Genomic DNA, 57,671 nt, shown 5'->3' on the forward strand with positions numbered 1-57,671 from the left:
TTTAGTTTGGAGCTCATCCTTATTATCACCTAAACCTACAAAAAGAGAGAATAATATTACCGATAAATATGGAAGTGCAAGAAAAAATAAGAAACCTACAAATAAAACTAAAAAAATAAGAAGTACCCTTTTTTTCATTTCGCCATCTCCAAAGACACTTAGTCTATTATTTTAAAAAAGAATTTACTTAAATCAATATAGCGGACGTATTAATTATCCGTTCAGCCATCAAAATAACATTAATTACTTTTTTCCACCCATCATTGCAAGCTAAACTCTTTCCTTTTTATGGAACTCTCTCCATTCGATTTTTCAAAAGACAGCACACTCTTCAGTTGGTACTAAACCTGTTTGATTACTTTCCCTAACATTTGTGTCTCCACCTGAGATATAGGCTATGTTGATTATAAATAAATTCCAACTACAGAAGTTGAAATGGTTAATTTTTTTGGCATATGAATACGATTAATCGCCAAATTTAGATATCTTAATCAACAAATTAATATATTCCTGTATACTTACGTTAATTATCCCTTTTCTCCCTATTAAACAGTTAAAAAAACCTACTAAATATACTTTTTCACTCTTGAAAAAAGACTACCTAATTTTCAATTACAATTTCTTGAGCAAAGCATATCCGTGGGTTTGACTCCAAACATTCATCAGTAAGGTTGGCTTTTAGTTGTACTCCTGGTTTCAAATTATTAAAGCTTTTCATTTTCTCTTTTTTATTTGTAGTGTCTTGAAAAACTTCAATCCACATTTCGCTCTCATCTTTTTGTACCTTTTGCGTTAATTGTAGTAATACCCTCTTGTGTTCAACATTTATTTCTGTCACAATTCCTTCAATGTCATAAACTTCGTTAGTTTCACTATACTTTTTTTTGCCATTAAGTAGATTATTGGGTTGCTCCTCACTATTTTGTTGACAACCCATTAAGCTAGCAAATAAAAGTAAAAAATATATTATTAGACTGATTTTACTCATGACCTACCTCCTTACTTAGACGTTTGGATTTTGCTTTTATTTCGGGAATTAATATTTCACGTAAGACACACAAGTCAATTAATGCCCTTAACTTTGTTTTCAGAAAAGGTAATGTAAAAGTAAATGCACTCATTATATTAACCTTCAGTAGGCAAAAATGCCATCGGGATTTCTTCTAACCTGAACCTTCATAACTCTTGAATTCTTGTAAATTAAAAATCCTCCCTAACCCCTTTCTCCTCCCACATCTCCTTATTCTTTTCTAACGTAATAAATCCTGCAGGAATTTGGGAAAGTTACCACACTAACTTCTCTTTAAGGAATTCCTTTAGTATTCTCGACTTTTGAAGAGACACATACCTTTAGTAACGTTTTTAAAGAGCTGAATTTGTATCATCATTTGAAAACTAGCTACCAACACCAGTCTGTAAGTATTTAATTATTGAAGCTTTTAAATTCTGTTATTACGATTCCTTATTTTTCTTATATGTATTTTACTAGTTTTGATGCCTTGGTAAATCAGTAATCTATACATAAGTTAAACAGAAAGAGAATAAGAATCAATAAATTCATTCCAATTATCGCATCAGCAAAGACAATCACAAGGAACTTGTCATCTGTAACGTTAAAACCCAGCAAAACTGAAAGACCCTTAATGATATCATGGACTGAATCCACTATTTTTGCAATTGACTTTATAACTTTTTTGACCCACCCACCTACTCCCTATAAAGATAAAAGTCTTCTAAAGAAAAATGTTAGCATTAAGATTAATAATCTCTAATACTAACATTTCGTTCTAATTGAGAATTATTTTATTCCCCATAACCATTTGGATTTTCAGATTGCCATCTCCAAGAATCCGCACACATCTCTTCAATTCCTTTTTCTGCTTCCCAGCCAAGCTCTTGTTTAGCTTTAGTTGGGTCAGCATAACATTCCGCAATGTCACCGGGACGTCTATTTATAATTTGGTATGGGACTTGTCTACCAGAAGCCTGTTCAAAGGCCTTTACTATTTCAAGAACACTATAGCCTTTTCCAGTTCCAAGATTATAGGCTTCGACACCTTTTGATTTCATCACCTTTTTAAGAGCTTTTAGATGTCCTTTGGCTAAATCTACAACATGGATATAGTCTCTTACTCCTGTTCCATCTACAGTTGAATAATCATTACCAAATACTCTAAGTTCCTTTAATTTACCTACAGCTACCTGAGTAATAAAAGGCATCAAATTGTTTGGGATACCGTTTGGATCTTCCCCAATTCGTCCACTCTCATGAGCACCAATTGGATTAAAATAACGTAAGAGTGCAATACTCCAATTTTTGTTAGATACATGTAAATCTCTTAGTATGTCTTCAATCATTAGTTTTGTTCTACCATAAGGATTTGTTGCATGAAGCATGAAGTCCTCAGAAATTGGAACCCGCTTAGGCATACCGTACACAGTTGCAGATGAACTAAACACCAACTTCTGTACATTATATTTTTCCATAACCTCAGCAAGGATTAGTGTTCCTGCAATATTATTATGATAATAAAGGATCGGTTTTTCTACTGATTCCCCCACAGCTTTTAATCCAGCAAAATGAATGACCGCATCGATCTCATTCTCAACAAAAACCTTTTCCAATTCAATCTTATCTAGTAAATCTAACTTATAGCTTTTAAAATCTTTTCCCGTGATTTCTTTTACACGTTTAAGGGACTCATCCTTACTATTAACATAGCTATCTATAACAACTATTTCATAACCCGTGTTTAAAAGCTCGATACAAGTGTGGCTTCCAATATACCCTGCGCCACCAGTTACTAATATAGACATTATATTCCCCCTTTTTTTTCCAAAGATAATTATAGTCTGATTATAGTTAATGAAATCTATGAAAGGAACTCATTTTCGGTTATTCCATACTTCAATTTAGACTTAGTTAAATCATATATGTTTTAATTATATTTAAACTAGGTACTAGATACACTTGGGAGAATATTTCAATTTGGTACTCATCATGTAGGGTAAGATCTAGATTGTAGGAGTTTTGTTCCTTTGGGTATGAGTATTCAGGCCACGGATATCATAGTTGCTGAGAATGTTTTCTCAAAATCTGGTGGTGACATCGCGAGTAATTATCTGCTCGTATTATTGAGCGAGTATAGCCGATATTATCCTATCTATAAACAGGCAAAGCAACAACTGAAGAGTTGGTGCTATGGCTTTATAAATTTGTAAGGAATCATAGTATGGGTTTTACTTTTATCTTTTATCAGCCTATTGTGGTAACATAATTCTTACTACATCAAATGAAGCCATCTTAAATAATTTCACACTCAAACTCGCAGAATTGTGTGTGATTAATTCATACTTAAACGAATTGTGCTGTAAAGTATCTGCACGGCTTATCATGCTAACCAGTAAATGCTAAACATAATTATTTATTAATAGTAGATGCTAAGTAAATATAATTAAAAGAAACTAGATGCTTTATTTAATTATATTTGTGGTGGGAATTATATTAAGACCGGAGGAGTAGTAGTGGACAATTTTAATATGTTACCAAAGACTATAAAAAAGACACTCCGTTATATTCTACAAGACGTTCATTCATTAGAACAATTAACCGCGCTTTCTAATGTAATAAACTATTATCTTGAGAAACGAAAAAAAGAATTGTCAAATTAATAAATAAAAAAGTGAACAGCGTCTACCAGACACTTTTAGTGTTTATTTTTTTAATAGTTCTTTTTTTATGAATTCAACTAATTCTCTTTCTGTTAAGTAAGTGGATTGTTCCCCCCTCTCATATGAAAGCAACAATAAATCTAACAGCTGCTTTGGCTCTATCAAACCTTCTAATCTATTTAATGTTTTATTCATAATTTTATTCATAATTATTAAATTCTTCTCTTTCGTTCAAATTCATAAGGATATAATACCATAAGTTAGTCATAAATAGTAAAAAAATTACATTTTCTAGATTTTAATAATTTAATCGGTAAAATAAATAAATCTACCTACTTCAAAGTAATCTTGAGAAACCCCAACAAAGAAAAAGACTGTATGTTATTAAGCCGTTCATTTTTAGGTGCATATATGACTAAAATGACATAGAAAATGGTAGGGATATGAACACGATGTTTTCATTATTATTTCGGCGCTTTTAATTTTTTATCCCTACAACTGACACCTTAACTGAGTGGTTAATAGTGTTTACTTGTAACAATACTTGTTATATAATAACAAACATTTCAGTTTTTACTACTTTTAAGGAGATAATGTAGAAGAAGATAAATCTCTTAAATCGGATTCATCAAAACGCAAAACAAAGAGAATGCTAGAAAAATAATTATAATATGATTTTGGAATAGGTCTCAAATAAAGTATTTCCATTTTCGAATATATATTTCTCACTCCAGAGGATCGAACTGCTTTATATTGTCATTCTTAGTTTTAATTTTATAGCTAAAAATTAATTGTAGGATTTAGCTGTATCTGCTATTCCAATATGTATCACTACCATATGGTGATATTATTTCATCTGTACTTGCCAAATTATTAAAAAGAAGAAGGTGATTTACGTGGAGATAAAAGCTATATTGAATAAACTATTATCAAATATTAAGAGATTTCTAAAAGTAATTTTAGCAGCAACGATTTTATCATTTTTTATTTCTGTCATTCTTTCAATCATATATTACACCCCTTTATCCGCAAGGAAACTTAATATATATTACTTTTCGTTTGGAGAGAGTTTATTTTGGAATATGCTTTACCTATTGCCCTTCATAATTATAATAGGAATTATTTCTACGCTAGTTTATACACTACTAGGAAAAACGGTAAATTACTCCAATAAAATAAAGATAGGGATTAGTTTATTCATAGCAATTGTTTCAATTATCTCCTTATATTATGTCCTTAATCATACTAATAGCGAAGTAACCAACGATATTTATTTAATACCTCAAGAATACGAAGGACAGGTATTCGTATTCTATAACATCAAAGGGGCTCCAGAAGTTCAAACTGAAGATGGATTTGAAGTTCATTTTATTAATGACCAAGGTTATTTTGTAACTTCTACACCCGAATTTGATGTTGGGCTTGTTACAGATAAATACTATTATGTTGATAAAGAAGGTAATCGAACACAAATAAGTAACAATTGTGTCAGTTCGTTCGGTACAGCTGGGTTCCAAACGACTGAAGGAAACAAAGAAATAGACATTAAATATACTGGGTTCAACCTGACGAAAGAAAAATGCAGCGAGGATTTTATGGTAGGAAATTCTATGTCTTTTGAACGTAAAGATGAAATCATTAATGAAATATTGAAAGTTTATTATAATATAGTGCAATAAGACCAATAGTTAATACTAAAGAAATTGTTGATAATTTGGTGCTTTTTAACACAAGAATCTATTAAAATAATTTTAAAAAAATGGCGTTATAACTGAAATTAGCTACTCGCCATTTTTTGCATGTTAGCCAGTATCTTGAGAAGGAAAATCATCCTAAACCGTCGCAAAATACTTGTAATAATATTCTTAAGACATATAAACTCAAAAGATCATGAGATACAACATTAGTCATAAACCAATAAAAAACCTCCTGTTTATCTTGTATAACTTATTTCTCTATCATGTTTGCAAGTAAGGAAGCTGAAGAGCCAATTCACATTCATATTTAACAGAATGAATTTATTCATACATCCCTCTTTTACAGCAATTGAGGCGGTGTAGAAAATCACTTCTAATTGTTCAATTTCATATCAATCACTTAATAACTAGTTCCTGTATTGTATTTAACAGGACCAGGAAGATAGTTCAAGAACCGTATTAGTTGCAGATAATTAAAATAACAGATTCACAGCTTTTTGTTTTGGTATCTTTTTTTTGAGTATTATTCTTTTGTATTTGAAATACCCTCCCCAATTAATTTCCCATTCAAACGTATGCTGACAGTCGAAAGCTACCGGGCTTCCTAATAATATTGATACAAGCCAAAAAGTACCCTATAGATATTATAAGGTACTTTTTGTTTATGCTTATTGGACTTTACTAGAACTGAAAATTCATAGGGCCTTATATATCCCCTTCAGGTCATGCCACAAGAACCAACAACTTAGTACTACCAAATCATTAAAGCCAAAATAGTAGAAACAACTAACCCCGCCATCACTGGCCAAAAGTTTTTCCGCACAAGGTCCATGACTGGTACCCCACAAAGGCCAGCTACAGCAACAAGTGATGACCAAGCGATAATGGTTCCTCCACCTGTCCAGATTGAACCCATTTGACCGATGGCTGCAAGAGTCGATGGGTCAATTTGGTTCGATGCCAGCGCACCGGATAATGCACCTGTTAGTGGTAAGCCTGAAAAGCCTGATCCGTCCAAGCCTGTGATAATCCCGATAATGAGTATTCCAAAGGCAGACAATACGACATTTTCCGGAATCACCGTTTGTGCTGCTTGAACGAGTTCGAATAGGAAAGCCGGTGGAGCTTGATCGCCTAGTGACAGGATGCTTCCCGCAAAGTCTCCACTTCCTAAGAAGAAGAATCCTGCAATTGGAATAACTGGGCCCATCGCTTTAAAGGCAAACACAAAGCCTTGTGTAATATGTTCACTAATCCGGTCTAGTGCTTGCACTTTGCCGTAAGAAAGAGAGGCAAAACTTAAGAGTAAGACGGCCACTCCACCAATGAAGGCAGCTCCGTCACCACCTTCAAAGCCCCCCATTCGTCCTCCACTTACTTTAGTAGAAATCATGTAGATCATGACACCTAGCATGGAGAGCGGCACTAATACAGCAAATACTTTACTCCACATTGGTTTCGTAATCTCTTTTTCTTCAGTTGTTTCACTTGAACCTTGCAGTGCTTTTAATTCCGTTTCGATGATCGGATCATCTGACTTTCTAATATTTTTTCTAATACCTAAATAGGCGAGCGTTAGTGCGGTTCCACCGGCAATGAGGGAAAGGACTAACGCTTTATCCGCCACTAATCCCGCATCTATACCGGCTGCTTTTGCACTAAGTCCTGGAGCAATTTGCATCACATAGTCTGAAGAAAGTGCCATCCCTTGCCCCGCTAGTGCTACCGCCATTGCAGCACCCATTAACGGTAAACCCGCTCTTACTGCGGCCGGAACTAATAAAGCACATATTAATGGTACAGCTGGTGTTGGCCAGAAAAATAACGATATTACAAAAGTGACCCCAATGAGGACTAAAAAGGCAATATGACCGTTCGTCATGACCTTCTGTATAGGCGAAATCATTTGTCGATCTGCCCCTAAATCTCTGAGTGAATTAAGCAAGGCCACCATAAAGGTAATAATGAGAAAGATACTAAACAATTCTCTGGCCGCCGTTAAGTTGGCATTAAACACAGAAGTGAATCCACTGATCACACTTCCTTGATACACCCACGCAACTAGGAAGGTTCCTAATAAGGTAGGCAATACGACTCCTTTCCTAAAAATCATTGTTAAGATAACAGCTAAAGTGACTAACGCATACAACCAATGTGCTGCTGTTAACTCCATATATATAATCCTCCTTTTGAGAGTAACTCCCAGGGTAAAATTATCATATGTACAGCAGCCCAATTTGGTGAAATTCTTATCGTTTTCTAATTTACGTAGGTAAACAACAAAACCACTCCTTACCTCGTTTAGTAGAACTCCTGCATCTGCTTGTGACAAAGTCCCTGTCACATTGTCTCCTCTTTTTCTAGTAAAAATTTATAAACCCTTAACCCCTTTTCCCTCTTCCCCACCTATATATAAGGCGAAGGAGGTGATACACATGGCAACATCAATGATGACAGATTCACAGCTACGTCTCGTGTTTGAAGCTGGAGTAAATGCTGAAGGAAAAGTAATTTACAAAAACAAGAACTTCAACAACATCAAGACTTCCGCAACAACAGATCAGCTTTTCTCAGTAGCCCAAAGCTTAGTTGGTTTACAACAGTACACTCTAAGCGCGATCGAGCGTAACGACTCAAATCTATTAGGTCTGTAATGATCTAGTAAAACCCTAAAGAAAGGAGGAATGTGTGATGGCTAAAACACTACAATTACAATTTTTAAATCAGGAAAGTAAAGTTGTGTCCATTGGAATTGACAATCCGATTGAGCCTGTTGATACGGTAGCTCTAAACGCTGCGATGGATGCTGTTATTACGGCTAATGTTTTTACAACATCTGGCGGTGATCTAGTGAGTAAGCATGGCGCTCGTATTGTAGAGCGTAATGTCGCTGATATTATTCTATAAAGAAGGCTTAGCACCAACTGAAGAGTTGGTGCTATCTTTTTAAAACGAAAGGAGGGATTCGTTTGGAGCAGCTTTTACCTTATATTAGTGAGGTCGGATTTCCGATTGTGGTAACGTTATATTTATTGCACCGGATTGAAGCCAAGCTTACCACGTTAAATGACTCAATCCAGGGACTTCCCGCTGAGTTGCGTGAACAGTTATATATGATTAAATAGGCCGAGCAGAGGAATCTGCCGGTTTTTTTGTTGCAAAGAATGTGTATCATACACCTCATTCACCCTTCTTTTTTTCTCGCAAACTACAAGTTCCCCTAGGGAAAACTGCTAGTTTCAGGATGTTTTAATACCTGAAACTCCCAATACACCAAGATGAGTATTATTACTTTATCCATTACGATAATGTCACCGGCGGAATAAACGAAGAGCGCGCTTTTAGAAGGATCAAGTATTGGTAGAGTTTTCATTTGAACAAGTGGTAGAGAAAGAATCATGGTTAATTAAAAGCGTTATAAAGAATCTCCACATTTATAAGGAGTTAGATGATTATTATCAAGAAGGCTTAATCGGATTATGGGAGGCTTACCAGAGATATGATTCTAGTATCGGAGCGTCCTTTCGAACATTTGCCTACTATACCATTAGAGGTAAGCTCCTGACTCGGTTGAAAAAGCGGAAAAAGCAGGAGGATCGTGAGGCAACGTTATCTGATGCAGTTACAGAAACCTTGATAGATGAATGGGCCAATCAGCCCTTTGAATTAGAAACCGTTCTTTCCTATTGTAGAGATTTAACTGAATCTCAGAGAAAGTGGGTACTAATGACCATTATAGAAGGTAAACGACCAAGAGAAATCGCTGAGGAAGAACAAGTGAGTATTGAGACCGTTAAATCTTGGCGTCGATATGCACTCCAAAAAATGAGAAAAAATATGTCTATTGAATTAAACTAAATATAAAAAACCTTCAAAGAGCTATACCCTTTGAAGGTTTTCCTAGTTTTTGATTCTACCTTACTCAGGTGTAACCGTTGATAATATTGCCCACAGGCTCGGTCCAGCTCCTTCAGCTGCTTCTTTTTGCGGAAGGTGAATTGTATACAAGAATCCTTTACCCTTTACTTCCTTTGCTACGTATAGAACAGTAGTAGAATTCTCCTTTCCAATTAGATAGAATTTTGCATCATGGAAGGATTCTAAATAATGGGCTGCTGGCTTTTCTTCTACGATATTCATGTCCTTTAAAGCAGTAAGTAATCTCTCTTTCAATTCATCATAATTTACAGCTTTGTCTAACACTTCAATACGGGCAAAAAATGATGAATCATAGTTCATTGTTACTACATCTTTACCAGGTTCTTCTTGGTCAAATGTGTAGTCGTCAAGCACATACAATGAGTATCCTAAACTGCTTTTTGTTAAAGTCGCATGACGTAATTCTTTTGACCCCTCTACTAGGACTTCTATTTCCTTTTCTGCAGGTAAAGGGGATTGGTTCGTTTCCTCACTCACTTCAGTAGTTTCATCATTTTTTTCAGTTTCCGTTACATCATCATTTTTTCCAGCATTACTATCTCCACTACCGTTAGTACTTGTGGTTATAGCTTGTTCTTCGTCCTGACTAATACTCGTGCCACAAGCCCCCAATAAAGCTACTATCATAACACTTACTAAAATCCATACTTTTTTCATGTTCTTCACTCCTATGTTTTTCTTCATTCCTACTCATACGACGAAAGATTTTTGATAATGTTACAAGGATCAATTATTTTTTGATCTTTAGAAATTATTTTCAACCATTGAAAAAGAATAGTATGATCTCTCATAAGGTGATAAAATTTAAATGAAATATACGATCACTTTTAGCGGAGGTTGTTGCCGGCGGTTCATCCCTTTCTCCTTCTATGCCCCACTGGATAAGGGAAAGATTAAAATGAAAAAACGTTTTTACTAATTCCTCTTATTATTTTCTTTTACTATAAACATTTCATTCTAAAGAGGTCGATGAACGTTGAGTATGGATGCTAAAGATTTATCCATGAAAGAACAAACCATTTTTAATCACAGTGGAAATAAAATTATCACAGAAGACCGTGTCGTAAAGATTATTGCCAAGGTAGAAGAACCTTTAGTGGTCGTTCTAGGCAATGTATTAAGCGATGAAGAGTGCGATGAGCTTATTCGTTTATCTCAAGATAGAATGGAGCGCTCAAAGGTAGGATCGGTCCGCGCAGTCAATGAACTCCGAACAAGTAGTAGTGTCTTTTTGCCAGAAGATGAAAGTGATGTCGTGACGAGAGTGGAGAAGCGAATCTCTCAAATTATGAATATACCGGTAGAACACGGGGAAGGGCTACAAATACTAAACTATCAAATTGGCCAAGAATATAAAGCACATTTTGACTTCTTTACTTCGGCTAGTAAAGTAGTGAAAAATCCAAGAATCAGTACAATGGTGATGTACCTGAATGATGTGGAGGAAGGTGGGGAAACGTACTTCCCTGAACTTAAGCTCTATGTCTCCCCACAAAAGGGAATGGCCGTTTATTTTGAATACTTTTACGATGATCAAACATTAAATGATCTAACCTTGCATGGTGGAGCACCTGTTATTGTTGGTGATAAGTGGGCTGCGACACAGTGGATGAGAAGGCAGAGAACGAAGTAAAGCATGGGATGCTCCCATGCTTTTTATATTTGCATCTTTTATAAGATTATCAACCCTTAAACATTCAAAATTCATTGCGGTTTTAGTTCTACTGTAATTGCTTGGCTTCCCATTTGTTCCCAAGCATGTATAAAGTCAGTTAAAGGCTCTTTTTTGTTCTTCTCGCCAGATAACGGATCATTAAAATAGACATAATTCTCATCATATCCAGTAACCAAAACAGAGTGTTCGCGGTACGTAATTCTTACTCTTCCTGTTGGTGTTTCCCATTCTTGAAAAGAATTTGCCCCCAGCACTTTAAAGGTAGCATTAGTTATGATCCAAACTGGATTTCCATTAGATAAAAAAAACTTTAAATACTCAAAATCACTTCCAGTAATATCAAGTATTTCTCCTGGTAAATATTGTTCAGCTAACTCTCTTATTGGCTCGTGATATACTCCATAACCTGGCTTGTTCAAATTATACATATCCCCAACAAATCCATCATTCGGATTACCAAAATAAATTTTGTTCTCTTTTCTCCTATAGAGAGTGGTATCTTTTTTTATCCGCTCAGCTAGCTCCAATTTATTGGTATTGATCCCTTTATACTGTAACAGCATTGCTAAACTTGTAACTTCACATCCACGTGGTAGTTCTGGATATTGCTTAATTATCGGTGCATCAATTAATACCTGGCCTTTTATTAGGGGTTCTTCTGTAAATTGTTCATCGTCTACACTTTCTAAAGCAAGAGTCTCTATATTTGTTTTTTTATGTAAGGTATTAAAGTAAGTATGCGCCTCCATCCAAAACAAAAAAGTGAAGAGAAGCACAAATCCTATATTATATAGAAAAGCTATGCGCACAAACATAGGCTTAACCCTACCAGACAAAAGATGATAAGTTAAAAGGAGGATCAGCACAGCAAGTACAACCATAATAACTATAGACATAGAATCACCCCAATTTAGGCATTTGACCTTTACAACAACTTAAAGACTACTTTGTTAGTTTTGCTTACTTTTAACTACCTGTTCCAATACAAGATCATTTGTAAATAGATAATCGGCCACTTCTTTTCCAACATACCTAATATGCCAAGGTTCATAATGATAACCTGTCAACAAATCTTTATCACGAGGATATCTTATAATAAATCCAAATCGATGAGCATTTTCTTCTAACCATTTCCCTTCTATTGTATCACCAAATTCCTCCGTTATTTTTAAGCCCACTGAATTACTAGTTACATCAAGTGCCAATCCAAGCTGATGCTCGCTTTGGCCTGGCAATGCAACATATAGAGCAGCTTCTTCAACACCTACCTTAGCAACTTCATGTTCATAAATAGACTTTTGTCTAACATATGACCTATAACCAGAGACGGCCAAAAGCTGTATTCCCTCTTTCTCAGCCTCACTGAATAATTGCTCAATGGGTTGAATTACTTCCTTTCTCAGGAATCTTTTATCTATAACTTCTTCAAAAGTAAAAGGTATATCAGGAGCCATTAAATCAGAAGGTACATATTCGCTCGGTAATGTGTTTTCCCTATTTACAAGTGAATATATATTCTCGGGATTCTCAATAATTGCTACACCATCTACTAACTTCGTTGCTGTATATACTTCTGGAGCCGCACTCTTACGTTCCTTAGACAAGCCGTTGCTTGTAGATTCATTCTTTTTTTTATTAGAATCTTCTTCACCGCTTCCTGCCTCTTCTTCTTCGTTAACCTTACTAATATCATAATTAGCACACGCAGCTAAAAGTATTAATAAACAAATGTATAATCCCTTTCGCATAATAAAACCTCCAGAATGACTTAGCTATTTTACTAAATGGACAACTATATAAAAATATTGAAGGACTTTTGTATCATATTAAAGGACTTTTGTATCAAATTCCATTTACAATTTTACATTATATATTATATGATTTATAAGACATATTCTTACAGAATAATATAAAAAACGACATTATAAAATAAAAAGAGGTAGGTGAAAGTCCCATGTGTGGATTTATTGGTTGTTTCCATGAGACTTCTAATCAACAAAGTAATCAGTTTCAAAACTTATTTAAGGAAATGAATAATACCATTACTCACAGAGGGCCCGATGATTCGGGTTACTTTTATGATAACCATATTAGTTTTGGTTTTAGACGCTTAAGTATTATCGATATTGAAAATGGACATCAACCATTGTCATATGAGAATAGTCGCTATTGGATTATTTTCAACGGGGAGATTTATAACCATATTGAGCTTAGAAACGAGTTAATAGAAAAAGGGTTTATATTCGAGACAAGTTCAGATACAGAAGTGATTATTGCTCTCTATAGTCTCCTAAAAGAACAAACCCCCACAAAGTTAAGAGGGATGTTTGCTTTCGTTATATGGGACAAGCAGGAAGAGATCCTTTTTGGAGCCAGAGATCAATTTGGTATTAAACCATTCTTCTATTCAGAAAACATAGACAGGACGTACTTTGCATCTGAGAAGAAAAGTATCCTTTTAGCACAACAAAATAACATTATTAACGCTGATGCCTTAGACCACTACCTGACATTCCAATACGTGCCTGAGCCGGAGACTATGACCGACGGCATTAAAAAGCTATTGCCTGGTCATTACTTCACAAAAAAAATCGGTGATAAAATGGTGATCCACCGTTATTGGAAAGCTTCTTTTGCACCAGTCAATTCTACAGAAACAGAACTGGTCAAGGAGATTCGTGATGTACTTTATGACTCAGTAAAAGTTCATATGCGTAGTGATGTCCCTGTTGGTTCTTTCTTATCTGGAGGGATTGACTCTTCTATTATTGCTTCTATAGCAAGAGAGTATAACCCTACTATTAAAACCTTCTCTGTTGGGTTTGAACGAAATGGATTTAGTGAAGTTGATGTAGCAAAAGAAACCGCAGACAAACTAAATATTGAAAATATTAGCTATATTATTAAACCTGAAGAGTATATTGCGGAACTACCTAAAATTATTTGGCATTTTGATGATCCATTGGCAGATCCTGCAGCTGTACCTCTCTATTTTGTTGCTAGAGAAGCTAGTAAGCATGTAAAAGTAGTCCTCTCGGGTGAAGGTGCCGATGAATTATTTGGTGGATATAATATCTATCGTGAACCGCAAGACCTAGCCTCTTTGACTAAGCTGCCAACAAGCATTAAGCAAATATTAAAAAACATCTCTACGCTAATCCCGGAAGGTGTAAAAGGAAAAAGCTTTCTAGAGCGTGGATGCACTCCTATGCAAGATCGCTATATAGGCAATGCTAAAATGTTCAGCGAAAAGGAAAAAGAACACCTATACAAATGGTACAATTCAAGCATTAGCTTCCTTGATATTACGAAACCATTCTATGATGAAGCAATGGACTATGAACCAGTTACACAAATGCAATATCTAGATATTCACACTTGGCTTCGGGGAGATATTCTCTTAAAAGCAGATAAAATGACAATGGCTCATTCATTAGAACTACGTGTACCATTTTTAGATACAGAGGTATTTAAAGTTGCTTCTAAGATTGGGGCAGAGTTAAAAACTGCTAATCTTACCACAAAGTACATCTTGCGTAAAGCAGCAGAAGGAGTTGTACCGGATCACGTCTTAACCCGGAAGAAACTCGGATTTCCAGTTCCAATTCGCCATTGGTTGAAAGATGAAATGTATGACTGGGCTCTTAATGTGATTAAAGAAAGTCAAACTGATCATTTATTCAATAAAAACGTAATACTCGAACTATTAGAGCAACATTGTAGAGGCAATGGAGATCACAGTCGAAAGATATGGACAGTGTTAGTATTTATGATCTGGCATCAGGTCTATATAGAAAAGAAGTATAGTTTTCAGGAAGCTACAAGAGAAGAACTTATTACAAACTAACAGATGAAAAGCTCTACTACTTCACTTCGGTAAAGTGTGGAGCTTTTCTTTTTCATCACTTAATAGAAACTCTACCGCTTCCTCCAGGTCCCCCACTTCAAAAGCCAAATGGCGTAATCCCGCTGCTTCTGGAAAGCTGGGCCTCTGTTTCGGATTAGGAAACGAAAATAGTTCAATCTGATAGTGATCCCCGAACGCCAAATCTAGCTTATAAGAGTCGCGCTCTTCTCTATAAGTTTCCTTTATGATATGTAACCCTAGTACTTCTGTATAAAATTGCTTAGATTTTTCATAATCTGAACAGATGATGGCGACATGGTGTATACCCTTTAGGTTAAGCATGGTTTTACCTCCAAGTGAATTAAGGTTTAAAAATGAATAGAGGCTGATTCAGATGATCTGAACTCAGCCTCTCTATTATAACGGAAGACGAAGAGAACCGTCCCCTCTGGTCACCGTCAATTATGCTCTTTGACGACGTGTCATAACATCAAAGATTACTGCTAGAGCTAGGACACCACCACGAATCATATACTGAGGTGCAATACCAATTCCCATTAAGTTCATACCGTTTGTTAAGGTTGCCATTACGACAGCTCCAATGACAGCACCCGTTACTTTTCCAACTCCACCGGCAGCTGATACCCCCCCAACGAATGCAGCAGCGATGGCATCAAGCTCGAATAATGTTCCTGCAGTAGTCGTTGCAGATTGTAAACGTGCTGTGAAAAGAATACCGGATAATGCAGAAAGCATTCCCATCGAACCGAATACGAGAAGCGTAATTTTGCCTACGTTAATACCTGTTAGGTGAGCCGCTTCTGGGTTACTACCTACCGCGTAGATATGACGACCGATGACCGTCTTTGTTGTGATGAAATGGTAGACAAGTACAACAAGTAGAACAATCATAACGGTCCAAGAGAACCCATTATAACCTGCTAATAGCCATGTAATATAACCCATAATGCCTGAAACAAACAGTAATTGTAAAACAAAAATTGGCTTGGATACGACATCGAATTCGTATTTAATCTTTTTTCTACGACTTGAAATAGAGCTATAAATGTATAATAAAATTCCAATGACCCCAACGATTAGGGAGAGTAAGTGTAAGCCGCCTACTTCTGCTATAGAAGGTATATAACCATTTCCAATCGCGTTAAACGCATCGTTATCAACAATAATTGTTCCTGTTTTTTCCGTTGCCATCAGGATCGCTCCACGATAAATGAGCCAACCCGCTAATGTGGCAACGAAAGCTGGAATCCCTACTTTTGCTACAAGTAAACCTGTAACACCACCAGCACACATACCTAGTATTAGAATAATCGGAATAACAATATATACTGGTAGACCGACTTGCATTAAAAGGATTGCTGCAACTGCCCCGAGAAATCCAGCCAAGAACCCAATCGATAAGTCAATATGACGGATGACGATGACAAGCATAACTCCAACCGCCAGGACCGCAATATATCCTGCGGAATCTAGTAAGTTACTAATATTTCGAGAGGACATGAATAGTCCACCTGTAAGGAATTGGAACGTAATCATAATAACGATTAACGCAATGTACATTCCGTAATCACGTATATTACGCTTTAATAATCCTTTCAATTCATTAATATATTTCATTGTTTTACCCCCTATTGCGTCGCAAGTTGCATAATATTTTCTTGATTGGCTTCTTCAGATGAAAGTTCCCCTTTGATTTCACCTTCTGCCATGACATAGACGCGGTCGCTCATACCAAGAACTTCACCAAGCTCTGATGAAATCATAATGATACTCATGCCTTTATTAATTAACTCATTCATTACTGTATAAATTTCAAATTTAGCCCCAACATCAATTCCACGTGTTGGTTCATCTAAGATTAATAGTTTCGGACCAACAAAGAGCCATTTACCTAAGGAGACCTTTTGTTGGTTTCCACCACTTAAGTTTCCAACTAGCTGTTGTAACGATGGGGTTTTGATACCTAGTGATTCTTTATAGCCTCTGGCAATAATGATTTCTTCGTTTTCGTTCACTACTCCGTTAGAGGAAATGCCGTTTAAATTACCAATCGAAATATTGCTTTTAATATCCTGCAATAAGAAAAGTCCGTCTCCTTTTCTATCTTCTGTTACATAAGCAATTCCCGCTTTAATCGCATCACTTGGATGCTTTAATTTAGTCATTTGTCCTTCTATTAGTAACTCGCCCTGTATCTTGTAATTGTCGGAATTTCCAAAGATACTTAAGGCAAGCTCCGTACGTCCTGAACCCATGAGTCCAGCAATACCAACGATTTCTCCCTTTTTTACATGAAGGTTGACATTAGTAGCTACATTTCGCCCGAGCTTTGGATCATAGGCTGTCCAGTTCGATAGTTGCAAAACATTATCTCCAAACTCTTTCTTAGGTCGTTTTGGATAAATATCTTCAATTTCTCGACCGACCATGTTTTTAATAATGTTCGCTTCGGTAATTTCTCCTTTAGAACCATCTAACGTACAAATGGTTTCCCCATCTCGGATGACAGTTGCTTTGTCTGAAATAGAGATGACTTCCTTTAATTTGTGAGAGATCATGATAGATGTGATGCCCTCTTTTTTCAATTCACGTAGTAATTCTAGTAGGTTTTCACTATCATCTTCGTTAAGAGCAGCAGTCGGTTCGTCTAAAATAAGAAGCTTTACTTCTTTACTTAATGCTTTCGCAATTTCAACTAATTGCTGTTTCCCTACTCCTAAATCTTTAATTAAGGTTTCAGGATTTACTTTTAGGCCTACCTTTTGTAGCATTTTCTTTGCTTCTACGATTGCTTTATTCCAATCTAAAATACCACCATTTTGTATTTCATTACCTGCAAAAATGTTTTCATATACAGAAAGGTCTGGGAATAGTGCTAGCTCTTGATAAATAATGGCGATTCCGACATCTACGCTATCACTAATTTTGTTGAACTGTTGAACCTGTCCGTTAAAAATAATATCTCCCGAATATGTTCCAAATGGGTAAACACCGCTTAGTACCTTCATCAATGTTGATTTACCGGCACCATTTTCTCCTACTAAGCAGTGGATTTCTCCTCGTTCTACTTTGAAATTGACATTTGAGAGCGCCTTTACGCCTGTAAATTCTTTTGATATCTGGTTCATTTCTAAAATATAATCGCTCATCGTTTATGCCTCCTTAACCAGACAACTATAGGAAAAGTGCTAGACGTTTTATCTAACACTAATCCCATCTTTTATTCAATTGATTTTACTCTGTTAACAAGATTGTTGATTTTCGTTACGGGACGCTCGCTTTCCGCGGGCGGGTTCGGAAGCCTCCTCGGCGCTTCACGCCTGTGGGGTCTCCCTTACCACGCTTCTCCCGCAGGAGTCTCGCATCCCTCCACTTCAATCACCTGTGCAAGAAATTAACACTAATCTTTAACAAAGATATTAATCTAATCCTGTAAATTCACTAGCTTCATAGTAACCAGATTCAACTAGCTCTGCTTTTACGTTCTCTTGGTTAACTACGATTACGTTTGTTTGTTTTGCTGGTACGTCAATGCTTCCGTTGTTGTATGAACCAGTTGTTTCTGGTGTGTTACCATCTAGAACATCAATTGCCATACCCATCGCATCTTGTACTAACGTACGAACATCTTTAAATACTGTCATTGATTGCTTACCGTCGATGATGTATTGGATAGAAGCTAATTCAGCATCTTGACCTGATACTAGGTAGCTTGTTACTGCACTGTCAGTTGAGAATACGTCAGCGATTGAACGAGCAGTTCCATCGTTTGGAGCTAAGATTGCCACATCACCTTTTAGATCTGCAGCTGCAGCTGTAAGGTTTGTTTGTGCTTTATTTTTTGCTTCGTTTGGATCCCAGTTTGTTGTAACCTGACCTAGAATTTTCCCTAATTCATCACGAGTAAGTGTTGACTTATCTTTTAACGCTTCTGCTTCAGAAGAGTTTGCAATCACAAATGTCCCATCCGCAATCTTTGGTTGAAGAACGCTCCAAGCACCTTCGAAGAATAAGAATGCGTTGTTATCAGATGCTGCACCCGCATATAGGTAAAGTGGAACACCTTTGCCTTCCGCGTTGTCGATTAAATATTGACCTTGTGCTGCACCTACAGCGATACTGTCAAATGTTACATAGTAATCTACTGCATCTGTATCTGTAATTAAACGGTCATAAGAGATAACTGTGATTCCTTCTTTTTTCGCTGCTTCTACTGCAGAACCAGCTGCTGCACCATCATGAGGAGCGATGATTAGTACTTCAATTCCTTTACTAATTAACGTTTCTACGTTTTCCTTTTCTTTCGCAGAAGAACCTTGGCTAAATAAAATTTCAGTTGTATATTCAGATTCTTCTAGAGCTGCCTTAAATCTTGCTTCATCTTGAACCCATCTTGGCTCATCCTTTGTTGGTAATACGATCCCCACGCTTACCTTACCTCCACCACTATTACAACCAGCAATAATGAAGATAGACATCATGGCCATTAATAGAATCGAAATCTTCTTTTTCATATCTATGAATCCCCTTTCAAAACTTTTTTTATTTGTTTATAGACAAAATATATCATCCTATGACGATAATGATAACGCTTTCTTATAGCACTATTTTGTGATTCATCTGTACTTTTTTAACATGTATAAAAATGGCTGTTTAACTCATGAAAAAAGAACTTAGGATGTACCCTAAGAGGTTCCGTTCAGGGAGAGAAAATAGCATATTGCACTATAAATAGCAGGCTAATTCGCATACGGATTAGACCTGCTTTATTTGTTGTTATATCAATGTCTTCATCCAGTTTTAGGGTGAATTAGTACTTTAAATAGCACCTTAATTAACAAGTATACAATAATTATTGTACAGCAAAAAAATTGGGTGCTATTTAGGTTGCTAAAGGACTTGTCAATTCGCAACCCGTTCTTGCGGAAATGAGCCTTTTGGTTAGGCATTGTGTGATACAATTGTAAATATGGATATTCCATTAAAGGTGCAGGTTTGTTTTATTAGAAACGTTCCGAAATTTAATAGAGGAGATTTTTTAAATGAGGGAAGCAACACTTAAGCAATTGCAAGAATCATTAATAAAATCTTGGTCAAAAAACTCAAGTTCCAAATGGACTAAAGACAATCCGGCTAAAGGCCAATGCGGTGTAACGGCGTTAGTAGTAAATGATTTACTTGGAGGACAAATAAGTAAGACCTTGTTAGATGAAGGATGGCATTTTTACAACAAAATCAATGGTGACCGTTATGATTTTACCGTTTCACAGTTCAATGAAGATATCCGGTATATGGACATACCATCAAATAGAGAAGAGGCATTCTTGGATACAAATCAGAAACAATATGACTATTTGATAAAAAGTGTAAAGATGCATTTATAATAGCGTCTAAAAGTAGGATCCTATTGAACAAACGGGTGAGGTTAATAAAAGAAGGAGAGTATTATATGAGAGATAGAGGTTCTGCTGTTGTTATTGAAAATAATCAAGTTGCACTGATTAAAAGAATAAAGAATGGTTCAACCTATTACGTCTTTCCAGGTGGTGGAATTGAAGAAGGTGAAACACCTAAAGAGGCAACAAAAAGAGAAGCCTATGAAGAGTTAGGCATTGATATAGATGTAAATGAATGTATTGCCGAAATTGAATTTAGCGGTAAGCAATACTTCTTTTTGGGAGATATTGTTGGTGGAAAATTCGGTACTGGTCAAGGAGAAGAATTTTCAGATGAAAACAAAGGTACATACATCCCTATGTGGGTGAATATAGAAGACCTTTCATCCATTGATGTTAAACCAAAGGAAGTTGCTGAAAAAATACAAGCCTTATTGAAGTAACGGGAGCAGTTTAACGGAATAAGAAGATAATAAAGACATAAAAACTCAGAGTCATTAGCTCTGGGTTTTTTAATGTTAAATATCGTGCTATCTACATCGCTATTTATGCTCTAATTGGTGTGTGATTTAAGGTTTTCCCTCCCTCAACGGAACCTGTTATAAATATGTAACGGGTTCCGTTTGTGAAGAGAAAATAACAAATAACAATAAAAATAGCGTACTAAATCGCCTATGATTTGGTACGCTTGTTTTTATTGTTATTTCAATGTTTTAATAGTCTTGCACTAATATTAACAACTGAGTTAGCACCTCTTTTAAAAGTAGTTCTAATTTCTATGTTGTTTTATCAATTATTTTATTCTCTGCTTTTTTTGACCAAATGTAAACAGTTAAGCCCACCAAACCCCATATGACCAAGTAAGATATATACAGATTACTTGTAATATGATAAAACAATAGTCCAATTACGGGTAATACACTAAATATATTTCCAAGCCACCAGACTACCACTAGAATATGTGCTTCAAATATAGTTAATATTAGAAAACCAGTTAGAAATAAAAGGTGTAAAATTATTTTAGCTAACTTCATATCATATCCTCCTTTATTACATATATTAATCCAATTTATCATATATCCTTTATTAAATATATTAATATAATTATACAGGTAAGAGTTTTAAATATTAAAGAGGTAATTAGGGGCAATCATACTACATGTAGATTTTTTTATCGAACTAACGGTTAACTCGATAAGGTAAGGGGATATGAGTATAACGCACAGATTTTTTAAAATCTGTGCGTTTTTGTATGCTAATAATAATGTAAATTAGTTTGTAATAGTATTGTTATATTCACGGTCATTTAACTTGTGAATTCAATTTTCCCTCCCAAAACTGAACCCGTTAGATGTACCCAAAGTTCTTTTTTTCTTGTTTATGTGCTTTATTCCTCCGCATACCGATATACATCTTCCTCTGAGTGAAAGCCGTCAGCAATAATCGTCTCGTCAATAATTGACTTTTCAACCGCTATTGGAGAGAGTAAGATTGAAGGTACTTCTATTCTTCCATTGTTTACATGCCTGGTTTCGTTAATGGTTTCTCCTTTTGCGAGTTTGACAGCGATTTCGGCAGCTGTTTGGGCTAAAATTTTGATTGGTTTATAGACCGTCATCGTCTGTGTCCCTATGACAATTCGCTGCGCTGCTGCTAGATCTGCATCTTGACCGGCGACTGGTATTTTTCCTGCAAGCCCTTCTTCCTCTAGTGCCTCAATGACGGCGCCTGCTGTTGCGTCATTGGCAGCAATGACTGCATCAATTTGATTATGATTGGCGGCTAGTGCTAGCTTCATGTTTGCTTTTGCATTAGCCGGCACCCAATCCTTTGTCCACTGGTCAAATACAACCGTAATATCCCCTTTATCAATGAGTGGCTGCAGTACTTTAAATACTCCTTTTTTGACCAAATGGGCATTATTGTCCGTTTCGGCACCACCGATGTAGACATATTTCCCTTTAGGAACTAGGTTCGTTATGACCTTTGCCTGGAGGATCCCAACCTGTTCGTTATCGTATGATACATACATATCTAATTCTGCATTCTTTACTAAACGATCATAGGATAAAACTTTAACCCCAACAGAATGTGCTTTTTCAACGATAGCTGCTGTTGACTCTGCGTTATGCGGCACAATAACTAGTAAGTTAATGCCTTGGCTAAGCATCGTTTCTGCTTGCCATATTTGAAGGGCATCATCACCGTTCGATGCCATGACCATTACTTCCACTCCTAATGCTTCAACTGATTCTTTAAAAAGGTCTCTGTCTTTGATCCAGCGCTCCTCTTCAAGCGTGTCCATTGCAAATCCGATTTTAATTTTTTCTGACTGTTCATCATTTTGGTGATTGGTGATTGTTAACCTTTCTTCACCGCTCTCCTTTGCTTCACAAGCAATAACCATGAGCATAACCATTCCTAAACATATGAGGGAAAGTATCTTTTTCATTTACTCCCTCCTTTCAACCAAGTAACTGCTTCCGATACTCTGTTGGTGTGATGTTACACATTTTCCTAAACACTTTGCTAAAGTAGTTTGGATCGTGGTAGCCAACTTCAAATGTGATTTCTTTTAAGCTCTTTTCTGGATCTCTCATGAGTTTCTTCGCTTTTTCAATCCGACATTCGGTTAAGAAGTGTATATAGTTGATCCCAAGCTGTTCTTTAAAAATTTTACTGATATAGATAGGACTTAATCCCACCTCTTTACCAATCATTTCTAAAGAAATATCTTTATGAGCGTTTTCAATAATGTATTTCTTCATTAGTTGAATCGAATCTGCTTCAAGTTCAGCATGATACTCCTCATAGGATTGCTGAATTTTTGATAGTAAATGATGAGTTTCAGCTCGTAACTGCCTGTAATCTGTTGCTTGCAAGGAATAAAACGGTATGTCTTGTCCTACACCCATTTCACTTAGGACTTGAGAGGCAATCCAAACAAGCTCCATTACGCGTTGTTGTGCTTGTAAAAGATGGGTACTTTCTTGCTCTAGGGTATCAATCATTTCTACAAAGCTTTTCCCTATTTCATCCCATTGCCCATTCCGAATATAGTTAAAAAACTGCTGTTCGTTTTTCTTTGATGTGCTCTCATCAAAGCCTGGGACAAGTGGTGGTACATCATCATAAAATCTGTATTTTACAGGTATTGTTGTATCTCTTGTCGCTATTAATGACTCTTGATAGGATTGCCGGATTTGATGTAAGGAGCTATAAACATTGCCAATTCCGATAAACCACGACGAGTTTTGATAGGATTCAGAGATTGCTAAGATTTCCTTTGCTAACGATGCTGCTTGGTCCCGGAATGACTGATCAGATTTTAGGAATACAATAATGGGTAACTGGCGGCCATATAAGGCTCCAACCCAACCACTTTTTGTTTGTCTCAGCTTTTCTCTAATCGTTGTGTAATATGCTTCAGAGCCTAGTGGTAACAATACGTTCATCACGAATTTTTCCTTTGGGGCCTCCATATCTAAAAGCTCTACTAACTCTTCTAATTGGACATCATGTACATGGTCAAAAATCAGTTGGGTTACAAGATCCGTTTCAAACAAAGACTTAGCTTTTTGCAATGTGTTTTCTTGATGTTTGCTTTTATTTAACAATCTTTTCTCTGCCTCAATCTCACTCAGCACTTTTCTTACGATCTCCACAATTTCCGATGCCTTTGCCGGCTTAACGATATAATCCACAACCCCAAGTTGCATCGCTAAACGCGCATAATCAAAGGTCGCAAAAGCAGTAGCCATAATAAACTTTATGTGAGGGTTTGTTGGTTTGATGGCTTCTATTGCTTCAAGACCGGTCATTCCTGGCATCTGGATATCCATAAACACTAGATCAGGTTGAAATTCTGTCACGATTTCGGTGGCTAGTCTTCCATTCTTAGCCTGTCTGATCACAATATCCGAAAAATTTCTCTCTAAGATGAGCTGCAGTCCATCTCGTTCGACTTGCTCATCATCCACGATTAATATTTTCGTCATGATTATTAGATCCCCTCTCTTTTAGAATATGAATGACTACTTTTGTACCGAATCCCTCACGGCTTTTAATCTTGATTACATCATCTCTACCATTGAAAAGGCGGAGACGCTTCACTACATTGCTTAAGCCTATTCCTGTAGAATGTCCTTCTCCCTGATCAAGCCGTTCCTCCAAGATCTGCTTAATTTTCTCATCTGTCATACCAGGTCCATCATCTTCTACCTCAATGGTCACTCGGTCTCCCTCATCTTTAATTCGAAACGAGATGACACCACCTTCTTCTTCCGGTTCAACCGCATATATGACAGCATTTTCTACAATAGGCTGAAGAGTAAGTCCCGGAATCTCAATACCTAGGCAAGTTTGATCTATTTCTGAATGAAACGTGAGCCGGTCTGTATATCTCGCTTTTTGAATGTCTATATATTGCTGTAACACTCTGACCTCATCAAAAAGAGTCATCGTTTTGTCGAGATGCTTCAAGTTATAACGCAATAAGCCCGCCACGTTAACGAGCAAATCACTCGTTTCTTCAGACCCTTCCATATACGCTTTTTTTGATAACGTATTGAGCGTATTAAATAGGAAATGCGGATTAATTTGACTTTGTAAACTTTTAAGCTGACTTTCTTTTAAAAGTAGCTTACTTTGCTGCAATTCTTTTTCCAATTGTGCTTTTTGTTGAATTTCTAATATTAGATTATTTATATTGACTCTCATCCGCTCTAGCGTCTTAGCTAAGAATGAGATTTCATCATTGGATTCAACTTCGATTTCTAGATCAAACCTTCCTTTTGAGATCTCACTTGCTGCTTTTGTTAGCTTCGCCACTGGCTTTGTAATACGACGTGAGAACCAATAGGTGAATAACAGAAGAAAGACCGAGATTAATAGTAATAATAAAATTCCAAGCTGTTTTAGTTCTTCTGATTGATCAATCATCCCTCTGTAAAAACGGTCATATGTCTTGATTTCTGTGTCAATTAAAGTAAGCGTCATTTCCGAAATATAGTTTGAGATATGTGTCGCTTCTGTAAAGGCCTGGTTTGAATTCTCGGTATCTGCTTCAGAATGAAAGAATATGGAACGGTCAATCATTTCAACAAGACTATCTATCAAGTTGATATAGTTTGTCATGGCTAGTTCATTCTCGACATGCTTAGAATCGACAACCTCTTCTTTCATCCTTTCTATTTCTTGTTTCTTTTGGTCAATGATTGACATACTTTCAGGAGAAGGAGCGATGATATAGTTATTTAAGGCCGTTACTATTTGCTGACTTGTACTCGTCACTTCGTTCATAACCAGATAGCGTTCTAAAATATCATTATATTGATTTTGCATTTTTTGATTATAGTAAATGAGTGAAGTCCAGCTTGCTGCCATTATAAAGAGGACACTGAGAGCTAGAACTAATATTTTCTTCTGGATACTATTCATGATTGAGATCCACCTGTTTGACCATTTCGATATTTGTAAGATACCCTTCTAATTGGAGTGGAACCATTTCCTCGTTTAGCCACTTCATCATGAGTGCCACACTAATTTCGCCCATTCTTTCTGGAGATTGCTCAATCATCCCATCCATTTTCCCTTGTTTCAGAAGAGATGTGGATACAGGATGGTCATCAAACGAATAGATGTAATATGGTTCCACGTTTGAACGTCTCTCGATTTCTTCAATCATATGCCCAGCAAAGCTTGCATCAACGGTAACAAAAGCTTCCGTATTGGGATTCCGATTTAGAATGTCTTTTGTCGTAGCGATTACTTCTTCTCGTGTTTGTCCGGTTAATACCTCAACCAGCTCTACTTTCGGATAAAACTGAAGAACGTCTTTTATTCCTCTTAACCGTTCTGTTTGGTAATATTCTTGCCCCTTGTTTAATAAGATGACCACTTCTCCAGCTATCCCCATATCTTGAATCAGCTGTTTGCCAATGAGGCTACCTGCCTCGTACTGATCAGAACCGACATACGTTCTACGGATACTTTCTGTCATTGGTACATCATTTGCCACGGTTATGATTGGAATTCCGTATGAAGCCGCTTTCACTTTTGTCAGCTCTTTAAACTCGGGTGTATCTAACCCTTGAACGATTATTCCATCGACCTTGGAATAGATCGCAATATCTATTTGCTTTAAGAAATCTTGATTTTCACCGTAGCTCCCCCATACTTCTAGTCGAGCTCCATCCTTTTCGGCTTGCCTTTTAGCCCCTTCACTCACCTTGTCCCAAAAAGGCGTATCCAAGCCACGTGTAATTAACACAATTCGATTGGCGATTTGTTCCTGATTAGACTTTTCCGGCAACTGCCAATCAGAACGGAACACATGAAGGGCTGATTCAAATGTAAAATAAGAAAGAATGATACATATAAACACAATGACTACGGTCACAACACGTCGCATGTGGAGTAACTCCTTTACGTTCCTAAACTTTTCTTTATTATAGCAGAAGGAAGATTGGAATGGTTGTGTTGAAAATGGTTCATTCAAATGGATTAGATCAGCATGACATGAGAAAAAGCATGGATGATCCCATGCTTTTTTTAGACAATTATTTATTAGCCAGAAATGCATATTTAATCATTTCGGCACTTTCAATGACTGGAATACTAAAAGGGTGATAGATAGCTTCTAGGCTGTCGGCAGCTTCTTGGTTTGCTGCGCCTATTACAATTCGGTCACCGTAGAATTTGTCATGAATGGCTGAACCTTCACGTAAGAATTCTGGATTAGAAACAATATCTATTTGGAAATCACTTCGTTTATAGAGGTTACGTATTTGTTAAAAACAAAAAAGTGGAGTAGGCCGTCGTCAGGTAGAAAATCTCGTTTTCGTGGAATAATGAGATGAAAGTGTGAAATAACGTATGAACCTTTTGAAATAATAAATCTTTTCGTGGAATAGTCGATAAAAAAGCCGAAATAACTAATATTTTCGTGGAATCAACAAATGAAAAGAGAACTGCCCCCTTTTTAGGATGCAGTTCCTTGTCCATTCTATATTTTTTTGGCACCTAGGTAACGTTTTTTGTAGTAGCTATCGGTTAATTTACTAATCATGACTCCTTTTGAGGAACTTGCATGAATAAAGCTGTTGTTTCCTATATAGATTCCAGCGTGAGAAGGTCCCTTTTTATACGTTTGGAAGAAAACAAGATCACCGACTTTGGGAGCTTTCACTGATTTACCAGCCTTCCACATATCTGCAGCTGTTCGTGGTAGCTTCTTGCCACTGCTATTGAATACATATCCGATAAAACCACTGCAATCAAAACCTTTAGTCGTTGTTCCACCAAAACGGTATGGAGTTCCGACTAGTGATTTACCTACTTTAATTAATTGATCGGCTTGTGTTCCTTTTGTAGCTGCTGCTGCAGAATTGGGTTGTACATTTATAGTAAATACGATTAGTGTTATTGTTAATAAGATTAGAATTTTTTTCATGATTTAGCTTCTCCTATGTAACCTTTTTGAATTGTCAGAAAACTTATGAATTTATTATATCAAGATTAATAGAGAAGTAGAATTACAGGTTTGTAACATTTTCAGATAATTATTACAATTTTGTAACAATAAGTCGAACTTATTTTGTACTTTTACAAATATTGACTATACTATTGGAAGCTGATAGATTTTGAATAACTATACTAAATGAGGTTATAAAATGAGAGAACAATTGAGACCAAAGAAAAAAACTAAAAGAAAATGGCTTTGGATTACCCTTTCTACGATAGGCGCTTTACTGATTGGTGTCGCCGTTTATGCCTATTCTATCTACTCCTCTGTTGAACAAGCTGCTGGTCAAATGTATGAACAGCCGACACGTGAGTTTTCAGTTAAACGAATAGAGAAAATTGATTATGCTGAAAAAGATCCTATCTCTATTTTAATCATGGGAGTTGATGAACGAACCGGTGATCGTGGGCGATCTGATACCATGATTGTGATGACGGTGAATTCTAACACTCAGTCTATGAAGATGGTCAGTATTCCTCGTGACACTCGAACAGAGATTATTGGGAAAGGTAAGCTTGATAAAATTAATCATGCTTATGCATTTGGTGGTACGGATATGGCTGTTAATACCGTCGAACATTTTTTAGACATTCCGATCGATCATTACATAAAGGTAAACATGGAAAGTTTTAAAGAAATTGTTGATGCGGTTGGCGGAGTTACGGTTCATAATCCATTCAAATTTACCGATGGTGGTTACACTTTTGAAGAAGGAGAAATTAGTCTTGATGGAGCACAAGCTCTCGCGTATTCAAGAATGAGGTATCAAGACCCAAGAGGCGACTTTGGCCGCCAGGATCGCCAAAAGCAAATTATACTCGCTATTATTCAAAAGGGAGCTAGCTTTTCTTCACTAAATAAGTTTGATGATGTGTTAACCATTTTAGGAGGCAATGTTAAAACCGATTTAACCTTCGACCAAATGGTGGATATTCAGGCTAATTATAAAGAAGCTCGTCACAACCTCGAGCAGTTCCAGATTAGTGGCAGTGGGGACACCATTAATGGTGTGTACTACTATATTGTTCCGGATGAAGAGCGTTTGAGTTTGTCCGGTAAGTTAAAAGAGCATTTAGAGCTTAACTAAGAGAACCGGAGACTGTTTAATAGTCTCCGGATTTTCGTTATGTTGCATAATTATCCTAAAACAGCTAACTATAAGAAAAAACTCCCAGGTGGCACATCCATGACCCTATCCATATACACCATCTTATTTTGGCTTTTACTATCATTGCTCTTGCTGGAAAAGAAACACCTCCACAACAAATTATTAGCCTTCACCTTCATGACTGCCGTATTTTTAAATACACATGTATTCTTAGTTATTGCGGATCCCCTAAAATTGCTGAAGGTTACCCAAGAACCAGTCGATTATATAAGCTTTGTTATGTATAGGAGCTTTATTACTCCATTGCTGATTACCTATGTGGTTAATATGATATTTAATAAGAAAAGAAGGTTAGTTGTACCGTTATTATTCAGCATCTTATTTTTCTGGTTATTAGATTTATTTAATATGAAACAAGAGATTATTACTTATGAAAAGTGGACTTCCTTTTATACCATTAGTTATTTAACAACGTTATTACTTCTATGTTGTTTATCTGTGAAATTGTTTAAAAAGAAGGGATGGGTGTCATGACTACTGGTGCAATCCCTTTTGTAGAAGAAGCCTTTGGCGGAAATGACATCTTTGTGTTTGTCATAATTGCTTTAGGGTTTATGGTGATTTGGTTACTACCAAAACAATTTGAATCTCGCTTTTTTTCGTTTCTCATCATTTCTTACGGCATTGTATGGGCCAGCCTTTTCGATAATACGATAGGTGCTGCGCCTTTTGATTTTTATGATATTTTAGATGGCCCGAAGTATACGATTATGGATGTAATTGCTTATTTAATGTATGGTCCGTATGGTTATTTTTTTATTTACATCTTTGATCGATTTCATATTAAAGGTAGATATGTTGCTTTCTATATCATCCTTTGGACTTGCTTTGGGGTTGCCTTTGAGTTGGTAAATGTGATGGTCGGGGTGTTTACTTACAAAGATGGTTTTACATGGGTCTTTTCCATTCCGATTTATTTGTTCGTTCAGTCTTTCCTTTTGATTTTTTATAAATATTTAAAAGGTTGAATAGGAGGGACAGGTAGTCCCCGCTTCCCTCCTAACTCCCTTTTTACTTCAACCATCTATTTACACTCTTAATATCAAATTCCTCGTACCCCTGGTCTTCTCCCCAGTTTTTCATATGCACGTGATCTGGATGGCTTGGGTCAGATATGATTGCTAGGAACTCTTCGTACCCCATTTCTCCGCCCACATCTTCTGGTGGAGTGTTCCCTTCTCCCGCTATACATGTAGGGTAGTTTTTATCATAATTGTCAATAACACTTTCAACCGTGATTTCATGTCTCCAACTGTCCCCAAAGTCGTAGTGGTAGATAATTACAGCTGGTAGGTAGTCAGTAAGCTTCTCCTCTGTATCTAGCTTCATTGGTATACCTGTTTGAAAGTGGAGAGCTTCTTCATGACAAACTAGGTTGATCCTTGGTTTTCCATTAGAAGTTGGTTCAAACACAATAAACTCATGAAGGTGAGAATCTTCCCAACCGAAAACCGTTTGCAATGTTTGATGTAGTTCAGGGAAGGTAATGTGCTTAGGAACAATGACTTTGCGCCAAACATGATGGTTGCTTAGTTGCAATTTCACTTGTAAGACGTAAGCATTTGTATCAAAAATAGGCTCTCCAGTAAGCTCCTCTAATGCTTGATAAAGATCTTCATTGGGTTGCGTGTAATCATTTTTACCATTTCCAACTAAAAGGCGGCTAAGTCTTCTATTCATATGAGCTTGATTCATTACATTCTGGTTGATGTCTTCCTCGAAGAACGTGACATTTTTACAAGCTTCATTTAGCCTTGCCACCATCGTTCGATCTTTTGTCGTGGTATACGTGGCTTGTCCTAAACGAGACAAGTACCCTTCTATTACCTCATCCTTTATTCCCTCTGATTGGAACGTTTCTTTGATTGCTTGTAAAATCAACGCCTCTACGTTCTTTAAGTCCTTTGCTTTGAGCCCATAGAGGACGATAACATATCGACTTCGGTCATTCATGAGGACAAGTGTTTTTCTACGATTAATGGTTAGCATGTTTGCGTGCCAAGAAAACAAGGGCTCTTGTTCCATAGTTGGCTCGGGTTTGATCTTGAGTTCTGTCAAAAGCTTTTTTGTACATTGAATTAGCATGTTAACGCTCCTATGTATTGGTATTGCTTATATTTTAACACGCTTAATACAGCGGTGCCTGTCACCACCCGAATTTTCTTGTTTCACAATTTGTTTCACGGAATGAATCATGATGATATAAGAAAATCGGTTAACTGGCCCAAACAGATGAGCAAAAATCCCCTCTACATATAGCCGGATTAGCCAAGTTAATTGACGAAGTTTACGAGGATAAAGTAACTTAAAAGGGAATGTTGATTGAATGGATCACCTAGGAAGTAGAAGAGATTGTTAGTAAGAGGCATTTAACGAGAATGTTTTTTACAGTTGTGATTGCACTACATATCTGATAGTCTACCTTTTTATTCGTATGAGGGGATAAGTTCAATAAGGACCTCATACAACCGCTCCTTTGCGTGAAGTGAAGCCTATTGCGGTGGATGTTTTTCTATTGAAGATCAAAAAACGCTAATGTATTGACCTTTTAACTAAAGAAAGGAGGAGATATTAAATGGACTTTTATACGAAAGCAATTAAGATGATTCCTAAAGTTTTTCAAGTCATTTTAAATGTATCCTTAATCTTGTTGGCGATTATTCTTTCTTTTTTATTAATAAAAGAGCTGATTATGTTTGTAGAGGTACTACTTTCTTATGATTCTGGAAATAAGGATTATCGCCTCTTTTTAGAGCATATCCTCATTTTCTTTTTGTATTTTGAATTTATCGCTATGATTGTAAAATACTTTAAGGAAGACTATCATTTCCCCATGCGTTATTTCTTGTATATTGGGATTACGGCCATGGTGCGATTAATCATAGTGGATCATTATAATCCAATGAATACACTGCTTTATGCTCTCGTCATTTTGATATTGATTATCGGCTATTTTATTATGAACATTACACCTAGAAATAGGCCGGATGGAAAGTTATTTTTCCGAGGTAAAGGAAATCAAGAGTCCTAAAATTAGTTTTTTTGTACACCCGCTCCTGTCGGGGCAGGTTTGATCATGAGTTCAACAATGCATAACGTTCCCATGTATTGATATTGTATATAACTTAACAAGCGTCGGCCGAACTTTTATAGACTACTGCAAATGTCCTATTAATAAATATAAAGTAGGGCATTTTGCAATTATAAAACAGGTGCAATTTTTCACCTAGTTCAAGGAGAAGGCCGATGAGGAAAACGTGGTTGTTGGGGTTTGGTTTTTTTAGTATCAGTTTAGGCTGGTCATTGTACAATGGGTTTGTTCCTTTTTTCTTGAATGATTACCTCGCAAGTACGGCATTGATTGGGTTTCTCATGACGATTGATAACTATATCGCCCTCTTCCTACAACCGTATATAGGTCATAAAAGTGACCAAACCCATACTCGGTTTGGACGCCGTATGCCTTATTTGTTAATTGGGGTCCCTGTTACTGCATTGTTCTTTTCCCTCATTCCGTTTCACACTAGTTTAGCAACCCTCATTCTTTTTATGATCTGTATGAACCTATCTATGGCGATTTTTCGTTCGCCTACCGTTGCCCTTATGCCTGATATTACACCGGAGCCCCATCGGACGAAAGCAAATGGAATTATTAACTTTATGGGTGGCTGTGGCGCCATTTTAGCGTTTAGCGTGGGGGCTTATTTGTTTGATGTAAATGAAGCTTTACCGTTTTTTGCGGTATCGGCGATGTTCCTGTTAGCTTTATGGGTTATTTTCAGGAACATTAAAGAGAATCAAGATGCCATGATTCCTACTATTACGAATGCCCCAAAGGTTAACTACAGATCGGAATTAAATACGCGCACCCTTTTCCTGTTAGCGGCTATCTTCTTTTGGTTTTTTGCGATACAAGGAATTGAGGCTTTGTTTACGTTGTATGGTGTGAATGAGCTGGGCTTGTCTAAAAGTTCTTCTGCTTTTTCGCTAGCATTTTTCTCTTTGAGCTTTGTGTTATCTGCGATTCCCAGTGGTTTTTTAGGAGCTAGATTTGGTAAAAAGAAGATCATTTTAATTGGGATTATCGGATTAATTATTGTTTTCTTGCTTTTAACTAAAGTGGAATCTGTCCTTATGTTGCGGGCTATTTTGTTAGCTGGTGGGGTGTTTTGGGCATTTGTGAATATTAATGCTTATCCTTATATCGTTGAAACTGGAGGTGAGCACAGCTTTGGGACGAGAACGGGCTTATATTATCTCGTTTCATCTCTTGCGGCTATTATATCGCCTCCCGGTTTAGGTTTGCTGATTGATGTATTTGGATTTAATGTTTTGTTTTATGCGGCGGCTGGAAGTTTGCTACTTGCATTTGGTTGTATGCTGAAGGTGGTGGGAGATAAAGAGAGTGGGAGCATGTCACCTGGTACTTAAATAAGAAGGGAGGACCTATGTATATAGGTCGCTCCCCTTTTTAAGTATTTGGGTTTTAGATGGTAGAAGATTAATAGAGGATTAAATCTGAAGTTGAGTCGGTGAGTTAGTTTTCTAACCTCTTTTTTAGTTTTTGAATCTCTCTTTCTTCTTTAGACAGCTTATCCCAAATAATATCTTGATCAATCTTGAGTTGGCTTAATTGATAGAGAATATCTTGGTGGCGTTCTTCGTTTTTAGCTTCCATTGCCTCCAATCTTGTTTCCATTGAGTGTAGTTTGGTTTCCATGGTATCCATTCTATTTTCCATTCTATGTTGACTTGAGTTCATGGTACCGACTACTTGTATAAGCTGTGTTAACATCTCTTCCATTCGATCTAGTCGCTTTTCTATCATCTCGTTCACCTCCTTTGCTTCATTATAGCTTAATCTTTATAATTGAGGATAGTAAGTATAGTCAAAATTTGTAGAAAAGAGGGAATGAAGTGAGTATTGAAGAGAAAGCATTAGCACCTGATTTTACACTGCAGGCTAGTAATGGAGAAACGGTTTCCTTATCTCAATTTAAAGGGAAGAAACATGTTGTACTTTATTTTTACCCAAAGGATATGACACCGGGATGTACAACTCAGGCATGTGATTTTAAGGAACATCATGAAAGCTTTGCTGATGTCGATGCGGTTATAATCGGAGTCAGTCCTGACCCGCTAGACAAGCATCAAAAATTTGTGGACAAATATGAGTTACCGTTTCTTTTGTTGGTGGATGAAGATCATCAAGTAGCTGAGAGTTACGGAGTATGGACGTTGAAGAAGAATTTTGGAAAAGAGTATATGGGCATTGAGCGTTCTACTTTCGTTATTAATAAAGAAGGCATGATTGAAAAGGTTTGGCGGAAGGTGAAAGTGAAAGGGCATGTGGAAGAGGCGTTGGCGTTTGTACGGGAACAGATGAATTAATACACCATCAGCAGTAGTAAGGCATGTTATTACAAACTTCTTACTACTGTTTTTCTATTACAAAAATCTTTACAGATAACCGCCTAAACTGCTATTATAAATCTGTTCACTATTAAGAACAAAGAAGAGGAGGACAAAACTTATGAACCTAGCAAGAAAATTTTCAGTACTTATTACTTTACTTGTTATTTTAACGTTATTGCCGAGTACCTCATTTGCGAAAGGAACTGAGGGTAAAACCTTAGATTATGTAGCATTAGGTGATTCGTTGGCAGCTGGAGTTACTCCATACAACCTTAAAGATGCAGGATACCCTGAGTATTTAGCTGATCGCTTTACGCAATCACAATACAAAGTTGATTTAAACAACTTTGGAGTACCCGGCTTAAAATCAAGTGGATTATTAGATCAATTAAACAATCCAACAGTCCTAGCTGAGGTTGCAAAGGCCGATCTTATTACTCTAAATATAGGAGCTAATGATGTACTAGGTTTACTTAATGAATCACCAGGAGCTATTCCAACAGCACTTCAAAACGTATCAATTAATCTGCATACAGTACTACGTACAATCGATACGGTGAATCCCGGGGCAGAGGTTTATGTAATGGGCTATTATAACTCGTTTCCTTATTTACCTGCAGAGCAACAGGCATCTCTGCTACCACTGCTACATACTTTAAACACAATTATTGAGAGTAATGCAATTTTAAACGGTGACAGTTTTGTAGCGACTGACAAGATTATTGCAAAGCGTTATGAAACATACCTACCAAACCCTGCGAATATTCACCTAAGCTTAGAAGGATATCAGGCAGTAGCAAAGGAATTTTGGAAGAGAATTGATGAGTAATTGAATAAGTAAAGGAGTGAACCTGTTTGTAAGGTCACTCCTCTTTTATTTTTTAGCATTCAATCACTATATACATCATCCACTTTGTTTAAGAGGGGAGTTTTGCTCTATTTTTATTTGGCGATTCATCGCTATATACAAGACAGCTCCACTAATCAATAAAAGCGAGCTTGTGATAAAAAAGACCGCCGAGAAACCAAAGTAGGCTGAAATCATACCGCCCATAAAAGGACCCACAATGTTTCCTAAAAAGCGAAGGCTGGTATTGTAACCTAGAACTTCACCTTGCATGGCAATTGGTGCTTCTTGCCTAATATAGGCGACCCTGACAGGAATAATACCTCCTATGGCAATACCTAGGAAAAACCGGATGATTGTCAGCTGCCATATATTTGTGACAAACGCACCTGGCAAGTACACGATACCTGCTATAACGAGAAGAATAATAAGCACTTTAATATACCCAATGTTGTCAGCAAGTGCTCCCCATCTTCTCGTCATCATTAGATTTCCGAGTCCCGCTGCGGAAAAGACAATTCCTGAGAAAAAGGCTAAGTTTTCTGGACCGTGTAGCTCGCTAACGTATAGTGATAAGATCGGCTGAATACTGAAATGAGCAATTTGCACGAGAATGGAAATAAACATAACTGTCACAAAAACAGGATTTTGCGCAATATGAGCAAGTACCTCTCTTCTTGTAAATCGTTGGGAGGTTTCTGCTTTACTACCAATCTTGTATTCTTTCGTCGTGGTAACAAGAATAGCAGAGATGAAGATAAAGATGGATACAGACTGGAACGTAGCGGCAAATCCGATTGAGTCTGCTAGAACGCCACCAATCATAGGACCTAGCAATGCGCCTGTGATACTCCCCGTTTGAAGTGTCCCCATCACACGCCCTGCCATTTCCTTTGGCGTTTGAGTAGAAATATAGGCTTGCGATAAAGAGATGAATCCCGTACAAATTCCCATAAATAAGCGTAGAAAGAATAACTCACCTACACTATCCACAAATCCCATCAGAAATATAGATATTCCTAATAAAGTTGAGGTAAAAATTAAGATTTTCTTTCTACCGTACTGGTCACCTAATCTCCCCCAAATCGGTGAGAAAATGAAGGCGGTGACAAACGTAATCCCAAATGTCCAACCAGACCAATGCTGTACATACGTAGTAGAAAACTCTCCAAATGTATCAATGTACAACGATAAAAACGGTAATACCATGGTCATACTTCCTGCGATAAAGAAATTGGCAAACCACATGATGTACAAGTTTCTCTTCGCCATTTCCTTCTCTGTCATAAGACGCCACTTCTTTCTCCGTAGTATTTATTTCGCTTTACTAAATATTATGATACCGAAATAACTTCATGAATGAAATAGGTAATTTGTGAAACAATTTGTGAAACAATAAAATTCGGGTGGTGCCTGTCACCTGTCGCTCGCCAGGTGACAGGAGAAACTGCAACCTATATAATAATAAGAATATTCCAACATAATTGGAGGTCTCATAATGAACTTCACTGAAAAAGAAATAGAAATTTTAGAAATTCTTGAGAAGGATAGTCGCTTATCGGTTGATACGATTGCTAAGATGGTCGATCTGGAAGCGGAAATGGTTGCGGAGGTTATTAAAAAGTTTGAGGATTTAAAAGTCATTGCGGCTTATAATACAAAAATTAATTGGAGAAAGACTGACCGACGCGAGTTAGTGTCTGCGATGATTGATGTGAAGGTTTCTCCTAAAAGAGAAGTTGGCTTTGATGAGATTGCGGAGCGGATTTATCGTTATCCTGAGGTGAAATCTGTTTACCTAATGTCTGGTGCTTATGACTTGTCCGTTGTGATTGAGGGTGAGTCATTGTCAGAGGTCGGTAGATTTGTTTCTGAGAAGCTATCTACACTGGATTCGGTTCTTTCCACGACTACTCATTTTGTGATGAAGAAGTATAAGCATGATGGGGTTATTTTTGATGATGGTGAAAAAGACAAACGAATTGTGGTATCACCATGACCATGGATAAGACTCAGTTTCTTTCGAAAACGGTTACTGATCTGAAGCCTTCGGGGATTCGGCGTTTTTTTGAGTTGGCCTCTACGATGGAGGGTGTGATTTCGCTTGGTGTGGGTGAGCCAGACTTTGTTACGTCATGGTCGGTTAGAGAGGCGTGCATTCTTTCGCTTGAACAAGGTCATACTTCCTACACGGCAAATGCAGGACTAATTGAGTTGAGAAAGGAGATCTCTGCTTATTTACGGAATTCTTTTTCGGTTAAATATGCTCCCGAAGCAGAAGTGATGGTAACGGTCGGTGCAAGTCAGGCATTAGATTTAGCATTACGTGCCATCATTAATCCTGGGGATGAGATTATTATTGTGGAGCCTACTTTTGTTTCTTATGGACCTCTTGTCACCTTGGCTGGTGGAGTTCCTGTTGCTATTCAAACAAGACCAGAGGATGGCTTCAAGCTTCAGCCAGACCAAATCGAGGAAGTGATAACCGAACGAACAAAGGCCATTTTAATCTGTTCTCCTAACAACCCAACAGGTAGTCTTTTAAGTAAGGAAGAGCTAGTTAAAATAAGCGAGGTTGTCAAAAAACACAATCTACTAGTCATTTCGGATGAAATTTACGCTGAACTCTCCTATGACGAAGACTATACGAGTATGGCAAGTATAGATGGAATGTATGACCATACTATTTTAGTTTCCGGTTTTTCAAAAGGCTTTGCGATGACTGGATGGCGATTAGGATTTGTGGCTGCACCAAAAGAGATCTTACAAGCCATGCTGAAAATCCATCAGTACACCATGATGTGTGCACCTACCATGGCCCAGCATGCAGCGATAGAAGCACTACAAGGCGGAAAGCAAGACGTTCTTGAGATGAAAAAAAGCTACCGTCAACGAAGAAACTATATCGTTCATTCCCTAAATGAAATCGGTCTACCATGCCATATGCCAGGTGGTGCGTTCTACGCCTTCCCTTCCGTTATAAACTCTGGTCTCACATCGGAAGAATTCGCTGAACAACTACTCATGGAAGAAAAGGTTGCCGTCGTGCCAGGCAGCGTATTCGGGTCAAGCGGAGAAGGCTATATTCGTTGTTCGTATGCCTCAAGCCTTGATAGCCTACAAGAAGCCATTAAGCGAATGGGACGGTTTATGGAGAAGTATAATAAGTAGGATTGGTGCTGGGGATGGAAATTGGCATTAAAGAAGGAGCTAGCTTAGTGAGCTAGCTCCTTTATTGTGAAACATTCTGTGAAACAAGAAAATTCGGGTGGTGACAGGCACCTGTCAGTTTTACAGGCACCATTCAGTTTTTTTATTTTACCTCCAAGCAATCCAACGCCTTCTTCGCATTCTCCCTTGCCTCTTCTACCGAATCTGCAGTAGACAATGTAACTGCTACGCGTCGCCCTACTTTTGTCACTGGCTTTCCAAAGATACGCACTTGGGTTTGAGGGACAGCTAATGCTCCGTCTACACCTTCAATGGTATAGTCTGCTAGTTCTTCCGTTGCTTTTAGTGGGCGGCTGGCACCTGGTGTTACAAGTGTGATTTCTGGGATTGGGAAACCTAGGATGGCTCTTACATGTAATGCAAATTCTGATAGGTTTTGGGTTACTAGAGTAACTAAGCCTGTGTCGTGTGGTCGTGGTGAGACTTCACTGAAGTAGACTTGATCTCCAGAAAGGAATAGCTCTACTCCGAATAATCCGTATCCACCTAGCTCGTCTGTGATGGCTTTTGCTATTTTTTGAGCTTCTAAAATTTGCCCTTCTGTCATCGCATGTGGTTGCCAGGATTCAATGTAGTCGCCTTCTTTTTGAATATGACCAATTGGAGAGCAGAACATCGTCCCGTTTACGGCACGGACCGTTAGAAGTGTAATTTCCGATTCAAATGTAATAAATTCCTCAATGATGACTCTACCATTTTGAACACGGCCACCTTCCATCGCGATCTGCCAGCTCTTATTAACCTCTTCTGCTGAGCGACATACGCTTTGGCCTTTACCAGATGAGCTCATTAATGGCTTTACAACACACGGAAAGCCAATTTTATTTGTTCCCTCAAGGAATTCTTCATACGTATCAGCAAATTCATATTTAGCTGTTGGTAGGTTTAACTCTTCCGCTGCTAATCTTCTAATTCCTTCACGATCCATGGTTAGTTTAGCTGCTCTCGCTGTCGGAATTACGTTATACCCTTCTTCTTCAAGTTTCAATAGTTCTGATGTAGCAATTGCTTCAATCTCAGGCACAATTAAATCAGGCTTCTCTTTCTCCACCACTTCTCGTAACGCGACAGGATCTAGCATATCAATCACATAGCTTCGATGTGCTACCTGCATCGCTGGAGCATGCTCATAACGGTCAACCGCAACCGTCTCCACTCCAAGGCGTTGCGCTTCAATAATAACTTCTTTTCCTAATTCCCCTGAACCTAACAATAGAACTTTCTTTGGTATATACATTGCCATCCCCCTTTTTCATTCCGTACTATTCAACTTCATTATATACGAACTATATTAATATAAAAATAATAAATGTTCGTTTTTAATAATATTTCACGAAATAAATAGGGAACCTTTCCTTTTTAACCTCAAATTAACCGAACATAAAAAAAGACAACCCCACCAAAAGGATTGCCTTTTAATCATGCACATTCAAATCTATCGTTATATCTCTATTCTTAATAATATCTATAATAATTTCATGAAAAGATGTAGGAAAAAGCTGATTACCAATCTGGTAGAGTGGCAGCTCGTCTGCGACTAATACACTTTCACTCCTTGATAAGTCTACAAGACCAAATGCTTCTTCATTCTTTATAATTAAATAATACTTTCTCGTACCATCATCATCTGTGATGAGTATATCTCCCACGGTAGGCTTGGCCATCCCATCATATGCGTAAATAAACTCCATTCTCTCACCCCATTTTCGGTCTTTACATGTTTATATCTAGTTTGGACAAAAAAATAGATTTAAAAACGTGTATTTTAAAAATAGATGTAAGAATAATAGAGTGCATTTCTAAAATAAGGACCGTTAGTTGTTTTGCAGCACTAACAAGTGTATAGGGAACAAGATGTTTGTGGAGCAATTACGAAGTAAAAATCAAGAAGGTATTATATGTTGTTTTGTTGAAGTTTTCTTATATCCTTCTTATTCTTCAAATAGCATTCTTTCAGGAAAGATATAATTATCCATTCTCCCTTTTGACATTTATCTTATATCAACTAGTCAACGTTAATATAAGCATTGATCTTGGAATCCCCCCTTGTCATCACTCCTTTTTACTAGTAACATAGACTTGTAAATACATATTGGGCAAACTATCTGAAAAGGTAGGACGCAAAACTAAAGGGGCTACTTCAGCGATGAATTGCCAGCCAGTTGCATTCTAATGATAGAATCATGGCCCTGTTTTTAGGGCTTTTTTAGTTAGCATTCCATGCCCAATGAAACATGGAGGTGCAAAATGGGAGTAACGTATTCTGTTGCAAAAGCTCAATCCGCTTTGTTAGGTAAAGTCCAATTAGCGATGGCTAAGAAGACGATGGACGTAACCGAGCAAAAAGGTCAGCAGATGGTAGACATGTTAAAAACCGCTACTCATCCTACACTTGGAAAAAACATTGATATGAAGGCGTAATGAATAGGCACTCACCAAGAGTGCCTATTTTTTGATGCATTACATATGCTTTAAGTATCATTAATTTCCACTTATTCCCTCTTCCCATGCATATCTCCTCTCCTACTGAATATTGTGTAATAACTGGAGATATTAGGGGGATTTACGTGAAAAAGCTTACTAGCTTGATCATCTTTTTTTGTGGTCTGTTTCTTGGGACTTCCAGCATACAGGCCGAGGCGAGTGATCAGTTAATCATTATTAACAAATCTACAAATAAACTCGCTTTTTTCGAGAACGGAAAGGTTGTGCGTGTATTTAAAGTCGCTACTGGGAGGAGTGGGGACTATACGCCTGAGGGGACATTTCCGATAGTAAATAAGATTAAAAACAGGCCATATTATAAAGAGAATATTCCAGGTGGACATCCAAATAACCCACTTGGGGATCGATGGCTCGGCCTAAATGCTAGAGGAACGTACGGTACTACTTACGCTATTCACGGCAACGCTAACCCCGCTTCAATTGGCACTTATGCCAGTGCTGGTTGTGTTCGAATGTATGACGAAGAAGTTCGTTGGCTGTTTGACCATGTTAAGTTGCATACAAATGTCGTTATTACAAGATCCTCACAATCCTTTGAAGCAATTGCTGCATCCAAAGGATACACTCCATATAGTAAACTCACTTCTATATCCGTTGATCAATCTAGTCCTCAGCCTATCCACACAAAATTAATCGTATCTGCCAAAGCCAATTTGAAATCTCACTATCGCTTTTTTATTCTAGTAAATGGCGAATGGAAAGTGGTGCAAGATTACTCCACTTCGTCAAAACTTAATTGGAAGCCAGAAACACAAGGTTCTTATCAGATTAAAGTACAGGCAAAAAGTCTATCGTCTAAAAAAGAATTTGATGATGAAAAGGTTATTTCTTATGAGGTATTCGCTCCTGCCACTATCAAAGCATTCAAATCTAATTCAGACGGTCCACTTCCGACTAACTCCGACATCCATTTTTCAACCGCAACAGATGAAGAAACTAGCCTGTTCCAATATGAGGTCTTTGATGGAACGGCATGGTCTGTCTTACAGGAATATTCAAGTGAAGCTGGTTTCAATTGGAAGCCTGAACAGCCTGGCACTTATAAAGTGAGGACTCGAGTAAAGCATTCCATTTCTCAAAATGAATTTGATGACGAACGAGAGCTTGAAATCACTATTTTTAAGCCGGCTAGTTTGACCGTGTTACAAGCGGATTTAGAGAGTCCACAGCCTATTCATACTGTCATCAACGTTTCCAGTAAAACCAATCAAGATGCATCGGTCCTTTATAAATTTGATGTGTACGATGGCGAGAACTGGCGCACGATTCAAGATTACTCGACATCTGCAATGGTTGAGTGGAAGCCCGATATATCTGGGATATATCAGATCAAAGTGCAGGCAAAACATGAACTGAGTAAAGAAGAATTCGATTCTGAGGAAGTTATTTCCTACCAAATCTATCAGCCTGCACGTGTTGAAGGACTATTTTCTAACTCAAAAGGTATCCAACAGTCTCAGCATTCAATTGAAGTGGAGACTATTCATAAGGAAGAAGTTTTGTACCGCTTCTCCCTTTTTACCGGAACTAAATGGGTGATTTTACAAGACTATTCATCCAGCCACCAGCTAAAATGGAATCCAGAGATGTCTGGCATGTACCTGGTGAAAGTAGAAGTAAAACACACTCTTTCTGACCAAGAGTATGATGATGCCCATGAAATTCCTTTTATTATCTATCATCATGGTTATGCACAGGCTGTGTTAACTTATCAGCAAGGGCCGAAGAGAAGTGGACCTTTCCTTGTTCAAAGAAGCAAATTATAATGGAAAGAAGACCGTGGCTCGCTGCTCACGGTCTTTTGTTTTCACTCATTGCAAAACTGCATTTTATCACCTAAAATATAACTAGTAAACCTAGATTTGTAAACAGTGAGGACTTTATATTGAGTAAACTAGCATCAAGTAGAATTTATCTAATCGGATTAACGGTTACTGCCCTAGTATGTTTTTACTATCATATTTCAATCCCCAATCTTTCAACCTTCTTAGATTGGTTATTTTTCTTCCTTCTTGTAGTCATTATTTTGCTTACCAATCATTATAAGATCTATTTCCCACCGAAGGGAAACAGCCTCTCAACTGATACAGCTATTTATTTAGCCTCCATTTATTTATATGGTATTGAATATTCCTTAGCTCTATTGTTAGTTACTAGTTTTGTTTTTGCTCTTTATTGGAGAAAAGCTGCCCTATGGAAGCATCTTTTTAACTTTAATATGTATATATTTTTATTAATCGGGGCTTTTTACAGTTTTACACTTACTGGTGGTATCGTTGGCTTAACTGAGTTTGCAAATATACTGCCTTATATTACTTCCCTGCTAAGTTATTACGTCATTAATTTTATTATTTTAGGTTTATACTTTCACTTTGCTTCAGGGGGAAGTGCTTTTCAGATATTTAAGGAACTTTTGAAGGATACGTACTCCACGTATCTCGTCATTTTTTCTTTAGCCATCATATTAACCATTTTGCTTCAATCTCATCCTTTTATGGGTCTTTTGATATTTGGCTTTGTGATGGTTTCACTTTCTTTAATCCTAATAGAGTATCAGACCCTTTATGAAGAAGGCATTAAAGATAAAGCCTACCGAGAGCATATCTTCAACTCCTTACCGATTGGAGTTGTCACCATTGATGATTATCAATCGTCCGTTACTCTCAACCAGAATAGTAAAACTATTTTGGGTCTTGAGCCGGACGATATAAAGAAAGGTGAAAAAAAGGAAGAGAATGAAGACTTCTGGCGCTTTGTATCATCCGGAGAAAATCTTCAGAACGTGAAGCTTCCTTACAAAGGAGATCAAGACTATTTATTATTAGCTTCACAATCCACTCTGTTGAATCAATATCAACAAAACATAGGGAAAATCCTTTCATTTATTGATATTACGGAGACAGAAGAGCTTCAAAAACGCATCCATCAGTCCGAAAAATTAGCTCTACTAGGGGAGCTCTCAGCCGGTGCAGCACACGAAATTAGAAATCCGTTAACAGTCATTCAAGGGTTCCTTTCGTTAATCTACGAGGACTTCTCTGAAGAAAAAAGAAACCAGTACCAGCTTCCACTATTGTTAAAAGAGTTTGAACGTATTAACTCAATTATTGAAGAGATGCTTCTCTTAGCTAAGCCTGGTGCTCCTGTTTTAATAGAGACCTACCTAGCGGACATAGTTGAAGAAATCATACCTCTATTTGGTCAAGAGAACATTCAATTTGACGTCCAGTTAGATCGTACGCTTCTTTTACTTGATACAAAGCAGATGACACAGGTTGTATATAATCTCATTCGCAACAGCTGTGAAGCAATTGGCGAGACCACTCAGGGGACCATTACTATCTATTCAAAAGTACTTCATGATGCTTACGAGCTATACATTCAAGATACTGGCTCCGGAATTCCTGAGGAATTACAAAAGAAGATATTTGAGCCCTTCCTAACACTAAAAGAATCAGGAACCGGTCTCGGCTTGACCATCGTTCAACGTATAATTGAAAATCACCTTGGTTCTATTAAACTAGTTTCTAGTCAAACTAATGGAACTACTTTTATGATCAGGCTTCCACGGCCTACTGCTAACTAGCACTGTTATTAGTGCTAGTTTTTTCATGAAAAAAAATAAACCTTGTGATATCACAAGGTTTATTTTCGTTACCCCAACCAATCCATTAACTCTTCTTCAAACCACCAGATTTTACCGAATTCTAATACATACGAAATCGCTTCTGACTCGTCACCAAAGCCTATATATTCCGGTGGAGCCTTTGGTAGTTTCTTCTTTTTATTTAAGTAAGGTAAGACGTGAGGATTCACATCTAATGCATGGTTCAGTAAGGACTTTAGATTTTTGCTAATCCCTTTTGTAAAGTACTCGAGCAATACTTTTCCATAGGCAGTAAAGGCATCCTCTTCTTGGTTAAATTGTTTGAAAAGCTTATTAATTTTGTCATACTGGTCGGTGACAAAATAGGCTTTCAAAAGATCGTATCGAATTCCTTGGCTGTCATTAGGATTTAACTCTAGCATTTCTTCAAAGTGTACAATGGCTTCTTCTGGTCGTAATAACTCCATTAGTAAAGTAGCTAATGCTTGTCTAACACGCATGTATGGTCTAGTTTCTAGTAAGCCCCAGAAGTACCCTTTATTTTCTTTAAAGTAATCCTTACCTAGTTTTAGCTCTCCAGCTTTTAAAGCCACATCCAATATCGTTAAGGACTTAAGTGCGTCTGTTTCAATTTCAGCTAATAAAAGAAAGGCGTCCAAACACTTCGGGTCAAGCTCTAACGCCTTCGTTGCCAGCTGTTTTTTTTGTTTTACTGACTTTACTTCAAGAGCTTTATAGATGAGTTCTTGGGCTTGAGCCTCCTCAGATTGGCCAAAAGGTCCAAATGCCTCATCGTCATCCCAAAGATCCTCCTCATCATCCAAGCTATCCTCTAACGCATCAAGGAGCATTTCTTGAAGTGAGTACAATTCATCCTCAAGAACTTGTTCCATTTCTCTTACCTTCGAGGACAAGCTGTTTACCGAAACACCAAATTGTTTCGCCATTTCTTTTTTGGTCATGTGCTCCGGTAACAAGGCTGAATCTACTAGGAATTGAATGGATGCAGCATAGAGCAATGGATTTTGAATTCGCTTTGGTTGCTTGATTTGACAATATTTATACCAAAGAGTAACGGCTAGGGTGACAAGTGCTGGTGGCGCGTCTAAAGATTCAAAGTTTTCGAGAATAAGGTTCGCCACTTCTTGGTGCTGCTCATCCTCCCACTCTAGATCTTTTACTAGTTCCTCAGCAGTACCAAAGAAAAGTGTACCTAGAATCTCCACAAAGTTTTCATTAAAGAAGGTGCGTGTATCTCCTGATGCATCACGTTCGTAGATGGCTTTTATAGCCTTTTCCGCATGATAAGCATCCTCGTCTTTGAAGTTCAATACTTCTGTAAAAATCGTATAGCTTGAACCATAGGGTACAAAGTAACCGAATAAAAGTTCATTGATGTCGAAGTCTCTTTCCTGTAATAAAGTGATCGTTCGCTTCTTATTCGTCAGGATTTCAGTCATCTCGAAATGGATTGGTGACTTTTGCTCAACAACCCGCACAAGCGAAGCAAAGCCTTCTTTCCAAGACCTCACAATCTCCTTCGTTCGCTGTCTCTTTATTTGTTTCCATGGTCAATCAGATAATCTTCAATGGCTTTTTCATAGCTAAATAGGCAATTTAATGCAAGGAAATGTTCAAGAATATGTACGGCCTCTTCCGGTAATTCTTCGGTAGGATAACTAGATACCGCTTCTTCCACTTCGTCCTCAAACTCTTCATAAGCAAAATAGAGCATCTCCTCCTGCTGAATGGCTAATTCAGATGAAAGGATATCTGTTAACTGTGTTGGTTGATTCTGCTGACAGCATTTTTTATACTTTTTTCCACTTCCACAAGGACATGGTTCATTCCTACTCATGGTCTTCATACAATCATGCCTCTCCCTATATTTATGTATCTCCATTTTATCATTATTGCTAGATTTATAAACTTTTATACTAGCATTTTCAGACAAAAAAGGTACCCCTTTAAGGATACCTTTTCGTCACTAGTTCTGATTTCCATCCACTAAATTAAGATTCCATTCATTCAGTTCCTGGCCGTCTACTAATAGCTTTCCATTGTTAATCGTGAACGGCTTGTGATAGTAGGTAGGTTGAACATAGTTATCAATAAATGCTAACTGATATTCACCGTCTGGCAATCTAAATTGGAAGGTTCCATCCTCTCTAATCCAGCTCTCATAATAGTTACCTTGTTGAGATGTAATAGATACATAACCATTCGTTACTAGCTGTTCTCCGTTATAAACGACACCAGCTACGGTTACAGGTGGAACAACAAGGTCTAACGTCTCTAGATGCTCCCCATTCACATATAGTAAGCCGTCTTGAATCGAAAACTCAGTTTGTGGGTAATACACGGTTCCATCCTCTAAATAAACATGATAGATTTGGTAATGACCATCTGGTAAACGGAATTTAAAAATTCCCTCTTCATTTACCCAACCACTAAAGTAAAGTGGAAAATCTGCTTCACCTACAGACATAATATTAATATACGCCCAAATAGGCTGGTTATCTCCTGATAGTGTGCCTGTTAATGTGACAGGTGGGATGGTTAATTCTAGCGTATCTACTAATACACCATCTACATAGGTTTGACCATTTTGAATGGTAAAATTCTGATCCATGAAAGAACTTGTTCCATCATCCGAATAGATGGAATCTAGCTTATATTCTCCATCTGCTAGTCTCATTGAAAAAGTCCCATCCGCACCAATCCAATTCCAATAATAGTTTCCATCCGCTGAAGATACGGACACTCCACCACCTGCTAGTGGCTGGTCTCCATCCATCACTAACCCCTTTAAGCTGACTGGGGGGACTTGAAGCTCCAGCATTGACAGTTGCTGACCACTCACATATAGCTTTCCAGATACAATATCAAACTCAAAAGCTAGTGAGAAGTCACTACCTTCTTCATATAAATAACCACTCACGATCTTGTAATGACCATCAGTTAACCTAAGTGAGTAGATTCCATTCTCATCTGTATTTGCATAGTACCAGTGAGTAAAACCATCCTCACTTACCTGCTCTAAATGAATGCCACCATGCATGGCAATCCCATTGTCAACTAAAGTCCCTTTAAATGTGACAGGTGGTAAGGAGATGTTAATGGATTTTTTCATTACCCCATCCTGAACCATCTTACCATTCAGAATCTCAAAATTGATTTCTACCGACGTTCTTCGGTTATACTCATCTACCGAAACAATACGATAGTGTCCATCAGGGAGGCGATACTCAAAATTCCCCTTACGATCAACTGTTGGAGTAAAAAAACCTACATGGTCACCCTCAGTTGTATAGCCTTCTATTTCTACATAGGCATTCGTAATGGGATTTTTCCCCTCCGTTACCTTTCCTTTAAGATTTAATGCCGGCACTGTTATATCTAAAGTTGTAATTTTTTCGCCTTCTTTGTATAAGTCTCCATTTACTACATCAAATTTCATTAAATGCCAAGCATGAAATGTTTCGTGCCATACACTGATTGCATAAGAACCATCTGTTAAGGCTCTTAGTGTGAATTCGCCTTTTTTATTTGTAAGGGCGTATTCAATTGATTCGAAATGATAGTCTTCTTCATTTATTACTTTTTCTAGTTGGACCCCAGCTCCAGCTAGTGATGTCGAGCCATCTGCCACTTTCCCTTTGTACAAGATATCAGGTAATGTAATGGTAATCTCTTGTTGAAGTTCACCTTCTATATACACTTGATTTCCTTCTACTGTAAAATATTGCATATACGTGTATCCACCACGTTCTTGTTCAATGGTAAAGAGTAGATAGTTTCCGTCTGGTAGAAGTGCGGAAAACTCCCCCTTCTTATTGGTTGGTACCATATAAATTTCTTCCTCATAATCACTTGTGTATCTTGATATAATAAGGTTTCCTTGAATGCCAGAATGATTGTCTGTCAGTACCCCTGTGAAGTTACCGTTAGCTTGGAGCTTTGGTTGTTTAGATTTTAATTTCTTTGAGATTTGAATTGACTTTGACACTTTACCTTTTTTCACTGAAAAAACTTCATTCGTTCCATACCAAGAGTCATTTTTACGAATCCCTTTTAGTGAATATAGTCCGTCTTTAAGTTTTGTTTTAAATTTTCCACTTGCATCTGTCACTGCATGAAATGACTTTTTCGGATTGTCTTTTGACTGAATGAGAATGGTACTGTTTTTAAGAAGTGTTCCTTCATCTTGAATGGTTGCTTCTACTAGACTTTCACTCATTTCTACCTTACTCGGCTTACTTGAAGCTTGTGCACTGATAGTACTACTGAAAAACAAGAAAGCTGCTACTACGATAAACCAACGATTTCTCATCCTATTTCCTCCTATATGTAGGTAAAAGTTGAACCATTACTCCTTCCTAAAAAAGTAAAAATCCATTGTAGCAAGCTAGAATATTCGTCGTATTTACAATAAATTCCTGTAGCTTATCGTGATAGACTCAAATTTTTATTTCGACAACATTTTCACTCTCCTTTCTTTCACTTTACTGAATAATGTCTCAAATCAATTTTTTCTAACACCTAATTGAGGTATAATAAAGGAATGATTATTTTTTGATTCGATTAAGGGAAACGTGGTGAACATACATGCTTCAAAGCGATCTAATAAAAGAACAGCTTCTCTATTGTGCGAATGAGATTAAAACGGAGCTTAGCCCTGAGATTGATTATGACCGGGACCGGATGAAAAAGGGGTTAAACTTATACCGTCAAGGTCGTGTCTATAATGTGGTGACAGAGGAACGATTTATTGAGGCGAAGGTACAAGAGGAAGAAGTATTTGATGTCACGCTTGATTTAGATGTGTTTGTTTTAAGTCAGTGCTCCTGTTCAACTGGTGGAATTTGCCGCCATAAACTAGCTGTCTTTTTCTATGCCTATGCGTTAGTTGACCGTGTTGGAGTATTTTTCCAAGAATGGAAAGAGAACAAGAAGGTCGTTATAACTAAAAACAGGTCTAAAGTACTAGGCGGAGAGGAAGAAGAGCAAACCGAACTAGTTGGAGAAAAAATAGGAGGCTGGTATTCATTTTTTAAGAAGGAATACCATGTATATAAGGAAAAAGAGAAGAATAACCGATTTTCGTTCAATGCTATGTTTCAATTTGAATCTATTTATAAGGATTTTTTTAACAAGCTACGTGGGAAAGCGCCTCAAGTACCTTATATGAGAGAACTGTTTATTATTCATGCTGCTAGTTTTTCAATGCAAAAGCTCGTAGAGGAATCCGAACAATCTAGATTATCGCTTGGAAGCAAAGATAACTATGTCTATCCGTACGTAAATCAGTTAGTGGATGTCATTCATGACAGACTTAATGACCTGAAAAAGCTTGCCTTCCCACTCTCAGGTGAATCCTTGCTGGTTGAAACAAAAGAGAAAATCAGTCAGCTTCTTTATTGTGGCAATGAGTATCAGTATGAACGGTTAATCTCTTATTTCATGGTATGGATTACCTTGTTACATCGTAAAAACTGGATTCATGAAGAGCAAAAAATACTTCTTCAGAAACAAGAACAGTTTATTGCGAGAAAACAGTCTCAAGCAGTAGACTGCCAGTTTGCCCTTGCCCATATGGCCTATCTTGAGAAAAAGGATCAGCAAGCCATTGAGCTGCTATCAAAAATTCAAGGTAATTATATTAAATTTTGCTTTTTCTGGGCCGGCACGTTAAGCCTAACGAAGGAATGGAATCGGCAAAGTATCTGGCTAAATCACTCGCTTGAGCTTTTAAAAAACTATAACCAGCTCATGATGGATTACCACTCTAAGCGCAATATGACACGCCAGTTTCTACCTCTTTTCGCTGAGCATGCTGATGAAACTAACAAGCCTGACGCGTATACGGAAGCTATGAAATCCCTACTTCCTTATAGCTTTATAGAATATAACGACTTTCTTATTGATGAAGAGGACTATCAAACTTGGGCTGACTTACAAATGCTCGTTGGTTATGATATCTCAGATCAAAGTCGAGAGTTGATTAAACATATTGAAAAGACGGACCGCCGAATTTTACTGCCCCTATATCACCGTGCAGTTAATGACGCGATTGCGCAAAAATCAAGACCAGCCTATAAGCAAGCCATTCGCTATTTAAAAAAGCTTCGCACTCAATATCGTCAGTTAAAGCTAATGACAAAATGGGATGCTTATATTGAACGATTGGCTCATGAACACAAGCGTTTACGTGCGTTTCAAGAAGAATTAGAGAAAGGAAAGCTACTTCATGATTGAGATTAAGCCCTTAATTGGTAAAGCAGAATACGTAGACTCCAAAGGTATCTTTATTTGGGTAGAGAATGAGCAGGGCCGAGACCTCAGTACCGATGAGTGGAAGGATGCCGCATTCGCTCGCCATGAAGCTTCCTTTTACGGAACTTTTGTCAAAAAGATGGACTGGAAACGATACGAGGGGATCCTACTTTCCCCTTGGATGGCACTGGACTATTTTTCTGCGCCTCATTACAATAGTTTATTTCCTCTCGAATGGGACGGACAGGCCATTCAGTTTCGACATGTGGCTTCTACCTTAATGGATGCTATTGAAAACGGGGATTTCATGCCTGATTTTGACGAGTGGAAAGCAGGAAAAATTGGCTGGAAGCACACGAAGATCGAGTTATTTGATACGGAAAAACAATGGTTTAGTGCAGCTCTTCAAGAGTATATGGAAAGTGACGAAGAATTACTGCAACTTTATCATGAACTCCAAGCACGCTATCCTCTTCTAAAACGAGGTGGTGTGGCAGTAGATGAAGACGATTGGCTGTTGAAGATTGGCTGGAAGGAAGATGCATCGAGATTCCGAGTTGGCCTGCAGCTAGAAGAGCCTGTCGAGGAAGGCTTTGATTGGCAATTAAATGTGATTTTACGCGATAAAGAAAATCCAGATGAGGTGTTGTTGGCTCATGAAATTCGTGAGCTTGATCAAGACGATACCGAAGCGATACATAAAGCAGTGGAACGAATTACGAATATGATTCCTTGGCTGCAAGGAGAAGCTGGCTTGAAAACAGCGCTGTCTGAAATTGAATCCTTTGAATTTTTAACAGAAGCAAGTACTGTTTTAACAAGTGCCGGTATTGAAATTCTTCTTCCCGCTTGGTGGCAAACGATTAAGGATTCTCAGCTGGCGTTAAAGGCTAGAGTCAAAAACTCCCCTAGTTCGTCTAGGCAATCTTTTGTTGGGATGAATGCCATTATCCAGTACGACTGGCGCTTATCTACCAATGGGATTGATATTTCAGAAGAGGAATTTACCAAGCTTGTTGATGAAAAAAGAAGACTGATTAATATAAGAGGTCGTTGGATTAGATTGGATCCTGGGTTTATTAAACAAGTTCAAACGATCATGCAAAAAGCTAATCGGGAGGGTCTTCGTTTTTGGGATGTTCTTGAGCAGGAGCTGATGGATGAAGACCGCGAGAAAAGCGTGGATGAACTAGAGAGCACGCAGCTTTTCCGTCATATTCAAATTGAGTTAAATGAACAGATGGCAGGCATGATTAAGAAGCTGACAGAAGTAAAACAGCTCCCTCCTATTGAAGTCCCAGCTAGTTTACATGGTGAGCTTCGCCCCTACCAGAAACACGGTGTGGAATGGATGTTGTTTCTACGAAGCTTTGGATTCGGCGCTTGCTTAGCCGATGATATGGGACTTGGTAAGACCGTTCAGATGATTACCTATTTCCTATATGTGAAGGAAAAAAAGAAAACGAAGCAGCCAGCCTTAATTATTTCACCAACCTCCGTTCTTGGAAACTGGCAAAAGGAATTGGAAAAGTTCGCTCCATCTCTAAAGGTGTACTTACACTATGGCTCTAACCGTAAAAAGGATAAAGCTTTTCAACAGGCGATCAAACGAGCTGATATCGTCATTACTTCCTATGGCCTTGCTCATTTGGATGTGGAAGAGCTGCAAGAGGTTAAATGGAGCACAATTTGTATTGATGAGGCACAAAACATTAAAAATGCGGATACGAAGCAGTCTCGTTCGGTACGAAGTTTACAAGGTGAACATCATATAGCTTTAACCGGAACACCGATGGAAAATCGACTTTCTGAGCTATGGGCTATTTATGATTTTATTAATAAAGGGTACTTAGGAAGTCTGGCACAGTTTCATCGCCGCTTTGTTATTCCGATTGAACGTGATCAGGAAGAAGAAAGGGTTCGACAGCTTCAACGGATGATCCGTCCATTCTTACTGAGAAGAACAAAGAAGGACGAAGATGTTGCACTAAATCTTCCTGACAAGCAAGAGCAAAAGGAATATTGTGCCCTGACAATTGAGCAGGCTTCCTTATATGAACAACTAGTTAAGGATACTTTCTCACAGATCGAGACGTTAGCTGGCATGCAGCGTAAAGGCCTTGTGTTAAAAATGCTTAGTAAATTGAAGCAAGTTTGTAATCATCCTAGCCTTTATTTAAAGGAAGAGCAGCCGAGAGATATTTTAACACGCTCCAACAAGATGGAGAAGCTAGCCGAGCTTGCCAGTCATATTAATGAACAAGAGGAAAGCTGCATTATTTTTACTCAATATATCGACATGGGGAATATGATTAGGTCCTACTTGGAAAAGGAATTTAATCAAAAGGTACGTTTTTTACATGGTAGCACCTCAAAGACTGAGCGTGACCGGATTATTCAAGATTTTCAAGATGGTAAGCAACGCTTCTTAATTCTATCGTTAAAAGCTGGTGGAACTGGTCTCAACTTAACGGCAGCGAACCACGTCATTCATTATGATCGTTGGTGGAATCCTGCGGTTGAAAACCAGGCGACAGACCGAGCTTATCGTATTGGCCAGACGAAATTCGTGCACGTTCATAAGCTGATTACATCCGGGACATTAGAGGAAAAGATTGATGATATGCTCGAGAAAAAGCAGCAGCTGAACGATGAAATCATTCAAAGCGAAGGCTGGATTACCGAGCTTTCGACTAGAGATCTCCATGAACTATTCTCACTAAGAGCAGATTGGAGCGAGTAACTAGATGGTGAAAAAGCGTAAAGAAGAAGTAGTGAAGATTGAAAATCCGAAGCACCGCGATAAAGCAAAGGAATGGCAAGAGCTTTATGAAGCACTGTCTAAAAAAGTGAAGGAAAAATAGAATGATCCCCTGTCCTCGTTTGGATAGGGGATTACTTTTTGGTGGTTGTGAAGATGATGTACAGCAGGATTCCAGTTAAGGCGCCGACACTGTCGATCATGACATCATGGATAAGTGGTGTTCGGTCACCTGTAAAATGCTGATGAAGCTCATCTGACACCGCATAGAGAAAGGTGAAGATGAATGATGTTAATAAGCCCGTTTTGGGGCGGTTTTTAAGAAACGTTTGTAATGAAGCACGGATGGTAAAGAAACCTAGTAAAAAGAAGATTCCAAAATGAGCACCTTTTCTGATGAAAAACTCAATAAAGGATGCTGCACCAAGGTGATCGACACTTACTAGATAGCCGGCGTAGTCAAAGGCTATCCAGCCAAAGGCAGCTTGTATCCACTCTTCATTAATAAAGTCTATCATAAATGGTTTCACGTCCTGCTGCTGATAGGGCTGGGAGGAAAACCAAAAGATGATGCCTGCGATGAGGATGACAGGGATCCAGTGTTTGAAATGGTTCATGGTTTTTTCACCTTTGTTTGTTTTTTGGAGTATGGTTTTGTTTGCCGGATGTAGTCGTTCACGCATAAAATGAGAAGATTGCGCATAAATTTGATTTTTCGTGCATATATTTCAAATTTCGTGCATAAGTTTCTATGTTTCACGCATATATCTCAAATTTCACGCATAAACAGTTATTGGGCCTATTCTCATGATACTTCCTACCTTAGAAAAACCTGATTCTATCTAATTTAGGATTGAAAACAATAGTAAAAGTCTACTATAAACCCCAAAAATAAAAAAGCCTACTCTTTTTTGAGCAGGGCAACAGCATCATTTATAGAAGATGTCGTAAAATTTTGATCCAACCGAATAAGGAAATCCATAAAGGAATACTAAGGCCAATTCCCCATAGCATCCCGACAGAGAAATTCTCTTTGTAGTCAAACTCCATACGTATCACTTCCCGAGGGCTTTTTATTAGGTATACCCAAGGGACAAGAAAAGTATTCCCATTTCCTATGACTAACTATTTTTTCTCTAATTTGTTCACCTTTCTTTTTACGTCTTCTACTTCACTGAACAGCAGATTGACGTCTGCCTCTGTATCTGTCACTCTTCTTCCCAAGTCTCTTCTTATAGAAGTGAATCCTTCTGTAATTAATGTCATATGGTGCTTCATCATGTCTTTGATCTCATCTTGGCCTTGCTCTAGTCGTTGTTGGCCTTCTTCCAGCGTAGTGAGCCTTCCTTCTGTTCGTTGCTGGCTCGCTTCTAACCTCTTTTGCCCCTCTTCTAGGTTGTTGAGTCTGCCTTCTGTTCGTTTTTGACTTTCTTCTAGGCGCATCTGCCCTGCTTCCAAACGGTGTTGACCCTCTTCTAACGTAGTAAGCCTTCCTTCTGTTCGTTGCTGGCTCGCTTCTAACCTCTTTTGCCCCTCTTCTAGGTTGTTGAGTCTGCCTTCTGTTCGTTTTTGACCTACCTCTAGGCGTTGTTGGCCCTCCTCAAGATTAGTGAGCCTTCCCTCCGTGCGCTTCTGACCCTCCTCTAATTTTACTAACCTTGTATTCGCTTGTTCTTGTCCCTTTTCTAGAGAGTCTAATCGATCATTCGTTATTTTTTGACCTTGCTCAAGATTTCCTAGTCTAGTATTTGTTTGCTCCTGCCCGGTTTGTAGTTGGTCTAACTTATTAATGATTAATTTTAGTTGATCACTCATCGCCACACATCCTTCATTTGTTATTATTGTACAAAGTAAAAGTAGATAATCAAGGGTTAAAACTTGAACCTCACATTATTTTTGGAGCTAAAAAAACTAGCCAACATTGTGGCTAGTATCAAAAATGGGGACCTGCCCGTATTCAAACGAGTAGGTAGTAGAGAGAGCTCTTCTAAGAGCTTTTATTGATTCTATATATTGAGGAATATTAGAGGGTTTATTTTCGTCGAGTAAAGCCATTACACTGCCTTTACATCACTCCTTTCCTGGTCCTTTTTATTAGGGTCTTTTCGTATATATTGTTGCTTTCAATACTAGTATAATGTCTTCTACTTTTCATCTAGAGAGCCACTCTTATCTAACGATGAGTACGTCATTTTATCGCTTTGAATAAGCTTAACTTTAGATAAAGTAGTCTAAAAGAAAAGAGCCTTTATTAAACCGCTACTTCCTTTTTTGTACTTAAGAATTTGACTCCTTCTGCCACGACTTCCGTTACATACACTTTTGTTCCTTCTTGATTTTCATATGATCTTGTTTGAATTCTTCCAGTTACGCCAATAACTGATCCTTTTTTACAATAGTTCGCTGTGTTTTCAGCATTTTTTTGCCATAATGTGCAGCTTATGAAGTCCGTATCGTAATCACCTTGCTGATTTTTGAAATTACGGCTTACAGCTAAAGTCACTGTTGCAACCGCCTTCCCATCTTCTAAATACTTCAGTTCTGGATTTTTCGCCAGTCTACCAACTAGAATCACCTTATTGATCATTTGATCCCCTCCTCATGTTTCATCATATTTCAGGATCGTATATTGGTAAAATCAGTAAAATCAATCTTTGAAAGCTAAACTGTTTGTAAAAATCTAATTTTCTCTTAAGCAAAATTAGATTTTAATAATTGATACGTATTTAAAATTTAATTTCTATTAAATTTGACAACTTTTTTCGACATTTGGGAGTAAAAAGTAGGAGTATCGATTCTCATACCCGATACATAAACCTTGTAGAGCATGTAATGGTGGCAAAGCATCTTCTGACTGATTCTGTGGTTGAGATTTAGAGTAGCAGATCACGGAGGGTCCTGTTTTGTGAAAAAGAATGGTCACGCTGATACCGTTACCGCCCGTTTTTGAAAGGTAAACAAGCTCAATAGACGGGGCATTTGTCGGTTTATACTGTTCCTTATCCTCTTTCACCGTAGGTATATCTTGCTTAGCAAGGATTCTAGCAGATTGAAACACAGCTTGATTGAAACGTACTGGTAAATCACCTTGTTTGACCGAATCATGCCTAACTAACTGCAAATGAACCGGTCCTTTTTGTTCATTTCTCATATTCGACAATCCAAATACACGAATGTCTGATAGGTAGTAGTCTTCTATTTTGTTTCGCCTCCTGTCATTTTTAAAGAATATGCTGGACATGTGCATAAGTCATGTCCAGCTTAAGAAAATCATCCTCTAGAATGTTCTGGAGGAAGTGGATCAGCAGATTGAGTGTAAGAAACACCTGTTACACCAGCTGCTAAAACTGCAATAGCTAATACTGCACTTAATAACCACTTTTTCATATCATTTCCTCCTTTCTTCTAATCTCATAAATATTCTAACTTATCTAAAAAAATATGTTTTTCGGCAATTTAATGGGTTATTATGTAATTATCTACATATTTCTTAATATATCTTCATTTTCCATCTGTACTATTATAAGTTTGCATATTTTTAGAAGGAGAGATCGTAGTGTCATTCGAGGCAGATTTCAATAAGATTGGTCCTGCAATTAGAGATTTAAGAAAGTTAAAAGGGTTAACTCAAAAGGCGTTATGTGAGAATGGAGTCATTATTAGTCAGGCTCAATTAAGTAGAATTGAGAATGGTAATACTTATGGTTTATGGGATAAAATATTTCTCATTGCGGAACGGCTTGGTATTGATGTTAATTACTTTTTCGAGATTGCTAAGAACTCAGACAGCGAATTTGTTCTAGGTGTCAAAAATAATGTACGTAAATTAGTAGAGAAGCGAGAGTACAAAACTGTATATAAATTAATAAAGTCACACAAAACTACTCCATCCTTCTATAAAAACAAACAAAATCTACAATTCTTAATATGGCACGAAGGAATCTGCGTTTTTAATCTAATGAATAATTTTGAAGATGCAAATAATTTATTTAAAGAAGCTTTAAATTTAACATACACTCCTCCAAAATATATAACGGAACAAGAGCTTTCAATCATGAACAGCATGGGTGTTATCTCTTTTGAAACTTC

General features: G+C 37.6%; 55 protein-coding genes, 2 pseudogenes and 1 riboswitch (2 of these 58 running past the window's edge). Of the genes and pseudogenes, 26 read left to right on the forward strand and 31 right to left on the reverse strand.

Translation table 11 applies throughout. The features are described from left to right. From LT143_RS09855 to galE, 3 genes are all read right to left on the reverse strand, one after another. On the reverse strand, window positions 1-138 hold the 5' portion of the coding sequence (locus LT143_RS09855) for a hypothetical protein (protein WP_246942804.1). Its footprint begins 594 nt before the window's first position; 138 of the gene's 732 nt are visible here — the first part of the coding sequence; it begins with the start codon at window positions 136-138; the stop codon falls past the left edge of the window. A 463-nt stretch (window positions 139-601) separates the two neighbouring features. After that, a complete protein-coding gene (locus tag LT143_RS09860) occupies window positions 602-988 on the reverse strand; it encodes a hypothetical protein (protein WP_246942805.1) in 387 nt (128 codons plus the stop codon). Between the two features lie 815 nt (window positions 989-1,803). Then, window positions 1,804-2,817, reverse strand: coding sequence for a UDP-glucose 4-epimerase GalE (galE, locus tag LT143_RS09865; RefSeq protein WP_246942806.1), 1,014 nt, complete (start codon window positions 2,815-2,817; stop codon window positions 1,804-1,806). A gap of 228 nt (window positions 2,818-3,045) precedes the next feature. Here galE and LT143_RS09870 point away from each other — a divergent pair, with 228 nt between their 5' ends. Then, complete coding sequence (locus LT143_RS09870) at window positions 3,046-3,222, forward strand: hypothetical protein (RefSeq protein WP_246942807.1); 177 nt, start codon at window positions 3,046-3,048, stop codon at window positions 3,220-3,222. A gap of 492 nt (window positions 3,223-3,714) precedes the next feature. Here LT143_RS09870 and LT143_RS09875 read toward each other — a convergent pair whose 3' ends face one another. Continuing rightward, entirely contained in the window at window positions 3,715-3,867 is a 153-nt protein-coding gene (locus tag LT143_RS09875; RefSeq protein WP_246942808.1) for a hypothetical protein, read from the reverse strand. Between the two features lie 701 nt (window positions 3,868-4,568). On the opposite strand from LT143_RS09875, the gene LT143_RS09880 reads away from it, so the two are divergent. After that, the gene (locus tag LT143_RS09880; protein ID WP_246942809.1) at window positions 4,569-5,351 is read left to right on the forward strand and encodes a DUF6843 domain-containing protein; all 783 of its coding nucleotides are present in this window, start codon (window positions 4,569-4,571) and stop codon (window positions 5,349-5,351) included. 769 nt (window positions 5,352-6,120) lie between these two features. On the opposite strand, the gene LT143_RS09885 is transcribed toward LT143_RS09880, so the two are convergent. After that, window positions 6,121-7,542, reverse strand: a complete 1,422-nt coding sequence (locus LT143_RS09885) for a hypothetical protein (protein WP_246942810.1) — start codon at window positions 7,540-7,542, stop codon at window positions 6,121-6,123. A gap of 262 nt (window positions 7,543-7,804) precedes the next feature. Here LT143_RS09885 and LT143_RS09890 point away from each other — a divergent pair, with 262 nt between their 5' ends. The 4 genes from LT143_RS09890 (at window position 7,805) to LT143_RS09905 (ending at window position 9,227) form a co-directional block, all read left to right on the forward strand. Further along, entirely contained in the window at window positions 7,805-8,023 is a 219-nt protein-coding gene (locus LT143_RS09890) for a DUF1659 domain-containing protein (protein WP_246942811.1), read from the forward strand. Between the two features lie 37 nt (window positions 8,024-8,060). Beyond that, window positions 8,061-8,276, forward strand: coding sequence for a DUF2922 domain-containing protein (locus LT143_RS09895; RefSeq protein WP_246942812.1), 216 nt, complete (start codon window positions 8,061-8,063; stop codon window positions 8,274-8,276). A gap of 62 nt (window positions 8,277-8,338) precedes the next feature. Then, a complete protein-coding gene (locus LT143_RS09900) occupies window positions 8,339-8,494 on the forward strand; it encodes a YvrJ family protein (protein ID WP_246942813.1) in 156 nt (51 codons plus the stop codon). 232 nt (window positions 8,495-8,726) lie between these two features. Further along, window positions 8,727-9,227 carry a sigma-70 family RNA polymerase sigma factor gene (locus tag LT143_RS09905; protein ID WP_246942814.1) on the forward strand — a complete coding sequence of 167 codons (501 nt, stop codon included), beginning with the start codon at window positions 8,727-8,729 and terminating at the stop codon, window positions 9,225-9,227. A 60-nt stretch (window positions 9,228-9,287) separates the two neighbouring features. Here LT143_RS09905 and LT143_RS09910 read toward each other — a convergent pair whose 3' ends face one another. Next, the gene (locus LT143_RS09910; protein ID WP_246942815.1) at window positions 9,288-9,965 is read right to left on the reverse strand and encodes a hypothetical protein; all 678 of its coding nucleotides are present in this window, start codon (window positions 9,963-9,965) and stop codon (window positions 9,288-9,290) included. 319 nt (window positions 9,966-10,284) lie between these two features. On the opposite strand from LT143_RS09910, the gene LT143_RS09915 reads away from it, so the two are divergent. After that, complete coding sequence (locus LT143_RS09915) at window positions 10,285-10,941, forward strand: 2OG-Fe(II) oxygenase (RefSeq protein WP_418909822.1); 657 nt, start codon at window positions 10,285-10,287, stop codon at window positions 10,939-10,941. A gap of 71 nt (window positions 10,942-11,012) precedes the next feature. Here the strand turns inward: LT143_RS09915 and LT143_RS09920 are convergent, their stop codons facing one another. Beyond that, window positions 11,013-11,879, reverse strand: coding sequence for a C39 family peptidase (locus LT143_RS09920; RefSeq protein WP_246942816.1), 867 nt, complete (start codon window positions 11,877-11,879; stop codon window positions 11,013-11,015). Window positions 11,880-11,933: 54 nt separating this feature from the next. Continuing rightward, window positions 11,934-12,731, reverse strand: coding sequence for a M15 family metallopeptidase (locus LT143_RS09925; RefSeq protein WP_246942817.1), 798 nt, complete (start codon window positions 12,729-12,731; stop codon window positions 11,934-11,936). Window positions 12,732-12,937: 206 nt separating this feature from the next. Between LT143_RS09925 and asnB the strand changes: the two genes are divergently transcribed. After that, window positions 12,938-14,830, forward strand: coding sequence for an asparagine synthase (glutamine-hydrolyzing) (gene asnB, locus LT143_RS09930; RefSeq protein ID WP_246942818.1), 1,893 nt, complete (start codon window positions 12,938-12,940; stop codon window positions 14,828-14,830). 63 nt (window positions 14,831-14,893) lie between these two features. On the opposite strand, the pseudogene gloA2 reads toward asnB, so the two are convergent. From gloA2 to LT143_RS09950, 4 genes and pseudogenes are all read right to left on the reverse strand, one after another. Then, window positions 14,894-15,172: pseudogene (gloA2, locus tag LT143_RS09935) on the reverse strand (SMU1112c/YaeR family gloxylase I-like metalloprotein); the annotation flags it as partial. Window positions 15,173-15,292: 120 nt separating this feature from the next. After that, on the reverse strand, window positions 15,293-16,468 hold the full coding sequence (locus LT143_RS09940; protein WP_246942819.1) for a sugar ABC transporter permease: 1,176 nt from the start codon (window positions 16,466-16,468) through the stop codon (window positions 15,293-15,295). Window positions 16,469-16,479: 11 nt separating this feature from the next. After that, the gene (locus LT143_RS09945) at window positions 16,480-18,000 is read right to left on the reverse strand and encodes a sugar ABC transporter ATP-binding protein (protein WP_246942820.1); all 1,521 of its coding nucleotides are present in this window, start codon (window positions 17,998-18,000) and stop codon (window positions 16,480-16,482) included. Between the two features lie 270 nt (window positions 18,001-18,270). Then, on the reverse strand, window positions 18,271-19,365 hold the full coding sequence (locus LT143_RS09950; RefSeq protein ID WP_246942821.1) for a sugar ABC transporter substrate-binding protein: 1,095 nt from the start codon (window positions 19,363-19,365) through the stop codon (window positions 18,271-18,273). 528 nt (window positions 19,366-19,893) lie between these two features. Here LT143_RS09950 and LT143_RS09955 point away from each other — a divergent pair. Together LT143_RS09955 and LT143_RS09960 are read left to right on the forward strand one after the other, a co-directional pair. Further along, window positions 19,894-20,235, forward strand: a complete 342-nt coding sequence (locus tag LT143_RS09955) for a YunG family protein (RefSeq protein ID WP_246942822.1) — start codon at window positions 19,894-19,896, stop codon at window positions 20,233-20,235. Between the two features lie 65 nt (window positions 20,236-20,300). Next, window positions 20,301-20,690: an NUDIX hydrolase gene (locus LT143_RS09960; protein ID WP_246942823.1), complete on the forward strand. Its 390-nt coding sequence runs from the start codon at window positions 20,301-20,303 to the stop codon at window positions 20,688-20,690. Between the two features lie 333 nt (window positions 20,691-21,023). Here LT143_RS09960 and LT143_RS09965 read toward each other — a convergent pair whose 3' ends face one another. From LT143_RS09965 to LT143_RS09985, 5 genes are all read right to left on the reverse strand, one after another. Then, complete coding sequence (locus LT143_RS09965) at window positions 21,024-21,281, reverse strand: hypothetical protein (RefSeq protein ID WP_246942824.1); 258 nt, start codon at window positions 21,279-21,281, stop codon at window positions 21,024-21,026. A gap of 353 nt (window positions 21,282-21,634) precedes the next feature. Beyond that, the gene (locus LT143_RS09970; RefSeq protein WP_246942825.1) at window positions 21,635-22,699 is read right to left on the reverse strand and encodes a sugar ABC transporter substrate-binding protein; all 1,065 of its coding nucleotides are present in this window, start codon (window positions 22,697-22,699) and stop codon (window positions 21,635-21,637) included. A 13-nt stretch (window positions 22,700-22,712) separates the two neighbouring features. Then, complete coding sequence (locus LT143_RS09975; RefSeq protein WP_246942826.1) at window positions 22,713-24,245, reverse strand: response regulator; 1,533 nt, start codon at window positions 24,243-24,245, stop codon at window positions 22,713-22,715. Next, the gene (locus tag LT143_RS09980) at window positions 24,220-25,686 is read right to left on the reverse strand and encodes a sensor histidine kinase (protein ID WP_246942827.1); all 1,467 of its coding nucleotides are present in this window, start codon (window positions 25,684-25,686) and stop codon (window positions 24,220-24,222) included. The genes LT143_RS09975 and LT143_RS09980 overlap by 26 nt, the downstream gene beginning before the upstream one ends. Next, a complete protein-coding gene (locus LT143_RS09985; RefSeq protein ID WP_246942828.1) occupies window positions 25,679-26,659 on the reverse strand; it encodes a substrate-binding domain-containing protein in 981 nt (326 codons plus the stop codon). Before LT143_RS09985 ends, LT143_RS09980 begins: the two co-directional genes overlap by 8 nt. Before the next feature lie 59 nt (window positions 26,660-26,718). Between LT143_RS09985 and LT143_RS09990 the strand changes: the two genes are divergently transcribed. Beyond that, window positions 26,719-26,877 carry a hypothetical protein gene (locus LT143_RS09990; protein ID WP_246942829.1) on the forward strand — a complete coding sequence of 53 codons (159 nt, stop codon included), beginning with the start codon at window positions 26,719-26,721 and terminating at the stop codon, window positions 26,875-26,877. On the opposite strand, the pseudogene LT143_RS09995 reads toward LT143_RS09990, so the two are convergent. After that, window positions 26,811-27,035 (reverse strand): annotated as a pseudogene (locus tag LT143_RS09995) (UDP-glucose 6-dehydrogenase); the annotation flags it as partial. The gene LT143_RS09990 and the pseudogene LT143_RS09995 overlap by 67 nt on opposite strands. 218 nt (window positions 27,036-27,253) lie before the next feature. Next, entirely contained in the window at window positions 27,254-27,700 is a 447-nt protein-coding gene (locus LT143_RS10000) for a C40 family peptidase (RefSeq protein WP_272495754.1), read from the reverse strand. A gap of 220 nt (window positions 27,701-27,920) precedes the next feature. Between LT143_RS10000 and tagU the strand changes: the two genes are divergently transcribed. From tagU to LT143_RS10015, 3 genes are all read left to right on the forward strand, one after another. Then, on the forward strand, window positions 27,921-28,859 hold the full coding sequence (gene tagU / locus LT143_RS10005; protein ID WP_246942830.1) for a polyisoprenyl-teichoic acid--peptidoglycan teichoic acid transferase TagU: 939 nt from the start codon (window positions 27,921-27,923) through the stop codon (window positions 28,857-28,859). 99 nt (window positions 28,860-28,958) lie between these two features. After that, on the forward strand, window positions 28,959-29,414 hold the full coding sequence (locus LT143_RS10010) for a hypothetical protein (protein WP_246942831.1): 456 nt from the start codon (window positions 28,959-28,961) through the stop codon (window positions 29,412-29,414). Further along, on the forward strand, window positions 29,411-29,908 hold the full coding sequence (locus tag LT143_RS10015) for a hypothetical protein (protein ID WP_246942832.1): 498 nt from the start codon (window positions 29,411-29,413) through the stop codon (window positions 29,906-29,908). Before LT143_RS10010 ends, LT143_RS10015 begins: the two co-directional genes overlap by 4 nt. Window positions 29,909-29,951: 43 nt before the next feature. On the opposite strand, the gene LT143_RS10020 is transcribed toward LT143_RS10015, so the two are convergent. Next, window positions 29,952-31,025 (reverse strand): plasmid pRiA4b ORF-3 family protein, encoded by a 1,074-nt coding sequence (locus LT143_RS10020; RefSeq protein ID WP_246942833.1) that lies wholly within the window; start codon window positions 31,023-31,025, stop codon window positions 29,952-29,954. A 490-nt stretch (window positions 31,026-31,515) separates the two neighbouring features. On the opposite strand from LT143_RS10020, the gene psiE reads away from it, so the two are divergent. Next, window positions 31,516-31,971, forward strand: a complete 456-nt coding sequence (gene psiE / locus LT143_RS10025; protein ID WP_246942834.1) for a phosphate-starvation-inducible protein PsiE — start codon at window positions 31,516-31,518, stop codon at window positions 31,969-31,971. Between the two features lie 215 nt (window positions 31,972-32,186). Next, window positions 32,187-33,371 carry an MFS transporter gene (locus LT143_RS10030; RefSeq protein ID WP_246942835.1) on the forward strand — a complete coding sequence of 395 codons (1,185 nt, stop codon included), beginning with the start codon at window positions 32,187-32,189 and terminating at the stop codon, window positions 33,369-33,371. 106 nt (window positions 33,372-33,477) lie between these two features. On the opposite strand, the gene LT143_RS10035 is transcribed toward LT143_RS10030, so the two are convergent. Continuing rightward, window positions 33,478-33,768 carry a hypothetical protein gene (locus LT143_RS10035; RefSeq protein WP_246942836.1) on the reverse strand — a complete coding sequence of 97 codons (291 nt, stop codon included), beginning with the start codon at window positions 33,766-33,768 and terminating at the stop codon, window positions 33,478-33,480. 89 nt (window positions 33,769-33,857) lie between these two features. Here LT143_RS10035 and bcp point away from each other — a divergent pair, with 89 nt between their 5' ends. Then, window positions 33,858-34,331 carry a thioredoxin-dependent thiol peroxidase gene (gene bcp / locus LT143_RS10040; protein WP_246942837.1) on the forward strand — a complete coding sequence of 158 codons (474 nt, stop codon included), beginning with the start codon at window positions 33,858-33,860 and terminating at the stop codon, window positions 34,329-34,331. A gap of 142 nt (window positions 34,332-34,473) precedes the next feature. Then, window positions 34,474-35,184, forward strand: a complete 711-nt coding sequence (locus LT143_RS10045) for a GDSL-type esterase/lipase family protein (protein ID WP_246942838.1) — start codon at window positions 34,474-34,476, stop codon at window positions 35,182-35,184. A gap of 75 nt (window positions 35,185-35,259) precedes the next feature. Here LT143_RS10045 and LT143_RS10050 read toward each other — a convergent pair whose 3' ends face one another. Beyond that, window positions 35,260-36,489 carry an MFS transporter gene (locus LT143_RS10050; protein ID WP_246942839.1) on the reverse strand — a complete coding sequence of 410 codons (1,230 nt, stop codon included), beginning with the start codon at window positions 36,487-36,489 and terminating at the stop codon, window positions 35,260-35,262. Window positions 36,490-36,700: 211 nt separating this feature from the next. Between LT143_RS10050 and LT143_RS10055 the strand changes: the two genes are divergently transcribed. Both LT143_RS10055 and LT143_RS10060 read left to right on the forward strand, forming a co-directional pair. Beyond that, on the forward strand, window positions 36,701-37,201 hold the full coding sequence (locus LT143_RS10055; RefSeq protein ID WP_246942840.1) for an Lrp/AsnC family transcriptional regulator: 501 nt from the start codon (window positions 36,701-36,703) through the stop codon (window positions 37,199-37,201). Window positions 37,202-37,203: 2 nt separating this feature from the next. Then, window positions 37,204-38,373, forward strand: coding sequence for an aminotransferase (locus tag LT143_RS10060; RefSeq protein WP_246942873.1), 1,170 nt, complete (start codon window positions 37,204-37,206; stop codon window positions 38,371-38,373). Window positions 38,374-38,515: 142 nt separating this feature from the next. Here the strand turns inward: LT143_RS10060 and purT are convergent, their stop codons facing one another. Continuing rightward, entirely contained in the window at window positions 38,516-39,670 is a 1,155-nt protein-coding gene (purT, locus tag LT143_RS10065; RefSeq protein ID WP_246942841.1) for a phosphoribosylglycinamide formyltransferase 2, read from the reverse strand. Between the two features lie 178 nt (window positions 39,671-39,848). Further along, complete coding sequence (locus LT143_RS10070; RefSeq protein WP_246942842.1) at window positions 39,849-40,124, reverse strand: hypothetical protein; 276 nt, start codon at window positions 40,122-40,124, stop codon at window positions 39,849-39,851. 394 nt (window positions 40,125-40,518) lie between these two features. Next, window positions 40,519-40,603: riboswitch (cyclic di-GMP riboswitch) on the forward strand. A 77-nt stretch (window positions 40,604-40,680) separates the two neighbouring features. Here LT143_RS10070 and LT143_RS10075 point away from each other — a divergent pair. The 3 genes from LT143_RS10075 to LT143_RS10090 all read left to right on the forward strand — a co-directional run bounded on the left by LT143_RS10075 (window position 40,681) and on the right by LT143_RS10090 (window position 44,524). Beyond that, window positions 40,681-40,854, forward strand: a complete 174-nt coding sequence (locus LT143_RS10075) for a YjfB family protein (RefSeq protein WP_246942843.1) — start codon at window positions 40,681-40,683, stop codon at window positions 40,852-40,854. A gap of 146 nt (window positions 40,855-41,000) precedes the next feature. Further along, entirely contained in the window at window positions 41,001-42,704 is a 1,704-nt protein-coding gene (locus LT143_RS10085; RefSeq protein WP_418909823.1) for a triple tyrosine motif-containing protein, read from the forward strand. Between the two features lie 119 nt (window positions 42,705-42,823). Continuing rightward, on the forward strand, window positions 42,824-44,524 hold the full coding sequence (locus tag LT143_RS10090) for a two-component system sensor histidine kinase NtrB (protein ID WP_246942844.1): 1,701 nt from the start codon (window positions 42,824-42,826) through the stop codon (window positions 44,522-44,524). 68 nt (window positions 44,525-44,592) lie between these two features. On the opposite strand, the gene LT143_RS20565 is transcribed toward LT143_RS10090, so the two are convergent. From LT143_RS20565 to LT143_RS10105, 3 genes are all read right to left on the reverse strand, one after another. Next, window positions 44,593-46,077 carry a tetratricopeptide repeat protein gene (locus tag LT143_RS20565; protein ID WP_246942845.1) on the reverse strand — a complete coding sequence of 495 codons (1,485 nt, stop codon included), beginning with the start codon at window positions 46,075-46,077 and terminating at the stop codon, window positions 44,593-44,595. Window positions 46,078-46,100: 23 nt separating this feature from the next. Then, window positions 46,101-46,403 carry a YecA family protein gene (locus LT143_RS10100; RefSeq protein ID WP_246942846.1) on the reverse strand — a complete coding sequence of 101 codons (303 nt, stop codon included), beginning with the start codon at window positions 46,401-46,403 and terminating at the stop codon, window positions 46,101-46,103. Between the two features lie 129 nt (window positions 46,404-46,532). Further along, window positions 46,533-48,878 carry an MSCRAMM family protein gene (locus LT143_RS10105; protein ID WP_246942847.1) on the reverse strand — a complete coding sequence of 782 codons (2,346 nt, stop codon included), beginning with the start codon at window positions 48,876-48,878 and terminating at the stop codon, window positions 46,533-46,535. A gap of 275 nt (window positions 48,879-49,153) precedes the next feature. On the opposite strand from LT143_RS10105, the gene LT143_RS10110 reads away from it, so the two are divergent. Together LT143_RS10110 and LT143_RS10115 are read left to right on the forward strand one after the other, a co-directional pair. Then, window positions 49,154-50,803, forward strand: a complete 1,650-nt coding sequence (locus LT143_RS10110) for an SWIM zinc finger family protein (RefSeq protein WP_246942848.1) — start codon at window positions 49,154-49,156, stop codon at window positions 50,801-50,803. Next, the gene (locus tag LT143_RS10115) at window positions 50,796-53,564 is read left to right on the forward strand and encodes a DEAD/DEAH box helicase (protein ID WP_246942849.1); all 2,769 of its coding nucleotides are present in this window, start codon (window positions 50,796-50,798) and stop codon (window positions 53,562-53,564) included. The genes LT143_RS10110 and LT143_RS10115 overlap by 8 nt, the downstream gene beginning before the upstream one ends. A 152-nt stretch (window positions 53,565-53,716) precedes the next feature. Here LT143_RS10115 and LT143_RS10120 read toward each other — a convergent pair whose 3' ends face one another. The 4 genes from LT143_RS10120 to LT143_RS10135 form a co-directional block, all read right to left on the reverse strand. Then, window positions 53,717-54,199 (reverse strand): VanZ family protein, encoded by a 483-nt coding sequence (locus LT143_RS10120; RefSeq protein ID WP_246942850.1) that lies wholly within the window; start codon window positions 54,197-54,199, stop codon window positions 53,717-53,719. Between the two features lie 508 nt (window positions 54,200-54,707). Next, entirely contained in the window at window positions 54,708-55,397 is a 690-nt protein-coding gene (locus LT143_RS10125) for a hypothetical protein (protein WP_246942851.1), read from the reverse strand. A gap of 436 nt (window positions 55,398-55,833) precedes the next feature. Then, the gene (gene ssb / locus LT143_RS10130; protein ID WP_246942852.1) at window positions 55,834-56,169 is read right to left on the reverse strand and encodes a single-stranded DNA-binding protein; all 336 of its coding nucleotides are present in this window, start codon (window positions 56,167-56,169) and stop codon (window positions 55,834-55,836) included. Window positions 56,170-56,325: 156 nt separating this feature from the next. Next, the gene (locus LT143_RS10135; RefSeq protein WP_246942853.1) at window positions 56,326-56,823 is read right to left on the reverse strand and encodes a hypothetical protein; all 498 of its coding nucleotides are present in this window, start codon (window positions 56,821-56,823) and stop codon (window positions 56,326-56,328) included. A gap of 315 nt (window positions 56,824-57,138) precedes the next feature. On the opposite strand from LT143_RS10135, the gene LT143_RS10140 reads away from it, so the two are divergent. Then, window positions 57,139-57,671 carry the 5' portion of a helix-turn-helix domain-containing protein gene (locus LT143_RS10140; RefSeq protein ID WP_246942854.1) on the forward strand. Its footprint extends 376 nt past the window's final position, so 533 of the gene's 909 nt are visible here — the first part of the coding sequence; the start codon lies at window positions 57,139-57,141; its stop codon lies off the right edge, out of view.

The sequence above is a fragment of the Bacillus pinisoli genome (genome assembly GCF_023036475.1).
Lineage (GTDB): Bacteria > Bacillota > Bacilli > Bacillales > SA4 > Bacillus_BS > Bacillus_BS pinisoli.

What these genes read in the sequence shown, in the direction of transcription:
- LT143_RS09875 (WP_246942808.1), bottom strand. Translation starts at nt 3,867, where the DNA reads ATGAATAAAACATTAAATAGATTAGAAGGTTTGATAGAGCCAAAGCAG.
- LT143_RS10105 (WP_246942847.1), bottom strand. Translation starts at nt 48,878, where the DNA reads ATGAGAAATCGTTGGTTTATCGTAGTAGCAGCTTTCTTGTTTTTCAGT.
- LT143_RS10045 (WP_246942838.1), top strand. Translation starts at nt 34,474, where the DNA reads ATGAACCTAGCAAGAAAATTTTCAGTACTTATTACTTTACTTGTTATT.
- LT143_RS09985 (WP_246942828.1), bottom strand. Translation starts at nt 26,659, where the DNA reads ATGCGACGTGTTGTGACCGTAGTCATTGTGTTTATATGTATCATTCTT.
- LT143_RS09890 (WP_246942811.1), top strand. Translation starts at nt 7,805, where the DNA reads ATGGCAACATCAATGATGACAGATTCACAGCTACGTCTCGTGTTTGAA.
- LT143_RS09860 (WP_246942805.1), bottom strand. Translation starts at nt 988, where the DNA reads ATGAGTAAAATCAGTCTAATAATATATTTTTTACTTTTATTTGCTAGC.
- purT (WP_246942841.1), bottom strand. Translation starts at nt 39,670, where the DNA reads ATGTATATACCAAAGAAAGTTCTATTGTTAGGTTCAGGGGAATTAGGA.
- LT143_RS09955 (WP_246942822.1), top strand. Translation starts at nt 19,894, where the DNA reads ATGAGGGAAGCAACACTTAAGCAATTGCAAGAATCATTAATAAAATCT.
- LT143_RS09975 (WP_246942826.1), bottom strand. Translation starts at nt 24,245, where the DNA reads ATGACGAAAATATTAATCGTGGATGATGAGCAAGTCGAACGAGATGGA.
- LT143_RS09945 (WP_246942820.1), bottom strand. Translation starts at nt 18,000, where the DNA reads ATGAGCGATTATATTTTAGAAATGAACCAGATATCAAAAGAATTTACA.
- LT143_RS09950 (WP_246942821.1), bottom strand. Translation starts at nt 19,365, where the DNA reads ATGAAAAAGAAGATTTCGATTCTATTAATGGCCATGATGTCTATCTTC.
- LT143_RS09925 (WP_246942817.1), bottom strand. Translation starts at nt 12,731, where the DNA reads ATGCGAAAGGGATTATACATTTGTTTATTAATACTTTTAGCTGCGTGT.
- LT143_RS10110 (WP_246942848.1), top strand. Translation starts at nt 49,154, where the DNA reads ATGCTTCAAAGCGATCTAATAAAAGAACAGCTTCTCTATTGTGCGAAT.
- LT143_RS10000 (WP_272495754.1), bottom strand. Translation starts at nt 27,700, where the DNA reads ATGAAAAAAATTCTAATCTTATTAACAATAACACTAATCGTATTTACT.
- LT143_RS10075 (WP_246942843.1), top strand. Translation starts at nt 40,681, where the DNA reads ATGGGAGTAACGTATTCTGTTGCAAAAGCTCAATCCGCTTTGTTAGGT.
- LT143_RS10120 (WP_246942850.1), bottom strand. Translation starts at nt 54,199, where the DNA reads ATGAACCATTTCAAACACTGGATCCCTGTCATCCTCATCGCAGGCATC.
- LT143_RS09970 (WP_246942825.1), bottom strand. Translation starts at nt 22,699, where the DNA reads ATGAAAAAGATACTTTCCCTCATATGTTTAGGAATGGTTATGCTCATG.
- LT143_RS10015 (WP_246942832.1), top strand. Translation starts at nt 29,411, where the DNA reads ATGACTACTGGTGCAATCCCTTTTGTAGAAGAAGCCTTTGGCGGAAAT.
- LT143_RS09910 (WP_246942815.1), bottom strand. Translation starts at nt 9,965, where the DNA reads ATGAAAAAAGTATGGATTTTAGTAAGTGTTATGATAGTAGCTTTATTG.
- LT143_RS09980 (WP_246942827.1), bottom strand. Translation starts at nt 25,686, where the DNA reads ATGAATAGTATCCAGAAGAAAATATTAGTTCTAGCTCTCAGTGTCCTC.
- psiE (WP_246942834.1), top strand. Translation starts at nt 31,516, where the DNA reads ATGGACTTTTATACGAAAGCAATTAAGATGATTCCTAAAGTTTTTCAA.
- LT143_RS09960 (WP_246942823.1), top strand. Translation starts at nt 20,301, where the DNA reads ATGAGAGATAGAGGTTCTGCTGTTGTTATTGAAAATAATCAAGTTGCA.
- tagU (WP_246942830.1), top strand. Translation starts at nt 27,921, where the DNA reads ATGAGAGAACAATTGAGACCAAAGAAAAAAACTAAAAGAAAATGGCTT.
- galE (WP_246942806.1), bottom strand. Translation starts at nt 2,817, where the DNA reads ATGTCTATATTAGTAACTGGTGGCGCAGGGTATATTGGAAGCCACACT.
- LT143_RS10135 (WP_246942853.1), bottom strand. Translation starts at nt 56,823, where the DNA reads ATGTCCAGCATATTCTTTAAAAATGACAGGAGGCGAAACAAAATAGAA.
- LT143_RS09895 (WP_246942812.1), top strand. Translation starts at nt 8,061, where the DNA reads ATGGCTAAAACACTACAATTACAATTTTTAAATCAGGAAAGTAAAGTT.
- LT143_RS10030 (WP_246942835.1), top strand. Translation starts at nt 32,187, where the DNA reads ATGAGGAAAACGTGGTTGTTGGGGTTTGGTTTTTTTAGTATCAGTTTA.
- LT143_RS09885 (WP_246942810.1), bottom strand. Translation starts at nt 7,542, where the DNA reads ATGGAGTTAACAGCAGCACATTGGTTGTATGCGTTAGTCACTTTAGCT.
- LT143_RS10035 (WP_246942836.1), bottom strand. Translation starts at nt 33,768, where the DNA reads ATGATAGAAAAGCGACTAGATCGAATGGAAGAGATGTTAACACAGCTT.
- LT143_RS09990 (WP_246942829.1), top strand. Translation starts at nt 26,719, where the DNA reads ATGGTTGTGTTGAAAATGGTTCATTCAAATGGATTAGATCAGCATGAC.
- LT143_RS10050 (WP_246942839.1), bottom strand. Translation starts at nt 36,489, where the DNA reads ATGACAGAGAAGGAAATGGCGAAGAGAAACTTGTACATCATGTGGTTT.
- LT143_RS09920 (WP_246942816.1), bottom strand. Translation starts at nt 11,879, where the DNA reads ATGTCTATAGTTATTATGGTTGTACTTGCTGTGCTGATCCTCCTTTTA.
- ssb (WP_246942852.1), bottom strand. Translation starts at nt 56,169, where the DNA reads ATGATCAATAAGGTGATTCTAGTTGGTAGACTGGCGAAAAATCCAGAA.
- LT143_RS10010 (WP_246942831.1), top strand. Translation starts at nt 28,959, where the DNA reads ATGACCCTATCCATATACACCATCTTATTTTGGCTTTTACTATCATTG.
- LT143_RS09940 (WP_246942819.1), bottom strand. Translation starts at nt 16,468, where the DNA reads ATGAAATATATTAATGAATTGAAAGGATTATTAAAGCGTAATATACGT.
- LT143_RS10125 (WP_246942851.1), bottom strand. Translation starts at nt 55,397, where the DNA reads ATGAGTGATCAACTAAAATTAATCATTAATAAGTTAGACCAACTACAA.
- LT143_RS10100 (WP_246942846.1), bottom strand. Translation starts at nt 46,403, where the DNA reads ATGAGTAGGAATGAACCATGTCCTTGTGGAAGTGGAAAAAAGTATAAA.
- LT143_RS10115 (WP_246942849.1), top strand. Translation starts at nt 50,796, where the DNA reads ATGATTGAGATTAAGCCCTTAATTGGTAAAGCAGAATACGTAGACTCC.
- LT143_RS10055 (WP_246942840.1), top strand. Translation starts at nt 36,701, where the DNA reads ATGAACTTCACTGAAAAAGAAATAGAAATTTTAGAAATTCTTGAGAAG.
- LT143_RS10070 (WP_246942842.1), bottom strand. Translation starts at nt 40,124, where the DNA reads ATGGAGTTTATTTACGCATATGATGGGATGGCCAAGCCTACCGTGGGA.
- LT143_RS09870 (WP_246942807.1), top strand. Translation starts at nt 3,046, where the DNA reads ATGAGTATTCAGGCCACGGATATCATAGTTGCTGAGAATGTTTTCTCA.
- LT143_RS10020 (WP_246942833.1), bottom strand. Translation starts at nt 31,025, where the DNA reads ATGCTAATTCAATGTACAAAAAAGCTTTTGACAGAACTCAAGATCAAA.
- LT143_RS09965 (WP_246942824.1), bottom strand. Translation starts at nt 21,281, where the DNA reads ATGAAGTTAGCTAAAATAATTTTACACCTTTTATTTCTAACTGGTTTT.
- LT143_RS10060 (WP_246942873.1), top strand. Translation starts at nt 37,204, where the DNA reads ATGGATAAGACTCAGTTTCTTTCGAAAACGGTTACTGATCTGAAGCCT.
- asnB (WP_246942818.1), top strand. Translation starts at nt 12,938, where the DNA reads ATGTGTGGATTTATTGGTTGTTTCCATGAGACTTCTAATCAACAAAGT.